This window comes from Treponema pallidum subsp. pallidum str. Nichols, from assembly GCF_000410535.2.
In the GTDB taxonomy this organism is placed as follows: domain Bacteria; phylum Spirochaetota; class Spirochaetia; order Treponematales; family Treponemataceae; genus Treponema; species Treponema pallidum.
In genome coordinates this window covers 282,501-340,171 of record NC_021490.2, presented here as the reverse complement: position 1 = coordinate 340,171, position 57,671 = coordinate 282,501, and the positions used below count along the sequence as shown (strand labels likewise).

The window sequence follows — 57,671 nt, the reverse complement described above, 5'->3', positions numbered from 1 at the left end:
GTATACGGCTCGCACAGGACCGTCACCGTAGCAGTGGAAAAAGCACCAAACATCATCAACCCTTCAAGGGCAATATTTATCACCCCGCTCCGCTCGGAAAACAACCCCCCCAACGCAGTAATCAAAATAGGGGTTGAAAACACAAGCGTCAGCGCCACCATCGAATAAAACGTGTTCATACGTGCGCACCCTGCCTCCCCCACCTGACGAGCATCGCCCGGATTCCATTGTGCATGGAAAGAAAGACAATAATCGCCGAAACGATAATTACCGACACCTCCTTCGGCACTCCGTTCAACTGCATGAGTGGGCCTGCCGCGCGCAACGAACCGAGCAGCGAACCGCCGAACACACACCCCCACGCCGTATTACGGCCCACCAAGGACACCACAATCCCCTCAAATCCATACCCTTCAAATCCGGGTAACACCCGCCCGTACGAAAAAGTACCGATCGCTAGCAACACACCGGCGAGCCCTGCATACATACCCGAAATGCTCGTTGCAAGCATCACACGCCGCCTGATGTGAATCCCCGCATAGCGGGCCGCTTCGGCACTAGCACCAACGACACGGAGCTCATAGCCGAACGTTGTTTTCTCAATGAGAAACTTAAAGCTAACCAGTGCAGCTATCACAAGCAAAAAGCCCCAATGCAGACGCGACCCATTGCTTACACGCGAGAGAAAATCACTGTGCAACGTCGCAGCTGGGGGTAAAGACACCGTACGCATCAAGTCGCTCCCAGGCAAAGCGGTGACTACAAAATTCGCCCCATACAGTCCTACGTAGTTGAGCATAATGGTAACCACCACCTCACTGATCCCGCACACTGCGCGCAACACCCCTGGTATCAAACCCCACAGTCCTCCCCCTACCATTCCTGCAAGAACCGCCGCAGGAATGGTAAAGAAAGAAAGGTGCTCATGCCAAAGGACACCGACACACACTGCGCACACGCTACCGACTACGAGCTGCCCTTCTGCCCCGATATTGAACAATCCCATATGGGACGTAAATGCCACCGCAAGTCCTGTGAGTATCAGCGGCAGACACGTCACCACTCCTTCGCCCATATACCTGAAGTTCCACACGGACCTGCCGGTGCCAAAAGCCTGTACATTCACGCCAAACATCGAACGTACCAAAGCTATGAGAATGTATTTAGGGTGCAAACCTGACACCGCCATTACCACCGCACCTACGGCAAACCCCAAGATCACCGCCAAGCAGGGAATAAGCAGCGCGTGGTATTTGGGGTGAACCAGGCACCCCCGGAGACGCGCAATCACCCCTGTACCCCGGTTTTTTTGCCCGCAGTCTCTTTTTTCCGCATCCCACTCATGAGACGCCCGAGCTCTTGCTCTGTTGCGTCGCACGCGTGCACGGTCCCCACTATCTCTCCCTCGTACATAACTGCAATAGAATCTGCCAGTGCAAGCACTTCATCCATATCAAGGGAAAAGAGGAGCACTGCACCCCCCCGATTACGTTCGGCGACAATAGCGCGATGAACATACTGAACCGCACCCAAATCAAGTCCGCGCGTCGGCTGCGCGGCAATCAAAAGACGCGGTGCACGGTGCAACTCGCGCGCAATGATAACCTTTTGCTGATTACCTCCTGAAAGGGTACGCGCACGAACCGCACACCCGAGCGCACCGGATTGCACCTCAAATTTTTTCGCCAACGCGTGCGCATGCTGCGCAATCACACGCCGATCGAGAATGCCACGCCGCGCAAACGGCGCGCGAAAATACGAGCGCAAGACCATATTCTCTTCCACAGAAAAATCGAGCACAAGGCCGTGCTTCCGCCGATCCTCAGGAATGTAACTGACACCACGCAGAACACGCTCGCGCACGGAAGTGCGTTGTATCTCGCACCCGTCAAGCAGAATCTGACCTTCCGACACCGGCACAAGACCTGCAATTGCTTCGAGCAGCTGTGACTGACCGTTGCCGTCTACACCGGTGATACACAGGATCTCCCCGCACCGCACCTGAAAGCTTACGGCTCGGACGCCGTACGCGCGGGGCGCTGCAGAAGGAGACGCGTCAGCCCACATCTGCCCAGACGTAACGCGGCGCGCCCCCACGCTCAAGGAACGCACCTCTAATACACACGCCCCATCCTTCCTTGAAGCGCGAGGCAGCGCGTAGTCCACCGCATGGCCCACCATCATTTCTACCAACCGTTCTTCTCCCACCTCAGCCACAGAAACCGTACCGATACACGCCCCCCTGCGCAGTACCGTACAGCGATCGGCGATTGCCTTAATTTCACTCAGTTTGTGTGTGATAAGCACCACCGCCTTACCCTCACGAGCAAGACGTCTGATCACCTGCATCAGCTGCTGCACTTCTTGTGGAGCGAGAACTGCGGTAGGTTCATCAAAAATGAGCACCCGAGCATCGCGGTAAAGCATTTTGAGAATCTCAACACGCTGCTGCATGCCAACAGTGATGTCCTGAATTTTCGCGTATGGGTCCACCGCAAGTCCGTAGCGCTCGCACAGCTCTCCCACTGCGCGATGCGCAGCACGAACATCCGTGCGAGCAAAGCGCGCACGAGGCTCGACGCCAAGAACGATATTCTCACTAACGGTTAGATTGTGAACCAGATTAAAGTGCTGGTGCACCATGCCAATGCCATGGCGCGCCGCATCGCGCGGACTACGGATGCACACACTCCTGCCATCTACAAACAGCTCTCCAGATTGCTTCGGACACGTACCAAAAAGGACTCCCATGAGCGTAGACTTGCCTGCACCATTCTCTCCCAGCAAGGCATGCACCTCCGCGGTCTGCACACCGAAAGAAACACAGTCATTGGCAACAACGCCTGGGAACCGGACAGTTACATCGCGCATTTCCACCGCGTATGGCATAGCCCCTCCCTCAAGTTCATTACTGGACGTCCCCATACCCACTGACCACGGGCGGGTCGAGACACACGCCCCACTCTACGCACCCGCAGAAGAAGAACGCATACGCCCCGGCAAAACAACCCGTGACCCGTAGGGAATGTCCTGCACACAGAAGCCATTCACGACGGCCATGCCGTACAAACAAAAATCAGATGAAGAAGAAGGCCTCCCGCGCGCAGGCACGGGAGGCACCTCTCCCCCTTAGTTCATCATGCGTGCAGATCGCACCGGAACCACTATCTCCTTCGAGACAATCTTCTCCTCAAAACTCCGAATTTTCTCCATAACCGCACTGCTCAAATTGGGATTTTCCTCAGGAATCCCCACTGCCTTGTCTTCAAGCCCGAACATAATGGACTGCCCCCCGGGAAAAGAGCCATCGTACGCCATCTTTGAGATCCGCTCCGCAGCGACATCCGCACGCTTGACCATGGAGGTAAGCACCACAGACTTCGACCCATCGTACACCCCATCCATGTACTGGTCACGATCTACGCCAATAACCCACACGTCCTGACCATTGAGACGACGATCGCGCGCCTCTTTGATAACGCCGTTTCCTGTGCCCCCCGCTACTTGAAAAATGACATTCACGCCCGAGTCGTACAGCTTTGCCGCGAGCGCCTGCCCCTTTTGGGGATCTGAAAAGGTATTGGCAACCTCAACCACTACCTGTATGTCGGGATCGACGGCCTTAACCCCCGCTTCAAAACCCGCTTCAAAGAGAGGCATCATACCCAGCTCCATGCCAACGATGAAACCGACGGCGCTTTTTCCCGCCTCTTTCGCCTTCAGCGCCGCTGCAACGCCGACAAGGAACGACCCCTCATTCTGACCAAACACTGCAGAAACAACGTTATCCCGGTCTTGGACAACCGCATCGATGACCAGGAACTTCTGCTTAGGAAAACGAGCAGAAGTCTCGATGACCGCCTCCACAAGGAAAGAGCCGCATGCTACCACGAGCCCCATATTCTCATCTGCAAACGCAGACAAACTAGGCACGTACTCAGCGTCAGTGCTAGCAGTCACATACTTGCACTTCGCGTTGTTCTCCTGTGCGAAGCGCGAAATACCTTCCCACACCTGCTGGTTAAAGGACTTGTCATCGATGTCCCCTGAATCGGTTACCATTCCAACGACGAAGTCACCACCTTCTGCGCCCCCTGCGTTTCCCATCTGCGGCCTGTCGCTCTTAGAGCAGCCGATGAGCAGCATGGCGCAAAAAACGCCCGCAAACGCGCGTACCCACTTCTCTCTCACAAGAATCCTCCCCCCTTTATCGACAAACATGCGCAAAATAAGGGGTCACAGTGTAACCCAAGGGGACAAGGAGGTGCAAGGAGTGGTGAGTTTTTGCGTGTGTGCAGGTGGCAGGGTGAGGGGGCTACTAGACAGGGCCGGGGGGGGGGTGAGGTAGCATGGGGTGCATGCGGTGGGGGAGTGTGCTGTGTGTGGTGGTGGGGGTAGGAGCGAGCGGGGGAGTGCTCGGACAGGAGTTTTCCCCGAAGCTAACTGGCTCTGCCACACTTGAGTGGGGCATCAGCTATGGCAAGGGGGTAGGCAGTCATGGCCAGGCCCCTGGTGCAGTTATGGGCACCGGTCCCTACAATCTGAAGCACGGGTTTCGTACTACCAACACGGTGGGAGTATCCTTTCCCCTGGTTATGCGCACCACCCACACGCGCCGTGGGCAGCACCCGGCACTGTATGCGGAGCTGAAGGTGGCGGACCTGCAGGCGGACCTGAGTCAGGGGAAGGCAGGTTTTGCCGTTAAGCGCAAGGGGAAGGTAGAGGCGACACTACACTGTTATGGGGCCTACCTGACGATTGGGAAGAACCCCACGTTTCTGACGAACTTTGCCCGGCTGTGGAAGCCGTGGGTGACAGCGCAGTACCAGGAGGATGCGGTACAGTATGCGCCGGGGTTTGGGGGTTTAGGCGGCAAGGTTGGGTATCGGGCACAGGACATTGGGGGCAGTGGGGTCAGCCTTGATGTGGGGTTTCTCTCCTTTGCCTCTAACGGTGCCTGGGATAGTACTGACCCCACGCACAGTAAGTATGGCTTTGGGGCAGACTTGAAGCTAATGTATGCGCGTGCAGGACACCCTCTGTGCACGGTAGAGCTTGCCAGCAATGTTACGCTAGAAGACGGATACCTCATCGGTGCACAGAAGGACGCAAACAATCAGAACAAGGATAAACTGCTGTGGAATGTAGGGGGCCGACTCACCCTCGAACCAGGCGCCGGCTTCCGCTTCTCCTTCGCCCTCGACGCCGGTAACCAACACCAGAGTGCACAGGACTTTCAAAATCGCACACAGAGGGCGCAGAGTGAACTCACCGCCCTCTCAAATAACCTCTTCCAGGGAGAAAGTCAAAAACAGGAAGCCTGGCTGGACGAATATGCAAAGAAGGTGCTTGATGCCGTAACGGCAGCCACCGAAACCGCCCTTCAGTCGAGGGGAAACGCGTACATAACGGCAGTGTCAAACGTAAAAGTCACCCCTCCGGTAGCTGCCACGCTTTTGACGAACCTGAAGGTGTTCATTACCGACCCTCCTACACCGTCACCGCTTCCCGCGCTTCCTGCATTTTCCCTGATGGGGCAGGTTTTGCTGCAGTACGATGCGGAGCAGGTGGTGAAGGGGTTTGAGCAGGTACAGACGCAAATCGTTGCTGAAATTAACCAGAAAGTGCAAGCGGCTGTGGCTCAGAGCAAGGCTGCAGCACAGGCATTCATCAACGGTCTTACCAAGGCAATAGAAGACGTGGCTGATGCGTTGCTTGCACCGCATAAGGGAAATCCGATGAGCCTCTTCAACCTTCCGGATCAACAAAAATTACTGAAGGACGATCTCGCCGATCTTATTCCAAAGCTTACGGCTGAGGCTACAAAGTTTTTCACTGAGGGTCAGACGTTTGTAACCGAAGAAGTGAAGAAGAAGACGGATGCGTTGGACGCGGGGCAGCAGATACGTCAGGCTATACAGAACCTGCGTGCGTCTGCATGGCGTGCCTTTCTAATGGGAGTCAGCGCCGTGTGTCTGTATCTTGACACCTACAATGTCGCCTTCGATGCGCTGTTTACGGCGCAGTGGAAGTGGCTGTCTTCTGGCATATACTTTGCCACAGCACCGGCAAACGTTTTTGGCACCAGGGTGTTAGATAACACCATCGCAAGCTGTGGCGACTTTGCCGGATTCCTTAAGCTCGAAACTAAGAGCGGTGACCCCTACACCCACCTGCTCACCGGCCTGGACGCCGGCGTTGAAACACGCGTGTACATCCCCCTCACCTATGCGCTATACAAAAATAACGGGGGGACGGCTGTGCGTGGCATTCAGGAAAAGGAGTATATCCGTCCACCGGTGGTGGGGAAGGCGTGGTGTAGCTATCGCATCCCGGTGCAGGATTACGGCTGGGTGAAGCCAAGCGTTACGGTCCATGCCTCTACCAACCGTGCACACCTGAATGCCCCTGCTGCAGGTGGAGCAGTAGGAGCTACCTATCTAACCAAGGAGTACTGTGCACAGCTGCGTGCTGGTATTTCAGCCAGTCTCATAGAGAAGACGGTATTCTCCCTTGATTGGGAACAGGGTATGCTCTCTGATGTCCCGTACCTGCTGGTGTCCGAGTGCCTCACCCAGGGAATCGGCCGCATCGTGTGCGGCGTCACCCTCTCCTGGTAGTCACACGCGGCTAGACGGGTGGGGGGGGGTGAGGTAGAAGTGAGAGGAGGGGGAGTGAGTGGGCAGGCAGGTGATGCAAGCGGGGGTACTTGCGGGCATGGTATGTGCTGCTTCTGGTTATGCAGGCGTACTCACTCCGCAGGTCAGTGGCACAGCCCAGCTCCAGTGGGGCATTGCGTTCCAGAAGAATCCACGCACTGGCCCGGGCAAGCACACCCATGGGTTTCGCACTACCAATAGTCTGACTATTTCCCTGCCGTTGGTGTCAAAGCACACCCACACCCGCCGAGGGGAGGCACGCTCAGGGGTGTGGGCACAGCTGCAGCTGAAGGACCTGGCAGTAGAGCTTGCGTCTTCTAAAAGCTCAACGGCCCTGTCCTTTACCAAACCTACCGCTTCCTTCCAGGCAACCCTGCACTGTTATGGGGCCTACCTGACAGTGGGTACCAGTCCTTCCTGTGTGGTTAACTTTGCCCAGCTGTGGAAACCCTTTGTCACCCGTGCCTATTCAGAAAAGGACACTCGCTATGCCCCTGGTTTCTCCGGCTCCGGGGCAAAACTCGGCTACCAGGCCCACAATGTGGGAAACAGCGGAGTAGATGTGGACATCGGTTTCCTCTCCTTCCTTTCCAATGGTGCCTGGGATAGTACTGACACCACGCACAGCAAGTATGGCTTCGGGGCCGATGCAACGCTTTCCTATGGCGTCGACCGTCAGCGGCTGCTTACGTTGGAGCTGGCAGGGAATGCCACACTGGAGCAGCACTACCGTAAGGGTACCGAAGACTCCACGAACGAAAACAAAACAGCACTCCTGTGGGGAGTAGGAGGCCGACTCACCCTCGAACCAGGCGCCGGCTTCCGCTTCTCCTTCGCCCTCGACGCCGGTAACCAACACCAGGACCCTGCCGATGCAGGTAATCGCCTTCTGGCAACGGGGAGCTCACGGGAGAAGTTTGACAGCGCGTTCGATGCCCTCAGGGTGGAGCAATACCGTGTAAAGGATAAGTATCTTGAATTTTTGCTGGGACAGATGGCGGAGTCCTCGATTCTCGAGCGGGTGGGGCTTGCCCTCACGCTGCAGGACGGTACGCTCGTCTCTACGCTGACGAAGGTTGCCACTGATAGTGGAGCTCAGCGCCCAGTGGGAACAGGGGGTGCTTGCTGACGCTCCTTACATGGGTATTGCCGAGAGTATGTGGTCTGAGCGTTACTTTGGCACGTTTATCTGTGGGGTGAAGGTGGTTTGGTGAGGGGTTGTCGTGTGGGCCAGAGAACGGGTACGGTGGGGGTGCGCGTTTTCCCCGTGGGGCTGTGCGCGCTCAGTTTACAGGCGAGGGATTGCAGGGGTATGTGCGGGAAGCGTCTGGGTAAAGTGATGGTGCTCGGGTGTATGTTGCCGGGTGTGGCGGCGCGTGTTTCTCTCTCCCCCAAGCTCGGGGTGTACGGGGACGCACGCGGCGGTTCTGACCTGTGGGGCATCTGCATACAAGCTCCCACAATGCCAGATACAGAGAACCAGGCGCCTCCGCGCTATGCGCCGGAGACACCGTTGGTGGGGCTGGACGTGGCGTTCCGTGCGGAAAATGGCTTCCTGCTCCAACTGACGGTGGACGCGGCACTCACGCGTTTAATGTTCTGCGGCCGGTGTTTGGCCGGTTATTCGTTCAGACCGGGGGAAGGTAGTACGCATCTGTCGGTAGCGGCGGGTTTTGAGTGCACCGCGCTCATCTACGATAGCCAGCACTTTCTTTCGGTTCTTGGGCAGGGCTTACTGCAGCCGAGCAGCTCGTCTTATTCAGCCGGTAACTGGCACCGCCCACGTTCATTGCTTGGCGTGCTAACGTGCACTGCCAAGGAGGTAGGCGCCATACACGAAGAGTCGGCGTATTAAAGGGGTCTGTCAGAACTATGCGGTGCCGGTGCAGCTGGGGGTACAGCACTATTTTAGCGCGCACTGGGGGATAGACGCGACGGCTACCGTTTCGTTTGGCATTGACACCAAGCTGGCTAAGTTCCGCATCCCGTATACGTTGCGCTTTGGCCCCGTCTTCCGCACCTAGGGGACGGCGCTGGGAGGAAAGAGTCCTGCCGGAAGGCGCCCTGCGGCGGGTAGTAGCTACCAGGAGAGGGTGACGCCGCACACGATGCGGCCGATTCCCTGGGTGAGGCACTCGGACACCAGCAGGTACGGGACATCAGAGAGCATACCCTGTTCCCAATCAAGGGAGAATACCGTCTTCTCTATGAGACTGGCTGAAATACCAGCACGCAGCTGTGCACAGTACTCCTTGGTTAGATAGGTAGCTCCTACTGCTCCACCTGCAGCAGGGGCATTCAGGTGTGCACGGTTGGTAGAGGCATGGACCGTAACGCTTGGCTTCACCCAGCCGTAATCCTGCACCGGGATGCGATAGCTACACCACGCCTTCCCCACCACCGGTGGACGGATATACTCCTTTTCCTGAATGCCACGCACAGCCGTCCCCCCGTTATTTTTGTATAGCGCATAGGTGAGGGGGATGTACACGCGTGTTTCAACGCCGGCGTCCAGGCCGGTGAGCAGGTGGGTGTAGGGGTCACCGCTCTTAGTTTCGAGCTTAAGGAATCCGGCAAAGTCGCCACAGCTTGCGATGGTGTTATCTAACACCCTGGTGCCAAAAACGTTTGCCGGTGCTGTGGCAAAGTATATGCCAGAAGACAGCCACTTCCACTGCGCCGTAAACAGCGCGTCCACCGCAATCTGATGCATATCCAAAAGAGCCAGCAGCGCGCCTGCACCCAACACCAGGTTTTCAAACGTGGGAACGAACAACGAATACACTGCCTTTTCCAGTTCCTGGGAAGAGGTGAGCGTTTGCGCTTTTTGCTGCACCACAGCGTTGATCCTCCGTATATTTTCCTGAACAGCTTGCTCAACACGCTGTCGTATAGTAGGCAGCGCCCTGTTGGTAGCGAGACTTACCAACGAGCCGATATGAGCCGCGTATGACTTGCCATTTATCGTATGCTTTTGCGTATTCGCTTTTTCTGCAGCGACGGTTTGCTGGTTGAACACAAGAACTTGCTGGATTGCAACCGCGGTCGACTGCGCAACCCGGGCCTGTACCTGCTGGGTGATAACGTTCTGCACCACGCCAGTAATCTGCCCGATAATGGGCCTCGCGGCGGCCGCCCCGGCACTAAGGAAGAAGAGCTTGGTTACATTTGGCAATTGCGCTGCGATTGCGGTAAGTGAAGGCAAGTCAGGTTGCCGAACAGGACTTTGCCGGACGTTCACCGGAACGGTCACGTCAATATTCACTACTTGTGTTCCATTGGTGCGTTTAATCTGATCGTGTGCCTGCTTCACCGCTCCTTCAGCGATCTGAGTAATAACTGATCTTGCCACCTGCACCGAGTTATCTATGGTGCTACCAACCGTATCAGCCGCCTGTTTAGCCTGTTCCTGCGCAGCGTGCGTAAAAATTGCCAGTGCAACCTCCTGTGCACGCTCGCGTGTCCTTTCGGTCCTCATCGCCGCGGTAGCCTCACTCTGGTGTTGGTTACCGGCGTCGAGGGCGAAGGAGAAGCGGAAGCCGGCGCCTGGTTCGAGGGTGAGTCGGCCCCCTACATTCCACAGCAGTTTATCCTTGTTCTGATTGTTTGCGTCCTTCTGTGCACCGATGAGGTATCCGTCTTCTAGCGTAACATTGCTGGCAAGCTCTACCGTGCACAGAGGGTGTCCTGCACGCGCATACATTAGCTTCAAGTCTGCCCCAAAGCCATACTTACTGTGCGTGGGGTCAGTACTATCCCAGGCACCGTTAGAGGCAAAGGAGAGAAACCCCACATCAAGGCTGACCCCACTGCCCCCAATGTCCTGTGCCCGATACCCAACCTTGCCGCCTAAACCCCCAAACCCCGGCGCATACTGTACCGCATCCTCCTGGTACTGCGCTGTCACCCACGGCTTCCACAGCCGGGCAAAGTTCGTCAGAAACGTGGGGTTCTTCCCAATCGTCAGGTAGGCCCCATAACAGTGTAGTGTCGCCTCTACCTTCCCCTTGCGCTTAACGGCAAAACCTGCCTTCCCCTGACTCAGGTCCGCCTGCAGGTCCGCCACCTTCAGCTCCGCATACAGTGCCGGGTGCTGCCCACGGCGCGTGTGGGTGGTGCGCATAACCAGGGGAAAGGATACTCCCACCGTGTTGGTAGTACGAAACCCGTGCTTCAGATTGTAGGGACCGGTGCCCATAACTGCACCAGGGGCCTGGCCATGACTGCCTACCCCCTTGCCATAGCTGATGCCCCACTCAAGTGTGGCAGAGCCAGTTAGCTTCGGGGAAAACTCCTGTCCGAGCACTCCCCCGCTCGCTCCTACCCCCACCACCACACACAGCACACTCCCCCACCGCATGCACCCCATGCTACCTCACCCCCCCCCCCGGCCCTGTCTAGTAGCCCCCTCACCCTGCCACCTGCACACACGCAAAAACTCACCACTCCTTGCACCTGCCTACCCGCCCGCATCGCGCGCACCCCAGGCGCAGACCTTTGCGAGCGCAAACGCACCGACACACCCAGCCACACATCCCATAAAAAGCGTAAACTGATCCTGCATCCCGGCTGCAGTTCCCCGTGGGAACAACGTCACGCTCGATCCCAGCACGAGCCCACACACACACGCATGCGCGGACACCGGGTACAACCGAAACCATGCGCGGAGCACCCGCGCCGCCCCCAGCAACCCTATCCCCATTCCCACACAGAGTGGAAACAGGAGCCCCCACACGTGCGCAGAACACAACCTGCTTATTACCGACGCGCCAGTCACTCCTCCCCCCTGCTCCACCGCGCGCAAAGACAACACGCTCAAAAGCGGTTGGTACACCCCCGCCAGCAGCAATACCAATGAACCGGAAAATCCTGGCGTGAGCATTGCCGCCGCCGCTAGCGCCCCTGCGCACACGGTCGCCACAAATCCGCGCGTGTGTGCAGTAGTAAGGACCGCCGTAGTCTGAACAGACGCAGGGGCGGTCGCAGAGGATGCGTCACGCGCGTGCTGCATGCGAGAAAACGCACACACTGCCACAAACCCAAGCAGCACAAAGAAAATAATTCTAACTGCACACCACACGCGGCGTGCCGCGTCCCCCACATGCCCGCGCGCTGTGCCTTCCGCCTGCACTGAGTGCTCCGCGGCAACACTGGCGGCACGCACCCGATTGCGCAAAGACGGCACACTTGCTAACAGCACCCCGGCCAAAAAGGCATTCGTAAGATGAGGAAATGCTTCGTACAACGCACGCATAAAGCGTGCGCACACCCCTATCCCCACCACTATTCCCCCCGCAAGGGCAAGCAAGCGTCGCCACTGACGGCACAGATGCGCTCTATCCAATGCTATTGCTGCAATCAGTAATTCCCACGTGCCACAGAGCAGCGCAACCGTACCCCCCGAAAGACCCGGTACCACGTTTGCCGCTCCTATTAACATTCCTATCCACACGTGCATGACCGGTGAACTCATGCTCCGCCTCCCCTGCTGGTCTTCTTTCTGCGAAAAAACGCACCCTCCCCTTCATCCGGGCACTTCTCTCAGTTCAACCGCGTCCATCGCATGCGCAACACACCCTCACCATACAAAAGGAGTCTGAAACTCTACATGCTCAGCGACAATCTTTACCCGCTGCACTCGCACCCCGTCCTCCTGCTGCCAACGATCCTGCTTGAGACGGCCGACCACCCGCAACCCCACTCCTGGCCGCACCTGTTGCGCACACACGCGCGCAAGTGCATCCCATGCCTCAACTTCAAAATACGAAACCTCTGTGTGCACCCTCCCCTCCCCTTGCACGCGCCGTTGCGTTTGAATGCAAAACGCACACACGGCCGCCTCCGGCACGCGCGCGGAAGCAGATGGAACGACATTTCCCTCCACAATAACGGCATTCAACGGATCCACCGATATTCCCCCTCCACCCGCCTTAGCGGTCGATGATGGACATATCGCTGCCAAACCACCGCTTTGAGAGCGCTGACACAAAACCCTCTCGCTGCAGCTGCGACAGAGTGCGCACAACCATGTCGCGCAAAGCACGCGCATCCGCACGAAACGCAAACACGTATTCACACGTGTCTATCGGTTCATCCAAAATTCGATACAAGCGCCGCAGGTGCGGCGTCACTGCGCAGAGCGTCACCAAATTCAGCGCCACCACATCTACTTCCGCTCGCGACAAAGCAGTGAGTGCCTGAACATAGTGGGCATACGTTTTCACCTGCCCAAACAACGCGTGGTATGCATCATTTTCTTCCACATCGGTCACTGCGTGGACCCCGAGCCGCTTTCCATGCAGGTCTGCAACCGTTGCGTACGGGGCTTGGCGCAACACCGCAAAGACGCGCACATCGCGTACGTACGGCTGCGTCAGTGCAAATCTGCGCGCGTGATCTGCAGTATAGGTGAATCCGTCTGCGATACAGTCAATTACCCCCGCATGGAGGGCGCGCTCCTTTTCATCCCAATGAACGACTTTCACCTGCACGTCCATATGGAGACGACGTGCCACTTGAGCTAACAGCTCAACATCGTAGCCGCGCGCCTCCTGCAAAAGCAACGAACACCGCGCAGGAGGAGGAACAACCGAAGAAGGAAGAGAGAAGGCAGAGAAAGTGGCAGCATCCACCAAGGGTGCCAAGCCCCGACCGACGCCCACCACAAGTGTACCCCGCACGCGCGCCTCATCGAACGACGCATCCTGCGCGTGAAACACCCTTGCACGAGGAGTACACGACCAGAGCATCCCCCCCACCCCTGCACACACGCAAAAAAAGCGCAGTGCAAAAAACGCACCGCTGCCTTGCACCTTTATTCTATCCCAATAACCGACTGACCAACACCAAACCATTTTTCTGCAATACGGTATGCCTCACCGGAGGCAGCAATACGATACAAGATTCGCTGAATTTCGTCACGCAACGCACGATCCTCACGCCGAAATGCAACCGCATACTGGCTCAACCCAAGCGGTACCCGCATCACCCTCAGAGGCGCACCCTGACGATGCACTGCGTCATGAGCCTCAACCAGATCCACAAGTGCCGCGTCCACCGCCCGGGTGCGCAGCGCCTCAAGCATGGCACTCCGGTGTCGGTACCACACAACCTTCCCGTGTGGTTCAAATCCAAACTGCCACTTCTCATTTCCCGGTACCGGACCACCGCGCAACACGGCGATGCGAGCCTGTCTATGCGACGAGCGCATAGGCAAAATATCACCGCGCGTATGCACAGCCGAAACACCTGTCATACGCTGCCCCAATTCCCGTTCCACGTGTGCCAAATCCGGATGCAACCTGCCCTCACGCACAAGGAGTACCTGCGCAGTACGCAGATATGGCTCGGAAAGTAAAAACTCAGTGCGGCGCCGAGCCGTTACGGCAAACGCCGTCCAAACGCAATCGACAAGACCACAGCGCAGCGCATTCCTTTTCAGCGTCCACTTTATGGGACGAATGATAAGGCGTACCCCCAATACACGACAGACCGCGCGCGCAAGATCAACATCAAAACCAACAATCTCCCCATTCGGATAGCGAAAACACATCGGCGGCGTACGATCGCTCACTCCCATAACCAGCGTTTTTGCCACGCGCACGCGCGAAAGAGACAGATCGCTATCTACGAGCAAATCAGGGGAATCGCAGCCGACGGCAAGACACAAAAGCGCCACCAGCAGTGCACAACACACGCTGCGCCAGACCACGCAGCCATCGCACCTTTGCACCCGCAGTGCTCCATCACGTCTGCTAGGAACCTGCATGAGGCAATGCACCCACCTCTCCAGAAAACAATTCCTTCCCCCCCACCGTTAGGAAGAGCGTCGCCCCTGCAGGCAATCCATAGGGGATGGTGAAACGTCCCCCCGGATGCTGAAACATTGCAAGCGCGGTACGCACCCCCCCTGGATACTGTACATCCAACACACAGGACATAGGATACGGATAACGCGGCAGATCGAGAGCTAAGATACCGTATATTTCGTGAGCCTCTCCACGCTCTGGAAAGAGCACCTGCACCTGCATGGCGCGAAAGGCTTCAACGCGCGAACCAGGGTCATGATCCTGTGCTGAAACCCGCGCGTAGTCCTGCGCATTGGCACGCGTTCTTCCACGTGCTTCTCCGTCTTTTCTCTCCCCAGAAGGAGACGGGGGAGATACGGTAAACTGCAAGGTGAGCGCCGTCTGCGCCATAACACGGTACAGCTCAGGCAAACTATATCCTACCAATAGGGGGACTGTAGTCTGCTCGCGCTCAGACCCCTTACTGACGACAAAACGCAACTCTACATCCGCAGACAGAACCGCGCCAGGAGCAGGGTCCTGCTCCAAAATGGTGCCAGCTGCGCCAGTGCTGAACCGATATAAGTGGGGTGTTTTCACTGAGATGCGGCGCTCAACTTCAGCAGCAGCGATGCGCGCCACCGCTTCTTCAACCTGCAATCCCCGATAGTCCTCAACGTGCGTAGTCACTGCTTGTTGGCTCACTACGAGGTCCACGTAGCGCCCAGCCTTGACGATGGCCCCCGCAGGTGGGTTCTGTTCAAGAACAACACCAGGCTTCTCACGGGTAGAAAACCGCAACTGAACGCGGGGATACAGCTCCTTTGCCTGCATCTCTATAGCAGCAGACACAAAGTCCTTGCCCACGATATGGGGAGTCATCACCTGATCAGGGCTTTTGAGGAACACAAAAAAAGTACACAGCGCAACGGCACAGACTACTACGAGTATGACAAATGAGGTAAGCACAACAACCCTCAAGGGACCATCATCCATACACCGCCGCCATCCTTCCACGCCCCAAAGTCCCTGGTAAGACTTGGGAGATAATTGAGCAACGCCAGCTAAAGTGGCAAAGGATCCTACCGCGAGTAGTACTCCACGATATGTTGGATATTCCCCACCGGATGGATATCCTGCGCACGCGGCAGCTCAGAGACAGTTGCCGAAAGCTGCTCCTCATCCACGTTTAGCCAGGAACCGCGCTGCCCCTGAGAAAGGGTCAGGTTGTGACGAATGATGCTATGAATACCTTTCCGGTTCTTAGTAGTGATGACATCATGCGCGCTAATGCGCATGGAAGGGATATTGGCCGTCTTCCCATTGATAAGGAAGTAACGATGTGACACCATCTGCCGCGCCTGCACACGACTGATCGCAAAGCCCATCCTGAACACCGTGTTATCCAGCCGCCGCTCCATTAGCGACAGCATATTGTTACCCGTCACGCCCTTCATCCGATGTGCCTGAGCAAAAAGATTACGGAATTGTCGCTCGGACATTCCATACGCAAAGCGAAACTTCTGCTTTTCCTTTAGCTGCTCCCCGTACACAGACACCTTTGCCCGCTGCTTCACCCCATGCTCCTTGCCTGGAGGCGCGGGCTTCTTGCCCAAAAGCCGCGTGTACTTTGGATTCCCAAAAATGTTAATCCCCAGCCGACGTACAATCTTTCCCCGTGCCCGCTTCACTGCCATCGCATAACTCCCTGCATGCCGCATCCCTCCCCACAAAACGGATATCCACTCCCTCAAACCTGCAACCGCATCGGAGCGCGCGCAAACAAAACCCGCACGCCCACACAAAGCTCTTTCAACCGGCTGAGAAGGACAGAGGAGTCTAGAAAAAATACCTGCGCGCGTCAAGAACGACTGTCTTTTCGCTCCAAGCCCGCCGCCACCAGCGCCCGGAACAAAGGGTGAGCCCGGTTCGGTCGAGAACAAAATTCCGGGTGGAACTGCACGCCGAAAAACCACGGATGCTCCCCGTGCTCCACCACCTCCACTGCGCCACAGTCTGAATCCACTCCCACCGGACGCAACGCGCTCGCCTCAAAGCGCGCTCGATACGCCGCGTTCAACCCATAGCGGTGCCGGTGCCGCTCCCAGACCTCCCCCCTACCGTACAGTGCACGCGCGCGCGAACCTTCCGCAAGCAGACAGCGATACTGTCCCAGACGCAGGCTTCCACCCGTTGGGGTATCTACACAACCGGGCAAAAGATCAACAACCGGGTGAGGGGTGTCTACCGCAAATTCTCGAGAGTGTGCACTTGCCAGCAACAGTACATTGCGCGCAAATTCAATGACTGCAATCTGCATCCCCAAGCAAATGCCAAGATAGGGCAGGTTCTGCACACGCGCGTGCGAAACTGCACAGATCATCCCTTCAATCCCCCGCACGCCAAAGCCACCTGGAATTACCAGCGCATCTGCGTCCGCAAGAGCGTGCCCAGCGTCCTGCACGCTGCAGATTTCCTCTGCGTCTATCCAGCGCATGTCCACTCGCGCACGATGGCAAATACCCGCCGCCGTCAACGCTTCGCTCACGCTCAAATACGCGTCCGCAAGCGACACATACTTACCCACCAGCGCCACCGTAAGCTCCCGCCGCGGATAGTACAGTGCACGGACCATTGCGCGCCACGCCGTAAGATCTGGCTCTGCCCCCTGCCCTGCTGCAGGATGCAGACCACCGTCTGTACGGACCGTCCCCCCCGCTCCCAACACAGCCGACTGCGCGCCTCCTGCACCGAGATTACGCGCCACCTGCCCCCCGCAGCAGGTATCAAAAAGACGCAAACGCTCACACAAGAGCGCTCCCAGCCCTTCTGCTTCCAAAAGGAGCGGCACCTCATAGATAGAACGAGCCGTCACGTTCTCGACAATAGCACGCCGCTCAACATTGCAAAAAAGGCTCAGCTTTTCGCGCACCGCATCCGTGATGTGACGCTCGCTGCGGCACAGGATGACATCCGGCTGCACACCAAGTCCTAGCAGCTCCTTTACGCTGTGCTGTAGCGGCTTGGTTTTCATTTCACCACAACTGGGTAAGTAGGGAACTAAACCCAAATGAATAAAAAGACAGCGCTCCTTCCCCAGAACACGCCTGATTTGACGAATCGCCTCGATGAACGGAAGCGACTCTATGTCACCGACGGTACCACCGATTTCGGTGATAACCACCCGAGCCCCCGTGGTAGCAGCAGCGGCGCGAATTCGCGCCTGGATTTCATCCGTAACGTGAGGAATAACCTGTACGGTAGCACCTCCGTATCCTCCCGCGCGTTCACGGTCCAAAATAGCCCGGTACACGCTCCCCGCAGTCGTGCTATTGAATCTACTTGAAGGCACGTCCGTGAAGCGCTCGTAATGGCCCAGATCCAGGTCCGTTTCGCCGCCATCTTGCGTGACAAACACCTCCCCGTGCTGATAGGGATTCATGGTACCGGGATCCCCATTCAGGTAGGGATCAAACTTTTGATTCACCACGGATATACCCCGGCTCTTAAGCAAAAGTCCGATGGCACCTGCGGCAATACCCTTGCCCAGCGAGGAAACTACACCGCCTGTAATAAAGATAAAAGCCGGATCCATACGGCACGAGTGTAGCGTGTCCATGCGTTTTTTAAAAGGGAGCACCCTGCCTCTCCCCTGCGCCTGTAGGGTGGACTGTCCCATCGGCTTGCATCGAACATTGCTTTCGAATACCATGGGCCCCATGAACGCGCGCGCTGCCCTCGCTCTTGCCATGGTCTTCACTTTCCAGAGGTTGTGCGCAGAAGAACGTTTCGTTATCTCCACTGAATACTTCGACATCATCTACACCGAGGCCTCGACTGAGTCTGCGCGTATACTGGCGAAGCACGCTGACCGGTACGAAGAACAAATCAGCCTCATGCTCAATCGGGTTCCTGACAAGAAAAAGCGCACCACCGTCGTCCTGTATGCCCACACACAGGATGCAGGCGGGTCTTTCTCTTCCAAACCGTCAAGGAAAATAATCATCAACGATACGCGCGTTCCCAATCTGGGTTTAGGCAGTTTTAAGGATTCGCTGCTGAGCATTTTTTACCACGAGCTTACGCATAAGATTTCTCTCGATTTCTTCATGCCGCTACTCCCTCCCCTCTTTACCGAAGGGGTTGCCGTCGCCTTTGAAAGCAACGACGGCACGCAAGGGCGACTGCACGACCCGCTGACAATGCATTACTTAATTCAGAACAAACTGGAAAACGTCTCCCCCTCCTGGAGGGAGGTTGCCGAGCTCAGATACAACTACCCCCACGGTATGCCCTACGTGTATGGGGGAAAATTCACCGAATACCTGCAGAAAATATACGGCAAGGAGCGGTGCGCCCGGCTGTGGCAGAACTCCTGGCGTCTCTTTATTCGACACCGTTTTTGGGACGTTTTTCAAAAGAATCTGGGAACTGCGTGGAATGAGTTCATCGACAGCATTCCAATCCCGGAGAAGGTGGCACAGCCGCAACTCCTTTCTGAACGGGAAGCGCAGGGTCACTACGGTGCACGCAGCGCTGCGCCGACGGGCTTCGCCTATTATGACCGTGACCGTCACGCGGTGCGTTTCCGTGACAAAGCAGGTGGGGTGCGCACGCTGTTCTCTCATGACAACACGCTGCATCATCTGAACTTCTCCGAGGACGGACGCTATTTGGCAGTATCAGACACCATTGACACGTGGAGCGAGCGCACGCACCGAGTACGCGTTTTTGACACACACTCAGGCTCGTTCTCGCCGGAGGTGTACACTGGCGCGTCCGAAGCTTGCTTTGTGGGGAACGGGCAGAAAATAGTATTCGTCCGGGTGCAGGGGCAATACTCGCGCCTCACGCTCAAGGACCGCACAGACCCTACCTTCGAGAAGGTGTTATACGAAGCAGGTCCTGGTTTGCCATTCGGTGCGCTGTACGCGCCGGCGTACGCCGGTGATGGCACCGTCGCCATTATTGGCGCACGCGGTATGGAGCGTAACTTGCTTTTCATCCCGGTGGACGACAGGCCAATGATGCAGGTTCCGCGCGAGCAGATGCCACACGCAATGCGGGAACTGCAGTCGCAAAAGATCAAAGGCTCGTGGACGCTCACCTTTAGCTGGGCAAATATGAACATGCTCTCTCGCCTAGGTTTTTACGACGTGTCCCGCCATACCTTCAGACTAATGGACCAGGACGTGTCAGGGGGGGTGTTTGCACCGGTGGTGTACGAGGCACTGCCTGCTGCGGTGCACGAAGAGTCTGCAGCAGAGGCGACCATACGCGGTGAAGAGCCGGTTGTGCGTGTGGCCTACACCGGCAGACACCGCATGCACATGAGCCAATACCAGCGGGATGACCGCGCCCTGCGCGAGCGGCGGGTGTCGCTGGTTCCCTTGCACCCGGCAGAGGCGGAGGAGCAGTCGCGCCCCGCCACGCTCATGGTTAACGGAGAGTTCATAGCAGACGTGCACGAAGCCGACCGCGGCAGACGGTACCGCGCAGCTCAGTGGATGTGGCCTCCCACGTTCTCACCCCGCTTTGTGCCGCCAAACAGCTTCAGCAGCCTCAAAGACCTTGGACACACCGGACTGGGGGTGAACATGAAGTTTGCCGATCCGTTTGGGCTCGTGGAGGTGAATCTCCAGTCGGTTTCTCATTTCTATCCGTTTTTTACCTCGCTGGGGCTGAAAAGCTCTTTTTATGTGGGCAAAACCACGTACGCCCTACGTGCGTATCACGAGATAGACACCGGAGGGTTCCGGTACACTAAGCTCGGCGGGGCCTTTGAAACGCTGACAAACTTTCCTATGCAGGATGACCGAAACGCGTTTTTTGTGCGAACTGCCGTGGGGGTAGACTCCTACTCCTGCCTGTGCGCCAACGGCGGGGGTAACGGGAATTGCTGCGGCAACAACGGGGGGCAGCAGTGCTGCGCCTGCAATGGACAGGGCGCAAACGGACCACATTATTACAAGAGCCTTGAAAGCCCCTTCATTCAGGCACAGGTGGAAATGGGGTATAGCTTTTCTCAGCGTGCAGAGCGCACGGGAACAAACTGGTTCGTGGCGGACGTCACGGGGGTGAGCCTGAAGTTACACGTTGCAAATAGTTTTGACACCGGTAAAACAAAAGACGCGGTGCTCGTGCAAACGAAAGGGTCATTCCGCCTGCCGGTGGTGCCCCTACGGGTGGGCGTCAGCGCGTACGTTGGGTATAACGCCGGGTGGCGCGGGGGCAAAGGAAACATTCTGGCGGAGCACCCAGTGTACGGCTTTCCCGGTCCTACGTATTTACCCAAGCTCGCAGGGGTTGGTGGTATGGAGGGCTCGTGTAAAAAAAGCAAGAGTGCAGGGTTCGGCGCTGAAGCAGTGCTCACCATCTTGGACTACGACATCAGCATATATGATCCCTATCTGCCCGTCTTCTACCGAAATATTGTTTGGAACGTAAGCTGCGAGTACGTGCTCAATGCGCCAGACTTTTCCTCACCCAAACACCTGTGCGTTGCAAGCACATCACTGGTTTTGGAGTTTGACCTGGCGGATGTAAAAGTACGGGCCGGGGTTCAGTACGGCTTCCAACTTGCAGAGACGCAGAGCGCCACAACCCCCGGTTTCAGCCCGATTTTTTCCATGGCCGTGTAGGAAGGTTCCCCCGTGGCGTGTGCAAAGCGCGCTACGGGGGCAGCGCTTCGGCAAAACGCGGGAGCTGGCTGTCTACGCTCTGGCAAGGGTTTTTCTATGCATGAAACGTCCTACAAACCTATCCACCGGCTGTCCCCTGACACCGCTAAAAAAATCGCCGCAGGAGAAGTCATCGAGCGGCCCGCCTCCGTCGTGCGCGAATTGCTCGAGAACGCACTCGATGCAGGCGCCACCAAAATCCATCTGGAAATTAACGCAGGCGGCTGCGCGCTCATCCGCGTGAGCGATAACGGCCACGGCATGTCCCCCCAGGATTTGTTGCTATGCGCTGAAGCACACACCACGAGCAAAATATCGTCTGCAGACGACTTATTGCAGCTGCGCACGTTAGGCTTCCGGGGAGAAGCACTCGCCTCCATCGCCGCAGTCAGCCGCCTGCACCTTACGAGCACCCGATCAGGGCCCCTCGCGTGGCACTACCAGCCAAAGGCTGCAGGCACTGCAGCGCACGTACCGCCGGTGCCGCAGGGCACCGAAGCAGGCGTGCTAGAGCCTGCAAGTCTTGAGCGAGGCACCGTCGTACGCGTCGAGCAGCTTTTTGAAAACTTTCCTGCGCGCAAACGCTTTCTCGGACGCCAAAGCGCAGAGACCACCCTGTGCCGCAGCGCACTCATCGACGTCTCCCTCGCACATCACCCCGTGGAGTTTCGCTTCACCGTCGACGGAACGCACAAGCTCACCCTGCTCAGTCAGCAAACCCGGAAGGATCGGTGTCTTGAAACGCAAATGCTCAAAGGAGATCCTGCGCTCTTCCACACCATAGAAGGAGGTGACTGCTCGTTTCACTTTCACCTTGTACTTTCAGAACCCGCCATCTGCCGCAGAGAACGCCGCGGTATTTTTACCTTCGTCAACGGACGACGCATTTTTGATTACGGTCTTGTCCAGGCACTTGTGTTAGGAAGCGAGGGATACTTCCCCAATGGCACCTTTCCGGTCGCCTGCCTTTTCCTCACCGTTAACAGCGAACGTATTGATTTTAATATCCACCCTGCCAAAAAGGAGGTTCACTTACAGGACTATGCTCACATCCGCCACACACTCAGCCGCAGCGTTGCGCACTTCTACCGTCAGTGCACTATTGCTCACTACGTACGTGCAGAACCTGCCCACGCACCTGCCACTCAGGGCAACGCGCCAACACATTCCTCACCCCCCTGCACCGGCGTACGAGAAGAACCCGCCGCTCCCTGCGCGCACACACCCCGGTACGAATCCCTGTTCCCTCTACCCGTGCAGCATGCGCACCTGCTTCCTCCGTCACCTCCTCACATCTCGTGCGAACACGCGCGCGATTGCACTCACCCAGCCCCCGCTGCCGAAGGAGATGCGCCTGTGCACAACCATACCCATACAGGTGCATTCAAAGTACTCGGACAGGTAGCAGGAACATTCATCGCCGTAGAACGCAACAACGCTCTCTACCTTATCGATCAGCACGCAGCACATGAACGCATTATTTTTGATACGCTACAGCGGAACCTTGGCACTGCACAAATACTTCTTATTCCCTACCACATTCACCCACGCTCGGATGAAGAGGCGCGCATCATGCACCGCGCCTGCACAGAACTTTCTCCTGCAGGATTTCGATTTCACGAAGAACCAGACGGTTCGTGGCACGTAACTGCGGTGCCGCTCCACTGGCGGGGGAGCGAAGAGCAACTTGCACACGATATCCTCTACTCAGGAAAAAACGCGCACGACATCCTGCGCCACGTCCTCGCTACCTGTGCCTGCCGGTCTGCGTGTAAAGACGGCACCATCCTGGATGACGCAACGCTCCACTCGTTAGTGGAGCAGGCTTTTGCATTACCACAATCGAGGTGTCCCCACGGACGGCCCATTTGGATTGTCATTGGCCGAGACGAATTGTTCAAACGGATCAAGCGCACGTAACGCGCTGCAGATACGCAAAAAGAAGCCTGCTACGTCTGCGCTCTCCGCGTCGGCACGGGGAGGTGCGCCGTGTGCACACAAACACCACCAGTGAGAGGATGTACGGCAGCGCAAACAGTACACCGGTGGGCACCACGTGAGTGCCCTGCAATACGTCACACATGTGTTCAATACCGGAGAAAAAAATCGCCGCCGGCACACACCACATCATCCGCTTGCGTGCAAGAAAAACAATTGCAAGTGCCGTCCATCCTCTGCCTGCAGCCATCTGCGGGGTGTACGTACCGACACGCAATACTAACAGTCCCCCCGCACACACCGCACACACGCCTGCTACCGCCCACGACACCATCCGATACCGCGCCGCGTCAGTTCCCCGCACCTGCAAGGCTAACGCACCTTCCCCAGAGTGCATAAAATTGATACCCACGTTTGTAGAGTACAGATACAGGTGAAAAACCCACACCAGTGCAAAGGCCACCGCAGTCCCCCACAGGGGGTGAGGTAAAACGCGGGTATGTGCAAGAGAAACATGAGTGAAAGAGACACCATGCGCTGCCGTGTCCATCTGCATCGCAGAAGCTGCAGCGCGTGCAAACATGCTGGACGCACCAAATGCGCTCATCCCCATTGCAGAAAAGTGCACTGCTATGCCCGTTAAAAACGGATTTGCCCGCATACGCTCCGTACCCACGGCCACAAAAAATAAACACAGCGGCACCACACACACGGTAATACCCAGTCCACCCCAATAACTTCCCCATACCAGTGCGAAAAACGCTATGCAAAAGGACGAGAAGGTAATCACCCCTTCCATAAAAATTCCCAACACTCCCGCGTATTCTGTTGCGAGCGCTCCTGCTGCAGCGCATGCAAGCGGTGCTGCGCGATGTAATATTGCTATCACTGTGGTGCCTATCACTCCCATCGAGACCGCCTATGATGTGTATCATGTACAGAAAGCGCATGACGTCTGCGAGTTCTGTGCTTTTCCCCACGAAAACAAAAAACGGTGACAAGGAATCGATATACCCGGCGTGCGCCTCGCCGCACTGCATTCCACGGTGCGGACCATTGTGCAGAAATAAGCAAAAAGATCGCCGCCTGTAAAAATAGCACCACATTTACCGTCAGGTGCGCACCAAGTACTGCAGCTTCAGAGGCTGTCTCCATCCACGCGAAAAAGAACGCAAGCGGTACGAGTACCGTAATGTGTGCATGGGCAATTAACGCGTGCGCTAAGGCTGCGTAACCCATCCCCACAGAAAAACCCACATAGCAGGTGCCAAACAGCCCAACTACAGAAAAAAATCCGGTAAGCCCAAACAGCGCCCCTGAAAGCACCATTCCCCACACATAGGTGGCCCATACGGGAAACCCTACAAAACGCCCAAATTCGGGGGCCTTTCCGCATATGCGAAACTGATATCCTACGCGGGTGTACGAAAAAAAACACCCAACTGCGAGTGCTACTAAGGACGCATAGGTCAATACGGCCGGCACACCGAACAAAGACGTCTGTTGCTGCAATATAAAATGCGAATGAACCGGCGCAGTTGCCAGCAAGTTCCCCGCAGGATCACGCGTAACCGTTATAATCAACGCATCGATGAGAGGCACGCATGCGGTGGATAACAAAAAGGAAGTAATCATTTCGCTAGTTGCCAGCCATGCTTTTAGTATCCCAGAAACACAGGCTAATATCCCCGCGACCGACAGCGCACAGAGGAGCGCAACACTCCATTGCAACAAAAAGCCCACACCCCAGTACTCACGGAGCAACAATGCGGTGACAAAACCTGCAGCATAGATCTGGCCATCACCACCTAAATTGATCATTCCTGTTTTTAGCGCGCAGCTCGCCCCCAGTGCCATACAGACAAACAGTCCTGCTTTGTGAAACAGGGCACGTATGTAGCCACGGGTAGAAAAAGGTTTGAGAAAAAACGCTGCCAAAGATACGGATGGATTTTCCGAGCACAGAACAATCACAGCACTCATAACTGCAACACCGAGCAACACTGCGATACACGAATTGATCACCCGTTTCACGTATGAGAATCCTGAGACGGAGACGGAGTGCCTGACACTTCAGCACACAACGTACCTGCACGTAGCAAGAAACGTTCTGTGCACAACGCACGCCACTGTGCCTGATGCTGTTCTCGCGCAAGGAGCACAAGAGCAGTTCCTGCCTGTGCTACCTGGCGCAGACGTGCAAGCAAGCGCTGTTCACTGGCGCTATCCAATCCTTCTGCAGGTTCTGCCAAAATGAGAAGACGTGGACGCGTTGCAAGCTCACGCGCTAAAATAACGCGCTGCAACTGTCCGCCTGAAAGCGTACAGGCAGGCTGCAACGGATCGCAGTAAATTTCTTCTTCTGCAAGAAGACGAGCAACAAAGCGCATCTGGGCGCGCACACGCGTGCGCCACGTACGCAACGTGTAGGGAACGAGCAAATCAAAAAGAGTTAACTGCATTGAGGCACCGCGCTGTATGCAATTAGACGGCACACACGCAACCCCGTGTGCCCGCAGCAGCGAGGGCGTATTGCGCTGGAGGGGGAGACACCACACCTGATCGTGCTCCTGCAAAAGAATATTCCCGGTGCAGTGCGTACGCGACGCCCCAGCGTGCATATCACACAGTATATCTTCCAATACGTGCACACCATCTTCTGGCGTACCGACTATCCCTATGATAGCAGATGCGGCCACAGAAAACGAAATATCTGTGAGCGGAACGTCTGCGTGTTTACTCACCTGCAGCGACTCAACGCGCAACACCCAAGGACGAGCAGAAGATGTGCGCGGCACAGTTGCGCACGACTGGGTATCTGACAGAGAGGAAAAAGAACTTACGGCAGAAGAAGTCACCGTTGATGCGGACATGAGCGCACAGGACACTTTCTGAATACATTCATTCACCTGATGCGCAGAACAGTATTCGTCTAAAAGATCCGTACGCAGAAAACTGCACGCTTTTCCCCCTTCTATCAAAGAAATACGCTGTGCCCATCGCAATGCATCAGCAAATCGGTGCGTCACTACTATCACTCCGCCACCACACCGGGGCGCGTGCGAAGAACGCACAAAAAACTCTTCAAGATGAGAAAAGAAAACCGCACGCGATTGCGCCGGAGCACACCGCGGCTCATCCAGGATGATGAAACGCGGATTGCGAAACAATACACAGAGCAACGATACAAAAAACCGCTTGTCTGCACTCAAACATGCAACGTATTCTTCCTTCTTCAAGGGCATACGCCACTGGGCGATAATGCGATCTATGCGTTCTCTCACCTGTGCACGGCGCACCCACCGCACGCCGGTGAGTGCAGCACTACCCATCACTACATTTTCAAATACTGTTGCGCGTTCTGCAAATACCGGTTGCTGGTGCACTATGCCAATTCCTGCACGGAGCGCATCGAAGGGTACGGAGAAGCGCTGCTCCTTTCCATCCAGACGGAGCTGCCCATGCGTCGGCACGCAAAAGCCCGAAAGAATATGCGCAAGCGTGGATTTTCCTGCACCATTTTTTCCCAACAACGCGTGAATTTCACCGGTAAAAAAGGAAAGATTCACATCGCTGAGCACGCTGTGCTCAGCGGCGTCCGTCTCACGCGCGCCCGAACACGGGCCATGCGCTGTGTGCGCATCGTCGACTGCGCGCCTGCCAGGGTGACCGAACATACCCCAGACCCCGCGCTTTGAACGCGGCATCACGCGCGGGTAGGTTTTCCCAATATGGTGAAGCGAGAGCACACCGCGCGCAGATGCCCTAACGCCGCGCTCAGCTATCATCAACGCACCGGCAACGTAAGCTCACCGCTTTGAATACGCCTGAGCAACGCAGACTGCCGCACACGAATCGGTTCGGGTACCGTTTGCAGGTACAAGGGATCCTCTTCAATGAAACGTACGTACCCGTCTTTCACCCCCAATGTCCAGGCTCCTGCAGATGGCAGTTCACCGCGAATGCAGCGCAGCGTCTGCTCATACGCAAGACGCTCCTGTTCCATAACGGAACTGCCAACTACGTAGCCCGGTGCCCTCGCATAGCCGTTATCGTCAAACCACGAAACATAAAAACCGAGCTCCCGCGCGGCCGCAAGTACTCCCTGATTCGCACCGCCGCAAATTGGCATCATAACATCCACCCCTTCGTGAAAGAGAATCCGTGCGAGGTCTGCACTTTTTGCAGCGTCATACCAGTTCCCCACCACGCGCACATCGACTTCAAAGGCAGGATCTACTGCACGGGCACCTGCGAGAAAGGCAGGAATAATAGTCTGGGTCATCACCGGATACGACTGCCCCGCAATAAGACCGATTTTTTTATCTGCATTTGCAAAGCGCATAGCACTCGCACTCACTAACGCGGAAAGGTGTCCTGCAAGGTAGGCTTGCTCCCACTGGTTATAGCGAAAGGTAATCAGCGAGTGCTCCTGCGGCGCGTAGGCATCTAGAACCAAAAACCGCTGCAGGGGAAATTGACGCAAAATAGGCTCAAGGACGTGCGGGAGTGCAGGGTTGGAAGACACAATCAAACGATAGCGCTGTTCTGCAGCAAGATGCGCCAACTTTTCGCGCCAGAGCGCCTGGTTCGGCCCCGCTTCGATGATATCAAGCCCAATGCTGCGCCCTGTCGCGCGTTCCTGCGTAACTGCACGCTCAACACCGTCACACAACATTGCATACACAGGACTGTCGTGACGAAAACCTGGGACAAAAACGGCAATACGCACCGCGCGCTCATCTTGCACCGCAGGCCTACACGAAAAGCAAGTAAACACTGCAATGAGCGCACTGAGAACACACACCGCACCGTTCATAACACCTCCCCCCAAAAATCCCTCTCTCGCGTAGGGTGCACCCTACCGGCACCCACAGCCTGAAAAGACCAGAGCACTACTCCTCACCCCTGCCCCCAAACGCATTGCACCACCCAGAGAGAAGGAGAAAGACTAGTTTTTCACGCGTTCTTGAAAAACGTAGCATCCGCTAAACTCTGCGATCTCACGGATGCTCTTCATCCAATATACCGCTTCTGTACGATTAGTAAAAGGACCGACACGCACACGGTGACGCAAGCCTGCACCCGTGCGTTTCGTGAAGATTTCTGCCTTCATGTGTCTAGCTGCAAGCACACCCCGAGCACGCTCGGCGTTGAGCTTACTTGAGAGCGAAGCGGCTTGCACCCAGAAAAGGACAGAAGGAGCAGCAGGCTGCGTGGACGCACCGCGCACGCGCGCATCCCGCTGTGCAACAAGCGGAGCACGGGTACGAGTAGCGGGAGGCGACTTGGCAGACGCTCGGTCACTCCGTGCATGCTTTGACGCACCCTTTGACTCTGCAGATTCCCGAGTGTCAGAGGCAGGAGAAGTTTTCCTGTCCTGCGCCGCGTCTGTGCGCTCAGCACGCGCCGGAGGAGAAACATCAAGACTTTTCGCACGAGCGGTAGGGACATCCTTTACCACCGTGAGATCAGGAATTGCCCTCTGTGTTGGCGCAGGAGTCTTCCCCAGCTCAGGAATTTTTTCAGGATTTTTTAGCCATAAGCTCGGATCCACTGACGGGTGCTCAGGTACGTCACCACGCTCAACATAAGAGGACACGTCGGTCACTCCTGCAGAATTAGAAGAATAGGTAGGAGAGTACAACAAAAGCGCGACGCCAAAAATAATGAGCATAAACACACTCAGGGAGATGACAATCCACAAAATTCTCTTCTGTTCCATATTTACTCGCCTAAAACACCCCTGCGCGTCAGAATGCAATCGACTTTTCGCGCCAATGACGCAACACGCCCACAGTTGGCCACCGTGTAGGTATCGGCGTTTTGCGCGATGCTTTGAGCATAGAAACCCTTCTGCGCAGAAAACCTGCGTAAAAGGTGAGTAAAAGATACTCGTTCCCGTTTCTTACATCGCCACATGCGCAGTATGCTTGGCGCCCATATGTACAAAACAAAACTACAGGCTTGTAACAGTTCTGTTTTATGCAATGTCGGCGCATTCAGTACTATCGCTTTTGGACGCGCAGCCTGCGCGCGCGCTATGTCTTCACACAAAAGACGGGTAACTTTCGGTAACAAAAACTCTTCGTGCTGCTGCAGTAGTTTAGGCTCAGAGAACAGTAACACACCCAAATGCGCAGAGTGCAGGCCGCCATCTTTACGCCGTAACGAAAGGCCGCGCGCAGCCGCAGCCACTTGAAACCGCTCTACTATAGAGTCGCCATAAGATTCCAAAAGTTCACGCGTGCGCGCATCCGCGTCAATACAGTAACATCCCCGTTCTGCAAGCAGGCGCGAGACCACATTCTTCCCCGCACCACTTCGACCGATGACACCAATTAGTGGACAAAACTCGCGCACAGCGAGAGCGTAACGTCAAACACGCACCGTCCTCAAGTGTTCAGAATGTGCTGAACACCCGATATTCCTGCGTATCTTGCGCTGACTACCCCTGTGCCTCACGCGCAGCACGCAAAAGACGCTTCTGTGCATACTGTTCGTGTCTGGCACGGTTGGGAATAAACTCACGCTTGAGACGACACAGCCGTTGCGCTGCTGTTTGCATATCCGCATCAAAATCCAAGGCAACACACGCGAGCGCCGCGTTTCCTGTCAGTTCTGCGTCATGAATTTCTGGTAACACAAAACAACGCCCACTGACATCAGCCTTAAGCTGCAACCAACGACTATCCTTTGCCTGTCCACCTGAAACGGTGTATACCGGTTGCAACTGGGTCACAGACTCCAGATACTCCAGACCTGCACACACCTCAAAGGCAAGATCCTCTACCAGCTGTCTCCCTTCTCCCACCACGGTGGGGGGATACGCATCATGCAGCTGAAAAGGTAACGCCATAATTTGACCCATCCGTTCCCCAAACCCTTGAGCATGGGTGCGCCGCATATAAGAGGCAAAACGACTCCCTGAATCCGCAATTAAAAACGAGACATTCCAAAAATCTGCTCTCAAAGACGGTAACACGCGGACCCTTGCATCCGCAGACCTGATCGCAGGAGGCAGACGAACACATACATTTAACCCCTCGCTGGATCCTGCCCGATCGCATCCGCTCCCTGCATGTAACGTATTTGTTCCAATGAGTGCTGCCGCAAAGTCCGGCGCGCCGCAGACTACCGGTATTCCCCGATAGGAGGCAACAATTGAGCCAGGAGCCACGAACGGCGCAAAGAGCGTTTCAGGTAACGCACACGCGCGTAAACTCTCAGACGTCCAGTACGTCGGCATGTAACGTCGCTCTGGTAATACCGTAACCGCACACCCCGTGAGTCGATATATCAAGTATTCGTGAGAAGAAAGAAAAAACTGTACATCACGCGCACAAAAATGCAATCGCTGCAAAAGGAGCAAAACCTTTGGCAAAAAAAGAGAAACACCGCACCGGGGATCAGACGCCCCCGCTTGATTCCACAAAATCAGTTGATCCTCGGCATGACTCTTCTTGTGCACGGCAACGACGCTCGGTCCATTGCCCGAAATAGTAATGGCAATAACGTGATGCACGGCACGCAACCGCTCAAACACCGTAAAAAATGAACGCACCCAATCCTGGGCCTTCACCGGCTGAGGAAAGAACACGCGCTGGTACTGTAACACCTTTCCATCTTGGGAAATAATCGCCGCTTTTAGGGAAGACGTACCGATGTCCGCGACAAAGATCCCCGAACCCATGTCCGTTGCGACGCTACCCTATGCGCGCGGTGTCCCCGCAACGGACAAGCGAGCGTGTAGGAGTCGCTCGATGATACTGCGATCATCCAAGAGACTGCTCAACGATTGATTATGATGAATGCGCGCGATGACGCGCGCGAACAACCCTGACACATCGGTTTCAGTATACCACTGCTTGTGCGAAAGCTGTGTGTGGAACACCGCATTTGTGCCAATAATCCGAGAGAAATACCGTTTCTCGTACGCTTCATCAAATAACTCAAGTGCATTTCCCGTAAAGAAAGGTAAACTCACTGCCGCGATCACCTGCTTTGCTCCGCGACTTTTCAAAAATTCCATCGCCTTTAGCATCGTACCTCCGCTGCCAAGCATATCGTCAGCAATAAACGCCGTCTTCCCCTCCACATCGCCGAGCAAGTTAATTTCTACAATATTGCTCTGCTTTGCATTTTGCGCGACCACCGAATAATCACGCACCTTATAAATCATCGCGAGTGGCTTTTTTAAACCAGAAGAATAAAATTTATTCCGTTCAACCGCCCCGCTGTCCGGCGCCACTACTACAAAAGGGATATCGGGGTCAGAAAGATTTTCAATCTTTGCCAACTCCCGGATAATCTGATAACTGGCGTGTAAGTTTTCAAGCCGCGTGCGATGAAAGGCATTTTCAATCTCACGTGAATGCAAATCAAGAGTGACAATGTGACTCACGCCAAGATACTCATATACACTCCCGAGCAAACCCGCCGTCAGTCCCTCACGTCCACACTTTTTGTGCTGACGGCTATACGGATAAGTGGGTAAAACCAAGGTAACGCGCCCAGCTCCCGCGTGCCGAACTGCATCTATGGTCACAATGAGCATCATCACGTGATCATTCACGGAGAATATTTTTTTACTTTTTCCGTTATTCACCAGGACTGGTTGATGATTTTCTACATCTTGGAAAATAAAAACGTCCTTGCCACGAATACATTCATTAATTTGCGTTTTTAACTCACCATTTAGAAAACAGATAAACTGTGCATCCACCTTAAAATGCGGTGGATTAAAACGACGTACGTCATCGTGCGCACACAACTCTGTGGAAAAAAGGTCCCGGTAAAAGTTCGCATCTCGTATCACCGACCCCGAGTCAAGACCGTAGCGGTCCGTCAAACGGTCCATTCTCTGGTGAAACTTGCGTTCACACACACGCGTCAAATGTTTGATAGTTTCGTCCGCGAAGTGCTCGCCACCAGGACAGGCGACGATCGCCAAATCAGTAAACCCTGAACATCTCATGCAATCTCTCCACACTTGTCAACGCGGACTGGACAAGCACCGTCTCAACCGCACGATAGGGAGCCCATCCGCGCAGGCTAATACAACGAAACACACCCAAGCGAACACACCTTGCATACGCAAGGCACAGCGAACGCACACGCGTCATGCGCACAGGGCAACACTTTACTTACTTATGATAGTGATTTCTACCCGTCGGTTTTTTCTACGACCATCCTCTGAATCATTTGGCGCAATAGACTGCTGCGCACCACAACCGCGCGTATATACATGCGCTGCATCCACAACACCTAATTCCTGCAGGTAACGTGCAACCACATCAGCACGCTCTTCAGAAATCCTCTGTTGATCCTGCACAGACCCCCGTCGTGCCGCATGTCCAGACACCAACAACTCTCGATCGGGAAACGCGCGCAAAAGTTCTGCTATTTTGCGCAGCTTCTCGTACTCAGAAGGTGCAAGGGATGCAGAGTCTGCGTCAAATTGAACATTTTCTATACTGATGGTTACTCCCTCTTCTGTTTCACGCACCTTCGCATCAGGCATATGCAAGTCCTTGAGCGTTTCTTGCAGTTCCACCACCGTGCGTGCAGGATCAAAGCGCTCAGGTGCAAAATTCTTTGCCGTCGCAGTACCCTGATATCTCAAAACCGTTCCTCCACTCAGGTATAAGAGAATGCGAAACTCATCGTCGTACTCAGCTATGTTCCCAAGTTCGTTATCCCAATACAAATTTTGCTTAGAAACGCCCGTAGTACGCACCGGATACATTCCTTCTTTTGCATTGCGCTGCACGCCATGTGTCCGTTTGGGCGACTCATAACTCATAGAATACGCCGCAGTAATGTGATGATAGCGCCGACTACCACGCTGAACTTCACCACGGTAGGTATACGACACGGTAAACGGCACAATGAAGGGCGTTTGGATACCAAAGCCGTCACGCAGATCATGCGCTTCTTCTGCTTCATGCTCCCAGGTATCTCCAACTTCGATATCATAATCAGGAAACACCGGCACATTCCGTACTACCGGCATGAAGAATGAACGATCAATATCATACACACCAAATGCGTCGCGCCAGAAAATACTTTCGTAGTGCCTCCCCCAACGAAACGTATTATTGGGACTTTTCTCGGATGTCATGAAGTGACACACATACCGCGCCGCATCAGGCGCCGACCCGTGTGCAACACGTACTTCGGAAACATGCACCGTGATTCGATTCGTAATCTCCGCCGTGTGAGCAAGCGTATCGTTCACAAACACATCCTCGCGTATCAGCGAGTTGATACGGTGCGTATCCCCCTTACGAAACTTGTAGCGCAAGCGCAGAGGGTACGCCGCACTTGCCGCGCACCAGACTGCAAGAACACACAGCATTCCCTTCCTAGAAAACACACTTCCCATCATACACACCGAACGGACCTATCCGTCATATTCCGCACGAGAAGTTGCACCCCACCCTTTCCTCCTTTGAGAAGAGCTGTGATAAAAGGACGCCCTATCAGCACCTGCTGCGCACCCAACTCCCGTGCTGCGCACAAATGCGCATAACTGCGAATACCACCGTCTACCCACACTTCACCGGCACAGCGCGCTAACTCTCCACCGTATTCAAAAAGAAAGTCCGCTGTGCTTCCGCGCGCAGTTTCAACCCTGCCTCCATGATTTGATACGATAGCGACATCCGGTTTCAACTCTCTGACTAATTCGACATCGCGCGGCGCAAAAATTCCTTTCACCACGATAGGAAGTTTTGCAAAACGTCTGACTGCACGAAGGTGCGTAGGAGTCTTTTTCTCTAACTGCACTTTATCTCTCATGGTCACAATATGGTACGCATCGATATCCACACCCACAAACTCCGCAACGTCCCGACCCCACTCGATACGTTCAAAAATTTTTTTGTTCACATACGGTTTGATAAACACTGCAGCCTTCTTTTTGAAGGAACGCAACGCAGCAATACCCGACTGCAGTTTGATGTCCGGACAACCATCTCCCACACTCAACAGGACACCCGTTCCGGACACCGCTTCGATGAGCCGATAATAAAACGAGACCTCGTCAGGATATCCGACGTTTTCAACTGCACCCGTCATAGGCGCAAGACGCACGACCGGTAGTTCATGCCTTTGCGGAACATATTTTTTCCATGCAAGGCAGTTCGCGATAAAATTCGCACTGTTAAAAACACCCCCCATCCCTGGTAACTGACCACGACACCCGTATCCATCACAACGGGCACACAGGCGACACTTGTACTCTGAACGCGCAGAACGCACCATGCGATCTTCCTTTTCCCTAAAAAAGCACTGCCCTCTTTACTCTACCACCCCATAGCGCTTCAAAGCCTGTGCAAAACCTGCATCATCATTAGATTCGGCAATATACGTTGCGTGTTTTTTTGCTTCCTCATGACCATTACGCATACAAAAGGAAACGCCCGCTGCTTTGAACATGACGATATCATTCCTCTGATCACCAAACACGCATACTTGTTCCAAAGAAATGCCGTAGTACTGGCACAATATATGCAGGGCATTCCCTTTATCCACTCCCTCGGGCATTACATCAATCAGGTGCGGCATGGAGTGTTCACAGTGCACTCCATGCAAACTGCCAATAAACTCAGCTGCTGTTTCAAGATCTGAGGGAGAAAAATTTTGCACAAGGATTTTCATAACCTGTCGCTGCCGATCGCCTGATAGTGCTTCTATGGGAAAGATAGGGATAAGCGCGCTCCCCCCACGACGGGCCAAACGATTGTATTCATGGAACGCCCGTATACGGACACTGTAGTCCGGTGCATATACACTGTCAGACGTATAAACTAGGTAATCTAGGCGATGCGCCATGCCGTATTCCAAAACACGAGCAAATGCTTCAGCAGCAAAACATTTTTGAAAAATAGTTTTGCCCGTCTTAATTTCACGGATCATTCCCCCGTTATACCCAACAACCGGTCCAACCAACTGCAACTGCCGCACATACTCCTGCACCATAGGCAGCATCCTACCAGTTGCAATAACAAAAGGGATATTCTTCTCGTGCAGACACTTTACCGCCTGCTTATTCTCAGGTGGAATGTTATTTTCGCTATCCAAAAAAGTACCGTCCATATCGGTAACCACCAACCTAACCTGTGCGCCTGACATCAACATCACCTCTGAACTTGAACAAGTGCACACCCAAAAAACAACACGGCAACTTCACTTACTCGCAGATCCATGCGCGTCTCCTTGCTTTATCGCGTACACCTCCATAGTGTCTCCTAATTGGAACCATTTGCTCAATGCCATCAGCATCTTCCATTTCAACCCACCAGATTTTAAATGCTTGTGAGGATAAAATCGCTCGGGATGATGACCAGTCACCACTATTTTCTTTACCGTAAAACCGTAGCGCAAGAGCTGCTTTTTTACCGTGCGCGCATCCCATATTGTAAAATGATCGCAAGGACTCTGCGCAAAAAAAAGATGCGGAAAACGCATACCAGTGACACCTGCAAAATTAGGGGTAGAAAAGGCAAGAATACCTCCAGGCACTAAAAGATCTGCCACCTTCCTGAGTACCGCCTCCAGGTCCTGAAAATGCTCTATCACAAACCACAGGGTAACGGCGGAGAACGTACACTCTCGAATGTAAACAGATACTTGTTGGGGACGATTCGTGGCAAAGCTGTGCCGAATCACAAAGTCAAAACACTCAGGAAGTAATGGAAACGTTGCAACACAAGCAGGAATGCAGAGTGTGTCTCGCACATGACGCACCGCAAATTCACAGACATCAACCCCAACAGCATTCCACCCCGCAGCCTTTGCCGCAGACAAGAAAGCGCCATATGCACAGCCAACATCTAAAACCTTTTTATCAACTGCAAACGAATTACCTTCATCTGCACAAAAAACTTCTGCATATAAGCGTTCGATCTCCTCCATCCTGCGCGCACCATGCATTCGAATTTGGTCAAAGTCCTCAAGGTAAGTCTTGCCATACTGTGCCTTGTATTCTTCAAAAAAATATGACTCGGAGTATCGAACTGGATCTGAAATTACAAAGGAGAGAAAAATCATATCGCATTCATTACAGCGCTGAAAGGTTTTATGTAATGCACGACCGACAACATCCACCGCTACCATTTCTCCACAAAAAGGACAGCAGTGTTTTTTCCCCCGCGCAACGCGCATGATTTCATCTGCCAGATCACGACACTGCGAATGTCGCGTCACAACATCGGGTATAATAATTCCCTGCTGCATCTGAGACCACAACTCATGCGCAGCAGGATCAGCAGATCGAATAACAGAAAAACCCACTGCACTCGAGAGTAAAAAATGATAGGGCGTTGGTGAAACAAGCAACACCGCCGCCCCTGCAGCTGCAGCCTCAAATGCGGTAAAACCAAAATGGGTAACTACCACGTCCCAGCGGTGGAGATGCTCTTTCAAATGAGGCAAAGAAGGGTATATGTGCACCTTACCGTCCGTCCGTTCAGACGCTTCACCAGGAACTACCACTGAGGTGTCAAAACCTAATGCAGCTATCCGCTCAGCACACGAACGCGCGCGGCCGTGTGTATCTTCTGCCCCATACACCACCAATACGGTGGTGACGCCAGGTATAGGAAAAAATCTGCCGTTTGCCACAGGCAGATCCTGCTCCTTTCTCGTCTCTGGAAGTGGGATAAACGCACTATCACGTACATTCGTAAGAGCGGCCAGCGACCTTCGACCCGGACTTTGCAAGACGGGAAATACATCTATCAAGTAATCCGCATTCAGACGTCCAGATCCCCCCTCATCCAGAGCAAGCACTGGTGCAGTACGCTGAAGTAATTCAATCTCGCACGTAGAAGTACGGAAGTTGTCGACCACTATCAGTGATGCATCCGCAGGAACCGTGTCCACTATCAGTTCCTCAGGAAAGGGAGTAGACAGTTTGCACAGCAAACTACGATCGGGCACATACAAGCAACAGCGCACACGTCCTTGCAGTCGCAAGACTAAATACGCCGCCCGATATAAATGCCCCGCTCCCTGTCCTATTTTCACTGAGGGTACAAATACCACCACCTGCCGCGCGTACGCATACGCATCTAAAATAACATCGGAAGAGAGCGGAAACGGACACTGCAACGTGCACACGTACTCCATCATATGCTGCGCTCGCTGAAAGTCTTCCTGCGTGTCCACCGTTACTCGCACATCAGGGTGATACCATGCGGCAGCGGCAGGTTCACGCACACACACGAAAATACCCGGGCGGCGATGTAAGGCAGGTCCTACATGCTCACGGTCGTACGCCTCCAAAGGAAGACGATCTGCTAAAAGCAACGAGCGCGCCTTTAATATTTCCACTCCGCTGCCGTAGGGAAGACCAGTGAAGGTAAAATAATCTGGCTCGTCCAGTTCCGCATAACGCAGGAGCGCTGCAGCAGCTGCTTCGTGAAACAAAAAAGGGTTATCTCCGGTAACCCGCACGACGGTTCGAATTGGGAACGAATGCTCAAAAGCCTTAACTGCGATACAAAAGCGGTGGAGCACATCTTCTGCCGATCCTGAAATACAGTAGAACCCATGCGCGCGCGCAACGGGTTCAAAATCTTTTTTAGAATGTTCATCACACGCAAGAATATACGTTTCTGCAGGGATGACCCGCGTTGCCTGCAACACGTAATGTATCAGCGGCTCCCCCATAAGGGGCAACAGCGCCTTTCCTGGTAACCGCGTAGAATCAACGCGTGCTTGCACAATAACTGCAACACCGGAACGATCCTGCTCCATTAACGTGGTTCCCACTCACTTACTAAACGCGCGGCAGTTTTTTTAAAACGGTATCTATTCACCGCCACCCATTTCTGAGCGTCCCGAAAGAGACGGTACGCCTCTATTAGATGCAGACCAGAATTTCTAAAAAATGAAAAAAACTGCGTGCCCGAAATAAAGGCCCTATCCTTCTCTAGGAGTGGCGCAAGGTTTTTCAGATAAAAGATGCGGTACGAACCATCTGCACTTGCATCCTCTTGCGGGGGAAGAGCCTCATAAAACAGTCTTATTTGCGTATTAACCTCTATGCACTCCCCCCACAAATAAGAACGCAATCCAAAATCAAGATTTTGCCAATATGCATTCGCGATGGTAAAATCAAAACCTCCGCATTGGATAAACCGGTCCCGATGGTATATTCCAACAAAATCATACGGGTATATCGTAGGCGTATGGTTAGTCGTACATTCCGTAGGCTGTGTAAAGAAGTCACTTTTTCGCAAGGCAGGGACAATTTGCGTTGGGAGTACAGTACTGTGGGAAGAACACAATTGCGGCGCAATACACATGTGCGTATTCGTGCGCAAGATATCCTGTATGTGCTGGCTCATACCCTGCGGATCTATGCGCATGTCGCTCCACAGAACTAAAACATACATGACATCAAGTTCTGCAACACCTAAATTGATCATTTCTCCAACCGAAATACACTCAAGCGGTGTGATAAACTTAACGAAGGGGAAACGCTCAGCAAGACCGGTAACATCTGGAGCTGCTGCACTCCGCTCCACCGATACAATGGGCGCGATGCCAAGGGTAGTCAGTTGCGCAAAAAACTCTGCCCGATTCCACCGCACTCCCCGATTGAGTACTACTGCACCTAAAAAAGCAGACGCCACCGGACAGAGTTGACCACCCACCACCGTGTGTGCAACATTTTTCTCGTTAAAAATTATAGGTATAGTACTCATCACACTGCCCACATAATCCTTCATGTACTGCACGAACGTGCTGAAGATACACATCCTGTCCCCGCCGCCAAATCTGTGCAAGATCCTGCTGGAAAGCATTGCCCAGCGCGTGGCGACAGTGCACATCTTCTTTGCACAGCGGAACTCGACCATCAGTGAAAATAATCATATCTCGTTTTAGATGCCAACACGGATACCTCTCCAAAGGAGATAGATCTGCAACCCGCCGATCGGGAAGCAATCCGCACACATGATCATACTTTTGAACAATCACCTGCCCCACACGCTCCTTCCACGTGCGGTAAAAGGGCTCGAGCTCTTTTTCGTTTTCATTCATACGGAAAATCTGTGGCCACAGCACGCCCGGACATTGCGCATGTACCTGCATTGCAAATTCCGTCGCTTCTTTTAGAAAAAATTCCGCTTCTGACAGCGACACACGGTGTACCTGACTGTACATGCCTGAACTCACCGCATCTAAAAACACAATCCAGCCAATGGCAAAAGGAGTGCGCGCACTGTTGCGCGCACATTCGCACAAATCACGCACTACAGACTCCTGCCACCCCAACCCACTTGTCTCAATGAGCACCGACAAACCCGGATACTTGAGAATCTCACGTACGACGTCACACAGTGCAGGATACAACACCGGATCCCCAAATACCGAAAGCGAAATGACCGCACGTTCTGAAAAGTCTGCAATGCGCCGGATCAACGCACACGCTTCCTCTTTTGGCATCAGTGAAGCATTCTCCACCTGCGCAGGAAAAGATACTGGCCGATACAACGAAGAAAGCGGATACGCACGCGTCAACTCAAGCGCATAGTACGCAGGAACTGTGCGCAACGCATGCTCACGTGCGCTGATAAGCTGTGCGTAATTTTCTGCAGTGATATCGGTAAATGCAGCACACTGCAAGAACTGCGCCTTAGAACTCGTATAAAATTCCAGACGCAGATGCCGCACATCAACCGGCGCAATCATAGTTTCTAGATCAAAAGAATTAATGTCTGTTTTAATGCTCTCAAAAATGAACGAAGTGTCAAAACAAATATGTGCATCCTGAGTCAAAGTAGCAAGGATGGGGAAAAGTCCTGGCGCAACAACTGCAGCAAATAACCCCTCCGGGTAGCCATCTGCAAAACTATACTCTGCAAGATATTCGCGATGCTGCGCGTATAACTGGGCGCTCGCCACACTATCAATAAAGGGCGCGTCTGCGCGCAGAACAAAGACAGCCTCAGGTTCTTCACCCAATTGCGCGTATTCCGCACATACGCGTGCAACATGCGCGAAGAAGGCGCTCACTCGCATGTCATCCAGAACGTTCACGCGCAGCGACGGAAAAATAGGCGTAGCGCACTGCATAAAACGCGCAACCTTCGCGGCGCTCGCCGCATCCGCGTACACACACACCTGATGGCAACCAGGCAACGCGTAAGCAGCTGTAACAGCACGCTCGAAAGCGCAACGCCGCCCCACCCCGGCTGTACTCTCACAGCCCCTCACCTCCACGCACGGCACGAACCCCGGCACTGCTTTCATACACGACTGCTCACGCGTGCCACACAAGGGCACAAAGGCATAATCGCTCAGATCAAAGGCACAGACCACAGCAACCGTTCCCACCGCCCCTTTATCGGCACGCATGCAGGAGAACCTTGCTCAAAACTTTTCTGAACTTTAAAAGCACAGCCCCGAAGATCACTCAACCGAGTGAGAAAAAGAATCATCACATACTCAGCTCATGCAATTCACGCCTGCGTAAACTTCTCTTGCAAAAGGCGGGCAACTACACGGGGGACAAAAGTAGACACATCACCACCGAAAGAAGCAACCTCGCGTACCATGCTGGAACGAAGCGCAGCATAGCAGGGCTTTGCCGCCAAAAAAACTGTTTCTAAACCAGCGTCGAGCGCACGATGAACCCATGCAAGATCAAACTCCTGACAGAAATCAGTAGCATTTCTCACACCGCGAACCAGCACACGCGCACCAACATCTCGAGCGTACGTAACCACAAGCGAACGCCAAGGAAAGACGTACACACCCGGACGATCCCCAAGGACTTGCCGCATCAAATCAACGCGCTCACATTCTGAAAGCAAATACCTTTTCTGAACATTGACCGCAACCAACACGTGGACCTCTGCAAAAAGACTACGCGCGCGCAGAACAAGATCTAAATGCCCAAAGGTAGGCGGATCAAAAGAACCGGCGAAAATCGCCTTCACGCACGGCAACCCCTCACGTTGTTCAGGAACATGCGGCGAACTACACAAAAAACAGGCAGCACTATTTATATTCGCACCCACTCCGTCAACTCCTCGCGGAAAATCGGTGTTCACGCGAGCTCTCTACGCTTCCTAGCTACACAACGTGCGCACCGCACGGCGCGAACGCTTCTCCTCCTACTGTGCTCTTCCCCCACCCACTGAGATCGCAATAGCACGCGACTTCCCGAGCGCCGCCCATCCATTGAGCGGAAAGCGCTCATACAGCTGCATGTAGGCAGCTGTAGCAGCAGCCGCGCGCCCTAACGCCTCTTCCATGCGACCAACGTTAAAGAGAGCACGGGGAACGAGTGGAAAATCCTGCACGCGTGCACTCCTCTGATACAGCTCACGCGCCTCCTCGAAGCGACCACGCTCATCCGCGCAAGACGCTGCATTAAAATAATACACGCCGGCCACGTAGCTCCTACGAGCACCATACGCTGCACGGACATAGGCCTGCTGTGCCTTCTCCCACTCCTTACGCGCAAAGAAAATGTCCGCGACACAGGCCTGTGCGTACGCATATGCAAAGCCGTCCCGCCACGGCGAACTGGCGCACGACTCAAGGCGCGCCAAAAGCGCATCCTCCTTCGCACGTATGGAAGACCCTCCCCGCCCCTCCACTTCATGACCAGAAGCGCTCACTGTATTATCCGGTTTACGCAATACGTCCCACTCACGCGCTATGCGCGTTACCTCTGCTGAAGCACGCGCGCGTAAACGCGTCATAACCAGCAAACACCCTGCACTTAGCCCTAGCCCCCCGAGGATAGCGACGAGCACACCCACAAGCAACCGCCGGTGCAGTTCCAAGAACCGATCAACCCGCACTATCCCACGCCGCTGCTCATGCATGGATCCCTCCTCCCCTCACAGAATCACTCAACTCGAGAACCCTCACCGACAGGCGCGAGCAGCGAAGCCCCACACCTGCCCAAGGGAAAGAACAGCACACCGGAACTACCGCAAGATACACACGGAGGCTCGGGCACCTACCTCACACGCAAAAGACCTTGCGGAGAAGCACCCACAACAACCGAGGAGGAGCCACCAAAACCGCAGTCAACCCACTGCGCCCGAAAGAACCGCGTATCACACGCGCAACACACCGACCCACTCACTTTCCAGACGTTTGCCTCATCAAATCACCGAGCGTAAACGAGCCTTCGTCCTCCCCCCGCGGGGCGGACATATACCGAGAAAGCTCGTCACGCTGTACCTTTCTTTGATAGTCTCTAACAGAAAAAGCAACCTTCCTGTCCTTCACGTTCATATCTACGATCACTGCCTTGACCCGGTCCCCCACTGCGTATTTCCTTAGCGCTTCACCCGGATCCCCATCCCGATTCTCAACCAGATGCTGCTTGCGAACAAGCCCCTCAACGCCACCGGGAACACGCACGAAAATCCCAAAATCCGTCACGGAAGATACTTCCCCCTCCACGGTAGACCCTACCCCATAGGCGTTCGCAAACACCTGCCACGGATTGTCGCTCAACTGCTTAACACCAAGCCGAATACGGCGCGCTTGCGGATCACACTCGATAACCATACACTCGATTTCTTTACCTACCTCAAGCTCATGGTCTGCAGGACGCGTCCGCTTAACCCAGGACAGATCATCGACGTGCAAAAAGCCGTCTATTCCCTCTTCCATTTCAATGAAAGCACCTGCGTTCGTAACCTTTACGATACGGCGCGTAAAGCGCGCACCCACAGGATAACGAGCCTCTATTTCCTCCCAAGGATTCGCCGTTACCTGCTTAAGCCCCAGAGACACCCGTCCCGCCTGGATATCATACCCGAGGATCATACACTCCACTTCATCCCCAATTTTAACCATGTCACTGGGTTTACTCGTTTTCTTTACCCAGCTGAACTCACTAATATGCGCAAGCCCCTCGATACCCTCAGCAAGTTCAATGAACGCACCGAAATCAGCGATTTTCGTTACACGCCCCTTGACCACATCATTCACGCCGAACTTGTTTTCAAACTCAAGCCACGGATCCGGCTGAAAATGCTTCAGGGACAAATTGATACGCTTCTCCGCCTGATCCAGGCGGATAACCTTCAACTCAATGGTTTGTCCTTTCTTCACAAACTCGCGCGGCCGCGCCACGTGCCCCCAGCTCATGTCATTCACATGCAGGAGGCCATCGAAACCGCCCAAGTCAATGAAAGCACCAAAACTCGTAAAGCTCTTAACCACTCCGGATACGGAATCTTCAATATGAACCGAATTGAAGAACTCCTCGCGCGCCTGCCGCGCACGCTCCTCCAAATACCGGCGTCGATTAATGACAATGTTGTCGTTGCCGCGATGCTGTTTGCTTTGGGATATACGCTCGATATAGAACTTAGACGTAAGCCCAATGAGACTCTCAGGCGCGTCGACTTTCTGACAGTCCGACTGGCTGATAGGTAAAAAGGCCATCATCCCCGCACCCAAGTCCACTTCAAAACCACTCTTCTTTTCCGTTAGACGGACGATCCTCCCCTCAACCGGAGTCCCGTCTCGCTCCGCATCACGTAACTTAACTTTCAAACCCAAGCGATCGGCCTTCGTCTTGGAAAGCTCAGGGCCATAAGGCGTCACGCGCTCCACATACACCCGAACGCCATCCCCTGCCTTCGGCGGCGCCTCAAACTCTTCCACTGGAACGCGCCCTTCAGATTTTCCCCCGATGTCTACAAACACCGTCCCCGCATTAACCTGAACCACCGTCCCCATCCTAACAGAACCAGGTTCCGGAGCCTCAAACGAATACCGCTCCTGCAGCTGCCGCGGCACCAATGGTGTACCCTTCCCCTCCTGATTTTCCACTGAACGCTCTCCTCCCCACAAAGCTCTGCGGTGCGCCTCGCGCGCGATTCTTTCACAAACCTCCTCAATGGTCAAGCAAGAAGTATCCACGTACAGCGCATCAGGCGCACACCTGAGCCCCCCCACGGTGCGCGCCCTGTCGTGTGCGTCACGCGCGCGCATGCGCTGCTCGAGTTCCTGCTTCGATAACCGGCTCGTTCCCTGCGCCCAACGACGCGCCACACGCGCCTCAATAGAAGCGTCAAGGTAGCACTTCAAGTCCGCATCCACAAACACAACCGTCGTTAGATCACGCCCTTCACAAACTACCCGCGCACCACAAACGGCCGACCGGATCTTCCCCGTCATAATTGCCCGAATAGCCGGCATTGCCGCGAAGTACGAGACTGCCGACTCCACCTCATCCGAACGCAGCAGTGACTCCACGTTCTCTTCGCCCACGTACATCACACCCGCACGATAAGAAAGCGCAACTGTGCGCGCAAACGAAACCCAATACGCTTCATCAAAAAGTGCAACCTTCTTCTGGGCCGTCAGAGGAGCATATGATGTGTCCAGATTTGTTGCGTGTGGAACAGCCGCGCACCCGACCGCCGCATCAGGGTCCGGAGAAGGAGAGCACGCTTGCACGGCCAACTCCGATACCCTACGCAATGCGGCGAGGGTAAATGCACGGTAGAAAGAACCCGTGTTCAAACATTGCGCGCCAAGGCGAGACGCGAGCAGACGACAGACGCTGCTCTTCCCAGAGCCTGCAGGTCCATCAAGAGCGATGATCACGGTCCCCATCGGCCGGCACTGTAGCACAGTCCTTGCACGCACCGCAACGCAACGGGTGCGAGGATGAACGAAACTTCTCTCTCTCTCCCCCCCCCCATGCACAGGGGTGAAAAACGAAGAAGGGAAGTACAGGGCAGAAAACGGAAGTCACGCTATATCCTGCTCCTCCCAGAGCGGGTCTGGGGCGCGCCTGCACCTCCCCCAGTGCCCTCCTCCGTCTAGTCGCATGGAAAGGAAACTGTCCAACGCAGATTCTTGACACAGACGGGCACGCATTCCATCATCCGCCCATGAGTGTTCTGAGACTGTTTGCGCTCCTCGTCTGTTGTCTGATCACCAGCGCAGCTCCCTTCCCCACATGGACTGCCGCTTATTTGCCACAGTCTTCCGAGGAAGACGAGCGCATGCAGACGGTGCAGGATGTCTACGAATTCCTCCGCAAATACTACGTCGACGAGGTAGACCCCCACATCCTCTACAAGGGGGCACTAGAAGGCATGATTAACTCTCTTCAGGACCCTTACACAACCTTCGTCGAAAGCGACAGCATCAGCGGCGTTAATCTCCAAGACACTACCAAGGGTTTCTTTGGCGGCATCGGCGTTGTCATTTCTAAGTCCAGAACATCCACTCCGGGCAAACCCGCCTACGTGGAAGTGACCGCCGCCATTGAAGACACTCCTTCCTGGAAAGGAGGAATCAGACCGAGGGACCTCATCGTCAAAATCGGCACCATGAGCACTGACACCATGACTATGGACGAGGTTTTAAAGAAACTACGGGGGCCGATAGGCACCAAGGTGACTCTTGTTGTCAAACGGGGTACAAAGATTTTCCGACCATTCACCCTCACCCGTGCGAAAATTGAAATTCCCACTGTTAAGTACGCAAAAATCGATCCAAACATCGCGTACGTGCGCCTCATAGAGTTCAACCCAGTCACCGCTACCCGCATGGTAGAAACCGTTACCGAACTGCGTAGGCAAGGTTGCGACCGTCTCATTCTCGACCTGCGCAACAATCCAGGCGGCCTTATCACCGCCGCAGTGGACGTTACCAGCTCATTCATTCCCTCCGGAACCGTTGTAACCACTAAGTCACGCGTGCAGGGACACTCCATAACGTTCAGCGTTAACGCACGTGCGCAGAAGCTACCTCCGTCTATGCCTGTGATTGTTCTCATCAACAGGGATTCTGCGTCCGCTTCAGAAATCGTTTCAGGTGCGCTAAAAGACCACAAGCGCGCATATCTGGTCGGCCAAACCACATACGGAAAGGGAGTCGTGCAGCAAGTCTTTGACCTCAATGAACGGGAGAGTTTGAAAATGACTATCTCACGCTACTACACCCCAAGCGACGCAAATATCGATAAGAGCGGCATTCCGCCGGACCTCGAGGTACGAGAAACAGAGTTTACTCCCGAGGAAGAAGAGGCACTTGTCAGTCTATTTAAGTCTGAAAAAGTGAAACTCTTTGCAGAGCAGAACCGTACCATGAACTCCGAACGCATAAAACAGTATGCACGTGGCCTGGCACGCGAATTTAAACTCCGATCAATACTGGTGGAAAAGCTCATCGCACAGGAGTATCACCGGCACAATGCGTCTTTTGTATATGACTTAGAATATGATGAACAGCTGCGAAAGGCGGTGGAGTTGATACGCACACAGGATATTCACGCGCTGGTGGCGCGTACTAAAACGGTCAAAGAATTGCAAGAGGGAATACAGGAAAAAAAGAAGGTATCTTGAACGTCCAGTTCGCTACGCGTGCGCCCTTGTTATACCCCTTGCAAAGACTTGGTGAGTGTGGCCCTTATCAGGTCGGTCCCGCTGCCCAGGCTATGGGAGCCAGACTGTGCGTGCTCGGCGCCGCACTACTTTCAGATATGTATAGGGTTTACGGTGAGAGAAGTTCCTTACGGTGGTGTTGTCGCACAGCGTCCGGCGCGCTCAGCGCGTGGATATTATGAAACAATTGCTGATAACCGCAGAACCGGATTCCGGCGGGTATGTGCAGCTTTCAGGCAAGGATTTTCATTACATGGTGCGTGTTCGACGCGCACGCGTGGGGGATACATTCACCCTGCGTACGCAGGCCGGTGCGCAGTACAGCGCAGTAGTATCCGCTCTCGACATACATACGCGTTCACTAATCCTCCACTGCACGCCCATGCCCCCAGTGGATGAGAAAACGCAGGTAACGCTTGTGTTGCTTCAGTGGATGCCCCGTGCGCGCGTCTTTGACGCGATCGTTCGGCATGCGACAGAACTTGGAACTGCGCGCATCATACCGATTCGAGGAGAACGTTCGCTCATCCGCGATGAAAAAGACACCCAGCATGCACGCTTGCAGCGCATCGTGCGGGAAGCGCGTCAACAGTCTGGTTCTGCCGTGAACACCCGTGTGGACACGCTCCACAGCCTCCTTGGCGCACTGCATATGCTCGAGCAGGAATTTCCTTATCCTTCTGCAGTGCGTATCTATTGCAGTGAAAAACACGTGGGAGGTTCCTTTCACGAACTGCTTTGGACAGGACGTTCTACACACTGCACCGCGCACCGTACGCCCACAGAGCCAAATGCGCCGCACAACACGCCGGATGTGCGCGCGCAGGCGGTTATACTTGCAGTAGGCGCTGAAGGCGGTTTTTCTGATACAGAAGAGCGCACGCTTCATGACGCGCACTTTGCACCCCTGCACTTTCGCACGAATGTGCTGCGCGTAGAAACGGCCGCGCTCTATGCTCTTGCAGGCGCACATCTCCTTCTTAGTGAGGCAGCACTATGGAACAAACGCAGCTGGTAACGCGCATTGAGTTCCTTTCCGTACCCCTTGATGTGGTGCGTGAAGAGTATCTGTGCACCGTCATTCTCTCCCTGTTAGAAAAAAAAGAGCCGCAGCACATTATATTTCTTTCTCTCTGGGACGTGCTAAAGGCACGGCATAATCACGAGTTCCGCACCATGGTAGGCCGCGCAGCGTTGTGTCTGCCCACATCCTACAGTATTGTGCGCGGTGCACGCTTTTTGGGATTGCCGACACCTATCTTTCGGCACCCGTTTCAATTCATCATCACCTTGCTCAACGTTATGGACACGCACTACAAATCACTCTACTTGTTCGGCGGTCGGGGACAGAGTCTGCTCGAGGCGGAGCGTAACGTGCATTCTACCTTTCCCGGACTGAGCGTGGTAGGTCGATTTCACGGCTTTTATCGTAAGACGTTAGAAAACAACATTATCACGGCAATTGTAAAATCCAACGCATCGCTGGTAATTGTCGGCAATGGGGTACCAGGAGGCGTACGATGGATTGCGCGCAATCGCGCACACTTCGCCGGTGGCATTTTTGTGCAAGACAGCGAGGTTATCGACATTTTCTCAAAACGGCGCAAACGACCACGCGCAAAAGAACTGTTACACGGACGCAGTCCCTGGGGACAAACACTGCATCCATTGCGCTGGCACAGGAGCGTGCGATACGTATGGTATATCTTTCTCTTGCTTTTCTACCGTATATTCCGCACGAAGTGAGCGATGTTTAAACTCACCCGCCAGAGTGTGCTGCGCACCGCAGCACAAGGGCATGTGCATCTTTAAGGGAAAAAGGGAGCATACGATAATGGGACAACGTGAGGAGTTGGTTACGCGACCGAGTTGGGATGAGTATTTTATGGAAGTGTGTCATGCAATTGCCAAGCGTGCCACCTGCGATCGCGGACGCGCAGGCTGCGTCATAGCGCGCGATCACCATCTGCTTGTAACTGGGTATGCAGGCGCACCGCGAGGTCTCCTGCATTGTGACGAACATGGACACCAGCTACGCACGGTGCAGCATGAAGACGGGACGTGCACGCAGCATTGCGTTCGCACCGTGCACGCAGAGCAAAACGCCCTCTGCCAGGCAGCGCGTTTGGGCATCGGTCTAGAGGGCGCAACACTCTACTGTACCATGACACCGTGCCGCACCTGTGCAATGCTCATCATTAACTGCGGCATTGTGCGTGTCGTTGCTGAGAAGCGTTATCAGACTGCGACAGAAAGTATCATGCTGTTTGCACAAGCACAGATCGCGCTTGAGCACATATACCAAAATCCTGCTGAGTACGGCACCCCCTCATAGACTGCGGGGTTGTTATTTCTCTCGAACACAATGAACATTACGATTTCCACGGAGAGAAGAGCTCGCCGACGGTGTGCGCGCGGGATTGTGCACGCATCTGGCACATGAGCTGCTCCCAGGGAATAGGCGGTGCGCACGCCGCCTTGCGCCCCTCGTGTGCAGCAAGCCATGCACGACGAAAACAGAGCGTGCGCAGCACATCCTGCCACAGAAGCACAATGCCGCACGGTCCTGGAAATAAAAAAGCCATTGGTACACTCAGCGCGAGCACACCCATGCTGTACAAAACCATAAGGAAGGTAATACACGGGTGCTCAAAAAATACTCGTGCCGAGAGATATACGCATTGGCGAAAATGCGTTCTGTAGCGTGCACGCACCGGCACAAACCACAGGAGTGCACCGCACGCGAGCGCGTATGTCCAGGCACTGAGTATACCGCACGCGGTAAATACAGAATGCGTGCGTGCAAAGTAATATGTACACACGTATTTTCCAGTTCGAAACAACACACACTGTAGCAGTGCACACCACAGGCTCTGGAGCCACACCTCGCGCAGTGCGTGTGTGAAGACGCGTAGATTCGTATCTGCCAGAGTATCACATCCCCGTTCTCCGCGAACGACACAGAACGCGCACAGACATGCGTACAGCGTAGCCAGTACTAAGACAAACAACACGCTCCGACCAGGCCCTTGGTGCCATAACAGACTGTACCCTACCCCTGCAAGACACAACGCATTGAGCACTACAATACCGAAAAACGCTTCACCACAATCAATGCAATGTTTTTTTATAAGAAAAAGGATCACCTCCGCGTAAGGTAGCACAGTTCATCGTATCACTCTAGCTTTTGCACACCGTATCTCCTTACCAGGATTTACCCCATCGCATAGCTTCCCATTCAGACGCGCTTTCGAAGTCCTTTTATTTATTTAGAAAGTGGAGTACACTCCGGCACCATGGGTAAAACCTTGGTGTTCGTAAATCAAAAGGGAGGGGTGGGTAAGACAACCTCTGCCATTAACTTGGGTGCGTATTTAGCGCTTGCAGGAAAGAAAACCTTGCTCGTTGATTTTGATCCTCAAGGGAACATGTCCTCGGGTCTCGGCTTAGCTAGAGGGTTGACCGTGTATGATCTTCTTGCAGGTAAGGCACACATCAACAGCGTGCTGCGCACTACACCAGTGCATAACCTTTTTGCTATCCCCGCTTCCATCGATCTTTCTGGCGCGACGGTGGAACTAGTAGATGAACAAGACCGCGAGCTCTACCTTAAAAAGATATTGGCAGAAGTAAAAGACACGTACGACTTTATCCTGATTGATTGTCCGCCCTCGCTGGGTATCCTCACATTGAATGGACTTGCAGCGGCAAACGAGGTGTTCATCCCATTGCAGTGTGAGTATTTTGCACTTGAAGGCCTCACACTCTTACTGCAGACGGTAAAGCGTGTACAAAGTGGTCTGAATACCGCGCTTTCGATCGGAGGCATCTTCTTTACCATGTATGATACTAGAACTAAGCTGGCGCAAGAAGTGGTTAAGCAAGTGACAACCTATTTTGGGGACAAGGTGTTCAATACTATCATTCCTCGCAACGTAAAGTTATCCGAAGCCCCTTCGCACGGGTTACCCATTAGTTCTTACGATGCACAGTGCGCAGGGGCACGGAGTTATGAGAAGCTTGCACGGGAAATAGTGGCACGCGATGGGCAAAGATAAATTAGGCAAAGGCATTGACGCGCTGCTGCAAGAAAGCTCAGATCGATACGATGTTCGTGATTCAGGCGGTGTGCAGACTGTACACTATCTTGATCCCACGCTGCTGCAGGCGAATCCACATCAGGCGCGTCGCACCTTTGCGCAGGAATCTCTCGAGGAGCTTGCCGCGTCTATTCGTGAGCACGGGGTAATCCAGCCAGTCCTTGCGGAAAAAAACCAGGACGGAAGCTGGGTCATTATCGCGGGGGAGCGTAGAACACGCGCTGCCATCCTTGCGGGGTTGAATCGGATACCTGTTATCGTGCGCACCTGCGATCATGAAAAAAAGCTTGCCATCGCGCTCATTGAAAATGTTCAGCGAGAAAACCTGAATCCCCTGGAAGAGGCGCGCGCCTATCAACATATCATGGATCTGGGTAATTTAAGTCATGAAGAGCTCGCACAGCGGGTTGGAAAAAACCGCAGTACCATTACCAATGCGCTGCGTCTTTTAAAACTGCCTCCTGAAGTTCAGCAGTCGCTTTCGTCTCGAACGCTGAGCGCAGGGCATGCGCGCGCACTTCTGTCACTCACCGACATGCAGTTGTGTGTAAGCGTTGCTCAGTATGTAGTTACCCATGCGTTGTCTGTACGTGCCGCAGAGGAGTGCGTTGCATGTCTTAATCGTGGCGGAAGTTTGCACGATTACGCTGGAGCTCGCGCGCACACGGCGGCGTCTTCCCCTTCACCCGGCGGTTCTGCTACAGACATCACCCGCCTTCCTCCTTCTTCCCCATCGACGGATGCGCAATTAGATGCGCGCATACGTAACGCAGACATCGCAGACATTGAACAGCAATTGTTGGAACAACTGGGAACCAAGGTGCGCATCAGTGGGAATTTACAACGGGGGAGAATTGAGATCACGTATTTCTCCCAAGCAGAATTAGAAAGACTCTACGGGTTGCTCAAGGCGCACTAATTCTGCGCCATGGTGCGCACAATCTCCTGCGCATGTTCCAAAAGCTGCGGACGCGTGTTGCGCGACGGTTGCATGAGGACCATATCAAACAGTGCGTTCAGGATGTGCCCTATGGTGGGACCTGGGGGAATGCCCTGCGCTATCAAGTCGCGTCCGTTCACCGCAAGGTCGCGTATGCCGTGCACAGGCAATTGTGCGGCGACCCTGCGCACGCGTGTTACGAATATTTCAAACTGTTCCTGCATTTTTTTTCCTTCCCGCGCATTCTCGCAGGACACTCCAGGCTGAGCAGATATGCGGTAATCGTCATCAGCAAGATAGGCACGCCGCAGGACACACAGCGATTCTAGCTGAGTAGTACCTACCGTCACAACGAAACGACGGAGCGTTCCTTCAGACCAACATTCGTGTGGAGTAAAACGCGCGTGTGCAACCAAGTGACACACCTGAGCCGTCAGGTAATTCGGGTACTTCAGGCCACGCAAAAGCTCGCGCGCTTCAGCAAGTGCAGGAGGGCATATAAACAACGCTGCCCCCGTTCCTGAAGCAGGAAGCGTACGATAGTGAGCCAGCGGAAAGAGAAGTGCTGCAAGGCGGACCGCAAGCTCTGCAGGCACCCGATCGCACGCAGCAAACGCGCACGCAGCAAAGGTGCGAGCGTCACGTCGTTGCTGCGGTGAAACCTGCAGACTGTCCTGCGTCTCCTTCTCCTCCCCTTCGTTTCTCCCACACACCTGCGCCAGCGCAGGAAAAAGTGTGTGCAGCAATCCAGTCTCTTCCATTAGGCGGAGCGCAATACTCGGACGGGGAGTACAAAGCATCTTAGAAAGTTCATCACGCACCCGCTCACGAGAAATACGTGCAGTATGAGCGCGTAGCGCGATAATTGCTTCACGCGTGCGCGCTTCGATGGAAAAAGATAACTGCGCTGCAAAACGCACAGCACGCAAAGGACGCAACGCATCTTCAGAAAATCTAGCATGTGCATCCCCAACGCTACAGATAAGACCGTTACGCAAATCGGCGTAACCGCCACATACGTCGATGATTTCCCCCGAGGGGAGCGCGGCAGCGAAAGCATTGACAGTGAAGTCGCGCCTTGCCAAATCGTCCTCAATGCGCGCGGCAAAGCAAACAGAATCCGGATGTCTCCTATCGGAATAATCCGACTCAACACGGAACGTAGTGCACTCAATAGAATGCCCTCTGAAAAGAATTGTAACAGTGCCGTGTTCAATACCAGTAGGAACCGTGCGTCTAAAAAGCATACGCACACGCTCAGGGGGAGCGTCAGTTGCAAGATCCCAATCATGAGCACTGCGGTTCAGGAGAAAGTCACGCACAGCACCCCCGACAACATAAATGCAAAATCCTGCACGGATGAAACGCTCACTCACTTCACGCAGCAGCGGACAGACAGGAAACACGCGCACAGACCCTTCCTCACGCTCTACTGCATGCTCGTTTTTTTCTAACAACAATGAATCTCCACTGCGAATCAGAAACTCACAAGAGGATAGCACCCTCGTTATGAACTCTAATCCTTACGTGTGATCCTGCTGAGGCAGCGACGCCACCCCGTTCAATGATTGGGAGGCTCAAATAATTTTCTGTCAAAACACGTGCGACGGACTGTTCTACCACCGCACATAGTTCCCTCCCATTCCAATATTCCAAATACGCACGGTAGTTTTTCTCTGCCAGTTGCTGCATTGCAGCAACGCGTTCTCCTGCAATACGCTGAGGCACTTTTGCATCCATAGCAAACGCCTCTGTACCGGGGCGTGCAGAAAACGGAAATACATGAATACCTGCAAAACGCAAAGTTTTGCACATACGCTGGGTGTCTGCAAAATCTTCCTCTGTTTCCCCTGGAAAGCCGACGATTATGTCACAACCCAAAAAGGGTTCTTCACGCACACTCCGTAAATCGGAAACTGCCTGATAAATGTCCGCACGTGTGTAAGCGCGTCGCATGCGTCGTAACACGCGATCACTGCCCGACTGAACCGATAAATGAAAATGAGGCGACACGCGCGTGTGCGCAATAGCACGCAAAAAAGCAGATGTTACGCTTTCTGGGTACAAACTCGAAATTCTAATATGAATCGTATGCGTTTCCTGCACAATCAACTCTAATAAACCCGCAAAATCTATACTGCCACTTCTATACTGAGACAAGTTCACCCCTGTAAGTACAACCTCGCTCATACCACGAGCTTCAAGGGCCTGCACCCGCCCAATTACCTCGTGTGTTTCAAGTGATACAGCGCGACCGCGTGCAAAACGAATGCGACAAAAAGCGCATCCACTGTTACAACCGTCCTGCACCTTAATGCTTGCGCGTGAGTGGAACAAAAAACGAGGGGCATACAAAGCAAAACGGGGAACGGCTGTAGGTTCTGAAAACGAAGATACAGAAACGCGCGGCGCATGAGGCACACCGGTTAACTGAGGAAGGGCATTCCTTGTGGGCATATGCGTCTGCGATGGAAACTCAGACGTTAGTTCCAAAGAAATAATTTTTTTCTTCAAAGAAGCGAGCAGCGCACGCATACCGCATACATACTGATCTATCGGCGCAGGACCACGCTGCACAAGTAACGCACGGAGACACGAGGGCAGAAGGCTGAGGGCATCTTTTTGTTTTCCTGGAAAAGCAAGGACACGATCATCCATGGCTTCAAGAGAAGCAGGCTCAAGCTGCGCATAACATCCAGTGACAAGCGCTATTGCAGTAGGATATGTGCGCAACAGGAGACGAACGAGGCGCCGCGCCTTTTGCTCTGCCTTACTTGTGACCGTGCAGGTGTTGATCACACACAGAACCACTGGGGCAGTGGAGGTATTGCCACGGCATACCGCAAAGCCCTCCTGCAAGAAGAGCGCTGCCAGCGACTCAGACTCGACATGATTCAGACGACAGCCAAGCGTCTCGATGCGAACGGAAAACACGAAGAAAACCTACCTACGGAACACGTACCTCAGCACCCGCTCCCTGCCCCGGCGAGCATCAGCCAGATCTCTATTCAGCTGGAGCGCTCGGTCGTAGGCCTGTAACGCATAGCGATAGTCCCCCGCGCGCTCGCGTGCATAGCCCAAGCGGGCCCACCAGAAATCGTTAAGCGAATCTAACTGGAGCGCGACGGAAAAAGCGATATCTGCGTGCAAGAAGCGCGAAGTGCGCAGGTAAATCTCCCCCATAAGATAATACGCGGCGGTCTGCCGCGCTCCATTCGGGGCACACGCAATGTAGTCTTGAAACAACCTAAGCGCTTCTTCATTTCTCCCCAAGTGGCAGAAAGCCTCCGCCTGCGCCTCTATGAGGCGAGGATCATGGGCGGCAACGGCGCGCCCCTCGAGGGCCCACTGGGCAGCCTCATGGTACTTCCCAACCGCAACAAGCGCCCAGGCAAGCACGAGATAATGCTCAAGGTCCTTAGACCCCTGTGCGATAGCTTCCTCGCAGCATCTAATCGCCTCACGGTAACTACCCGCCCGGTAGAAAGCAAGACCAGACTGCTGCGAACAGAGCCCCCTACACACGAAACAGAACACAACGGGCAAAAGAAACCTAGCGACCAAGAGAGCTACCCGTCTGCAAGGGAAACCGATCAACCCGATTCGGGCATACTACACACGCCACTGAAAAAGCACCCACTCTCAAGCACAACTTCTGGCGCGGTAACATCCCCTATCAACCTCCCACATGGGAAGACGCGAACAACAGACATAGCCGTGACGTTCCCGATTACTTCTCCCTTAATGACAACACGATCTGCAACTATCTCAGCGCGAACACGCGCCTGCTCCTCAACCATAAGATCACCCGAGGACTCGATGCTCCCTTCAAAAACACCACGTACCATGAAGGGCTCTTCAAAGCGAACCGTCCCTGAAAACTCAACATCCTCAGCAAGGATAGTACCGTAATCCTCATCATCCAAATCTACCAGGTCAAACGAATGCGCCGAAGCCACCTGCGGACTTTAAGGTTTCGGATAATATTTTGTCAAGCGAGTGATGGGCAAAGGGGAGCCTGGCTACTACCTACTTTCCCGCGAAGGAGCAGTATCATCGGCGTAGGAGAGCTTGACTTCCGTGTTCGGGATGGGAACGGGTATGACCTCTCCACCATGGCAACCAGGCGAAATATTTTACGCAAAGGGGTAGGGTGAAGGAGAAGGATGAATAATATGGTCAAGCCTCACGACTTATTAGTACTGGTCGGCTTAATACCTTACGGTACGTAGACCTCCAGCCTATCGACCTTGTAGTGTGCAAGGAGTCTTCAGGAAGGTCAACCTTCAGGGATATGTAATCTTGAGGCGGGCTTCCCACTTAGATGCCTTCAGCGGTTATCCCTTCCGAACATAGCTACCCAGCACGTACCCTTGGCAGGATAACTGGTACACCAGAGGTTCGTCCACTTCGGTCCTCTCGTACTAAAAGCAGCTCCTCTCACATATCCAACGCCCATAGCAGATAGGGACCGAACTGTCTCGCGACGTTCTGAACCCAGCTCACGTACCGCTTTAATTGGCGAACAGCCAAACCCTTGGGACCTGCTTCAGCCCCAGGATGCGATGAGCCGACATCGAGGTGCCAAACTTTCCCGTCGATGTGAACTCTTGGGGAAAATCAGCCTGTTATCCCCGGAGTACCTTTTATCCGTTAAGTGACGGCGCTTCCACACGCTACCGCCAGATCACTAAGACCTACTTTCGTATCTGCTCGACCTGTCGGTCTCGCAGTTAAGCCTCCTTGTGCCTTTACACTCGCGCACCGATTTCCAACCGGTGTGAGGAGACCTTCGCGCACCTCCGTTACCTTTTAGGAGGCGACCGCCCCAGTCAAACCGCCCACCTACCACGGTCCCTTTGCCGGATCCACGGCCAAAGGTTAGAAACCTGACGTACCAAGGGTGGTATTTCACTGTTGACTCCGCCTAACCTGACGGCCAAGCTTCTCTGTCTCCCACCTATACTACACATGGTAAACCAAGTTCCAATAGTAAGCTACGGTGAAGGTTCACGGGGTCTTTCCGTCTAACTATGGGTAACCGGCTTCTTTACCGGTACATAAATTTCACCGAGTCTCGCGTCGAGACAGTGTCCAGAGTCGTTACACCATTCGTGCGGGTCGGAACTTACCCGACAAGGAATTTCGCTACCTTAGGACCGTTATAGTTACGGCCGCCGTTTACTGGGGCTTCAATTCAAAGCGTTGTGTTACCACGAACCTCTCCTCTTAACCTTCCAGCACCGGGCAGGTGTCACCACCTATACGTCTCATTACTGATTTGCAGATGGCTATGTTTTTGATAAACAGTCGCCTGGACCTGCTTTCTGCCACCCTCACCAAAGGCAAGGGTCACACTTCTCCCGAGGTTACGTGTGTATTTTGCCGAGTTCCTTGACGCGAGTTCTCTCGAGCGCCTTAGATTACTCATCCTACCTACCTGTGTCGGTTTGCGGTACGGTCTCTTGCAACCTAACCTTAGACAGTATTTCCCGTCGCCATGACTACACCTGCTTCCCTTCGCTCATCGCTCCAGTCGCACTCGCACCTTACCTCGAACGACGGATTTGCCTATCGCTCTTAAAACGGCTCGGATACTTAGACCAAAACTACCAATCTTTGGCCGGGCTTCACCTCACGCGTCCTGCCATCGAAATTGCAAGAGGTTCCGGAATATAAACCGGATTCCCATCGACTACGACCCTCGTCCTCGCCTTAGGGGCCGACTTACCCTGAGCAGATGACCTTCACCCAGGAAACCTTAGGTTTTCGGCGGGAAGGAATCTCACCCTCCTTTTCGTGTACTTATACCTGCATTCTCTCTTCCATCCCCTCCAGAACTCCTCCCGGATATTCCTTCATCAGTACATGGAATGCTCCCCTACCGCCTTGCACCAAAAATGCAAGACCCGTAGCTTCGGTATACCGCTTAGCCCCGATACATTATCTGCGCATGCGTACTCGACCAGTGAGCTATTACGCACTCTTTCAAGGAATGGCTGCTTCTAAGCCAACCTCCTGGCTGTCCAGGTACCCACACTTCATTTCACACTCAAGCGGTATTTCGGGACCTTAGCTGACGGTCTGGGCTGTTTCCCTCTCGACTACGAACCTTGTCGCACGCAGTCTCACTCCCACACGTTGACTGCCGGCATTCAGAGTTTGATTGGG

At 54.2% G+C, this 57,671-nt stretch carries 47 protein-coding genes, 2 rRNA genes and 1 pseudogene (2 of these 50 cut by a window edge); 13 read left to right on the top strand and 37 right to left on the bottom strand.

The features are described 5' to 3' along the window. The 5 genes from TPANIC_RS01580 to tmpC all read right to left on the bottom strand — a co-directional run. Positions 1-179 carry the 5' portion of an ABC transporter permease gene (locus TPANIC_RS01580; protein ID WP_010881771.1) on the bottom strand. Its footprint begins 772 nt before the window's first position, so the window shows 179 of its 951 coding nt (coding positions 1-179); it begins with the start codon at positions 177-179; its stop codon lies off the left edge, out of view. Then, entirely contained in the window at positions 176-1,378 is a 1,203-nt protein-coding gene (locus TPANIC_RS01575) for an ABC transporter permease (RefSeq protein WP_010881770.1), read from the bottom strand. Before TPANIC_RS01575 ends, TPANIC_RS01580 begins: the two co-directional genes overlap by 4 nt. Continuing rightward, on the bottom strand, positions 1,288-2,889 hold the full coding sequence (locus TPANIC_RS01570; RefSeq protein ID WP_010881769.1) for an ABC transporter ATP-binding protein: 1,602 nt from the start codon (positions 2,887-2,889) through the stop codon (positions 1,288-1,290). The genes TPANIC_RS01575 and TPANIC_RS01570 overlap by 91 nt, the downstream gene beginning before the upstream one ends. 75 nt (positions 2,890-2,964) lie before the next feature. Then, on the bottom strand, positions 2,965-3,111 hold the full coding sequence (locus TPANIC_RS05480) for a hypothetical protein (RefSeq protein WP_014505460.1): 147 nt from the start codon (positions 3,109-3,111) through the stop codon (positions 2,965-2,967). 18 nt (positions 3,112-3,129) lie between these two features. Then, on the bottom strand, positions 3,130-4,191 hold the full coding sequence (gene tmpC, locus TPANIC_RS01565) for a membrane lipoprotein TmpC (RefSeq protein WP_010881767.1): 1,062 nt from the start codon (positions 4,189-4,191) through the stop codon (positions 3,130-3,132). Between the two features lie 158 nt (positions 4,192-4,349). Here tmpC and TPANIC_RS01560 point away from each other — a divergent pair, with 158 nt between their 5' ends. From TPANIC_RS01560 to TPANIC_RS05470, 5 genes and pseudogenes are all read left to right on the top strand, one after another. After that, entirely contained in the window at positions 4,350-6,620 is a 2,271-nt protein-coding gene (locus TPANIC_RS01560; RefSeq protein WP_010881765.1) for a major outer sheath N-terminal domain-containing protein, read from the top strand. Positions 6,621-6,678: 58 nt separating this feature from the next. Next, positions 6,679-7,752 (top strand): annotated as a pseudogene (locus TPANIC_RS01555) (major outer sheath N-terminal domain-containing protein); the annotation flags it as partial. A gap of 46 nt (positions 7,753-7,798) precedes the next feature. Further along, positions 7,799-7,873 (top strand): hypothetical protein, encoded by a 75-nt coding sequence (locus TPANIC_RS05665; RefSeq protein WP_235214118.1) that lies wholly within the window; start codon positions 7,799-7,801, stop codon positions 7,871-7,873. Next, positions 7,867-8,514 carry a DUF2715 domain-containing protein gene (locus tag TPANIC_RS05570; RefSeq protein ID WP_010881764.1) on the top strand — a complete coding sequence of 216 codons (648 nt, stop codon included), beginning with the start codon at positions 7,867-7,869 and terminating at the stop codon, positions 8,512-8,514. The genes TPANIC_RS05665 and TPANIC_RS05570 overlap by 7 nt, the downstream gene beginning before the upstream one ends. Before the next feature lie 28 nt (positions 8,515-8,542). Further along, the gene (locus TPANIC_RS05470) at positions 8,543-8,683 is read left to right on the top strand and encodes a DUF2715 domain-containing protein (RefSeq protein WP_175393427.1); all 141 of its coding nucleotides are present in this window, start codon (positions 8,543-8,545) and stop codon (positions 8,681-8,683) included. A gap of 56 nt (positions 8,684-8,739) precedes the next feature. Here TPANIC_RS05470 and TPANIC_RS01545 read toward each other — a convergent pair whose 3' ends face one another. The 8 genes from TPANIC_RS01545 to TPANIC_RS01510 all read right to left on the bottom strand — a co-directional run bounded on the left by TPANIC_RS01545 (position 8,740) and on the right by TPANIC_RS01510 (position 18,041). Then, complete coding sequence (locus tag TPANIC_RS01545; protein WP_010881762.1) at positions 8,740-11,028, bottom strand: major outer sheath N-terminal domain-containing protein; 2,289 nt, start codon at positions 11,026-11,028, stop codon at positions 8,740-8,742. A gap of 90 nt (positions 11,029-11,118) precedes the next feature. Then, positions 11,119-12,132 (bottom strand): DUF368 domain-containing protein, encoded by a 1,014-nt coding sequence (locus TPANIC_RS01540; RefSeq protein WP_010881761.1) that lies wholly within the window; start codon positions 12,130-12,132, stop codon positions 11,119-11,121. 105 nt (positions 12,133-12,237) lie between these two features. Continuing rightward, positions 12,238-12,567: a single-stranded DNA-binding protein gene (locus tag TPANIC_RS01535; protein WP_042491858.1), complete on the bottom strand. Its 330-nt coding sequence runs from the start codon at positions 12,565-12,567 to the stop codon at positions 12,238-12,240. Positions 12,568-12,589: 22 nt separating this feature from the next. After that, complete coding sequence (locus tag TPANIC_RS01530; RefSeq protein ID WP_235214085.1) at positions 12,590-13,513, bottom strand: transporter substrate-binding domain-containing protein; 924 nt, start codon at positions 13,511-13,513, stop codon at positions 12,590-12,592. After that, positions 13,474-14,370, bottom strand: a complete 897-nt coding sequence (locus TPANIC_RS01525) for an ABC transporter substrate-binding protein (RefSeq protein WP_014505457.1) — start codon at positions 14,368-14,370, stop codon at positions 13,474-13,476. Before TPANIC_RS01525 ends, TPANIC_RS01530 begins: the two co-directional genes overlap by 40 nt. 43 nt (positions 14,371-14,413) lie before the next feature. Continuing rightward, positions 14,414-15,442 (bottom strand): PASTA domain-containing protein, encoded by a 1,029-nt coding sequence (locus TPANIC_RS01520; protein ID WP_010881756.1) that lies wholly within the window; start codon positions 15,440-15,442, stop codon positions 14,414-14,416. Positions 15,443-15,528: 86 nt separating this feature from the next. After that, complete coding sequence (rpsD, locus tag TPANIC_RS01515; RefSeq protein ID WP_010881755.1) at positions 15,529-16,143, bottom strand: 30S ribosomal protein S4; 615 nt, start codon at positions 16,141-16,143, stop codon at positions 15,529-15,531. Positions 16,144-16,307: 164 nt separating this feature from the next. Then, complete coding sequence (locus TPANIC_RS01510; protein ID WP_010881754.1) at positions 16,308-18,041, bottom strand: CTP synthase; 1,734 nt, start codon at positions 18,039-18,041, stop codon at positions 16,308-16,310. Here TPANIC_RS01510 and TPANIC_RS01505 point away from each other — a divergent pair. Then, positions 17,968-21,087, top strand: a complete 3,120-nt coding sequence (locus TPANIC_RS01505) for a WD40 repeat domain-containing protein (protein ID WP_010881753.1) — start codon at positions 17,968-17,970, stop codon at positions 21,085-21,087. The genes TPANIC_RS01510 and TPANIC_RS01505 overlap by 74 nt on opposite strands. 12 nt (positions 21,088-21,099) lie before the next feature. Beyond that, positions 21,100-23,046, top strand: a complete 1,947-nt coding sequence (gene mutL, locus TPANIC_RS01500) for a DNA mismatch repair endonuclease MutL (RefSeq protein ID WP_010881752.1) — start codon at positions 21,100-21,102, stop codon at positions 23,044-23,046. Here mutL and TPANIC_RS01495 read toward each other — a convergent pair. From TPANIC_RS01495 to rpsA, 17 genes are all read right to left on the bottom strand, one after another. Beyond that, positions 23,033-23,974, bottom strand: coding sequence for an ABC transporter permease (locus TPANIC_RS01495; protein ID WP_010881751.1), 942 nt, complete (start codon positions 23,972-23,974; stop codon positions 23,033-23,035). The two genes, mutL and TPANIC_RS01495, sit on opposite strands and share 14 nt — an antisense overlap. Next, positions 23,965-25,098 (bottom strand): ABC transporter permease, encoded by a 1,134-nt coding sequence (locus TPANIC_RS01490; RefSeq protein ID WP_010881750.1) that lies wholly within the window; start codon positions 25,096-25,098, stop codon positions 23,965-23,967. Before TPANIC_RS01490 ends, TPANIC_RS01495 begins: the two co-directional genes overlap by 10 nt. Beyond that, positions 25,095-26,855 (bottom strand): ATP-binding cassette domain-containing protein, encoded by a 1,761-nt coding sequence (locus TPANIC_RS01485; protein ID WP_014342787.1) that lies wholly within the window; start codon positions 26,853-26,855, stop codon positions 25,095-25,097. Before TPANIC_RS01485 ends, TPANIC_RS01490 begins: the two co-directional genes overlap by 4 nt. Continuing rightward, on the bottom strand, positions 26,852-27,883 hold the full coding sequence (locus tag TPANIC_RS01480; protein ID WP_010881747.1) for a BMP family ABC transporter substrate-binding protein: 1,032 nt from the start codon (positions 27,881-27,883) through the stop codon (positions 26,852-26,854). Before TPANIC_RS01480 ends, TPANIC_RS01485 begins: the two co-directional genes overlap by 4 nt. A gap of 132 nt (positions 27,884-28,015) precedes the next feature. Then, on the bottom strand, positions 28,016-28,828 hold the full coding sequence (locus TPANIC_RS01475; protein WP_010881746.1) for an SPOR domain-containing protein: 813 nt from the start codon (positions 28,826-28,828) through the stop codon (positions 28,016-28,018). After that, positions 28,792-29,427, bottom strand: coding sequence for a dephospho-CoA kinase (locus TPANIC_RS01470; protein ID WP_010881745.1), 636 nt, complete (start codon positions 29,425-29,427; stop codon positions 28,792-28,794). Before TPANIC_RS01470 ends, TPANIC_RS01475 begins: the two co-directional genes overlap by 37 nt. Before the next feature lie 85 nt (positions 29,428-29,512). Next, positions 29,513-30,757 carry an FGGY-family carbohydrate kinase gene (locus tag TPANIC_RS01465; protein WP_010881744.1) on the bottom strand — a complete coding sequence of 415 codons (1,245 nt, stop codon included), beginning with the start codon at positions 30,755-30,757 and terminating at the stop codon, positions 29,513-29,515. Between the two features lie 18 nt (positions 30,758-30,775). After that, complete coding sequence (locus TPANIC_RS01460) at positions 30,776-32,041, bottom strand: ribose-phosphate pyrophosphokinase (protein WP_010881743.1); 1,266 nt, start codon at positions 32,039-32,041, stop codon at positions 30,776-30,778. Between the two features lie 165 nt (positions 32,042-32,206). Continuing rightward, complete coding sequence (locus TPANIC_RS01455; protein ID WP_010881741.1) at positions 32,207-33,460, bottom strand: OmpA family protein; 1,254 nt, start codon at positions 33,458-33,460, stop codon at positions 32,207-32,209. Further along, positions 33,451-34,332 (bottom strand): alpha-hydroxy-acid oxidizing protein, encoded by an 882-nt coding sequence (locus tag TPANIC_RS01450; protein ID WP_010881740.1) that lies wholly within the window; start codon positions 34,330-34,332, stop codon positions 33,451-33,453. The genes TPANIC_RS01455 and TPANIC_RS01450 overlap by 10 nt, the downstream gene beginning before the upstream one ends. Before the next feature lie 36 nt (positions 34,333-34,368). Beyond that, on the bottom strand, positions 34,369-35,202 hold the full coding sequence (locus tag TPANIC_RS01445; RefSeq protein WP_010881739.1) for an HAD family hydrolase: 834 nt from the start codon (positions 35,200-35,202) through the stop codon (positions 34,369-34,371). A gap of 54 nt (positions 35,203-35,256) precedes the next feature. After that, positions 35,257-37,830, bottom strand: coding sequence for a cytidylyltransferase domain-containing protein (locus tag TPANIC_RS01440; RefSeq protein ID WP_014342786.1), 2,574 nt, complete (start codon positions 37,828-37,830; stop codon positions 35,257-35,259). Continuing rightward, positions 37,830-38,786, bottom strand: coding sequence for a hypothetical protein (locus TPANIC_RS01435; protein ID WP_014342785.1), 957 nt, complete (start codon positions 38,784-38,786; stop codon positions 37,830-37,832). The genes TPANIC_RS01440 and TPANIC_RS01435 overlap by 1 nt, the downstream gene beginning before the upstream one ends. Then, positions 38,758-40,332: a spiro-SPASM protein gene (locus TPANIC_RS01430; protein ID WP_310794698.1), complete on the bottom strand. Its 1,575-nt coding sequence runs from the start codon at positions 40,330-40,332 to the stop codon at positions 38,758-38,760. Before TPANIC_RS01430 ends, TPANIC_RS01435 begins: the two co-directional genes overlap by 29 nt. A 209-nt stretch (positions 40,333-40,541) precedes the next feature. Continuing rightward, positions 40,542-41,021 (bottom strand): pantetheine-phosphate adenylyltransferase, encoded by a 480-nt coding sequence (gene coaD / locus TPANIC_RS01425; protein ID WP_010881732.1) that lies wholly within the window; start codon positions 41,019-41,021, stop codon positions 40,542-40,544. A gap of 177 nt (positions 41,022-41,198) precedes the next feature. Beyond that, entirely contained in the window at positions 41,199-41,918 is a 720-nt protein-coding gene (locus TPANIC_RS01420; RefSeq protein WP_010881731.1) for a tetratricopeptide repeat protein, read from the bottom strand. Between the two features lie 262 nt (positions 41,919-42,180). Then, positions 42,181-44,772, bottom strand: coding sequence for a 30S ribosomal protein S1 (gene rpsA / locus TPANIC_RS01415; RefSeq protein ID WP_010881728.1), 2,592 nt, complete (start codon positions 44,770-44,772; stop codon positions 42,181-42,183). 188 nt (positions 44,773-44,960) lie between these two features. Between rpsA and TPANIC_RS01410 the strand changes: the two genes are divergently transcribed. The 4 genes from TPANIC_RS01410 to TPANIC_RS01395 all read left to right on the top strand — a co-directional run bounded on the left by TPANIC_RS01410 (position 44,961) and on the right by TPANIC_RS01395 (position 48,795). Further along, the gene (locus tag TPANIC_RS01410; protein ID WP_014505444.1) at positions 44,961-46,421 is read left to right on the top strand and encodes a S41 family peptidase; all 1,461 of its coding nucleotides are present in this window, start codon (positions 44,961-44,963) and stop codon (positions 46,419-46,421) included. A gap of 217 nt (positions 46,422-46,638) precedes the next feature. Next, positions 46,639-47,478 (top strand): 16S rRNA (uracil(1498)-N(3))-methyltransferase, encoded by an 840-nt coding sequence (locus TPANIC_RS01405; protein ID WP_014342352.1) that lies wholly within the window; start codon positions 46,639-46,641, stop codon positions 47,476-47,478. Then, positions 47,457-48,206, top strand: a complete 750-nt coding sequence (locus TPANIC_RS01400) for a WecB/TagA/CpsF family glycosyltransferase (protein WP_010881724.1) — start codon at positions 47,457-47,459, stop codon at positions 48,204-48,206. Before TPANIC_RS01405 ends, TPANIC_RS01400 begins: the two co-directional genes overlap by 22 nt. Positions 48,207-48,294: 88 nt before the next feature. Further along, positions 48,295-48,795 carry a deoxycytidylate deaminase gene (locus TPANIC_RS01395; protein ID WP_010881723.1) on the top strand — a complete coding sequence of 167 codons (501 nt, stop codon included), beginning with the start codon at positions 48,295-48,297 and terminating at the stop codon, positions 48,793-48,795. A gap of 37 nt (positions 48,796-48,832) precedes the next feature. Here the strand turns inward: TPANIC_RS01395 and TPANIC_RS01390 are convergent, their stop codons facing one another. Then, positions 48,833-49,624 (bottom strand): hypothetical protein, encoded by a 792-nt coding sequence (locus TPANIC_RS01390; protein ID WP_010881722.1) that lies wholly within the window; start codon positions 49,622-49,624, stop codon positions 48,833-48,835. 132 nt (positions 49,625-49,756) lie between these two features. On the opposite strand from TPANIC_RS01390, the gene TPANIC_RS01385 reads away from it, so the two are divergent. Further along, the gene (locus TPANIC_RS01385; RefSeq protein WP_010881721.1) at positions 49,757-50,518 is read left to right on the top strand and encodes a ParA family protein; all 762 of its coding nucleotides are present in this window, start codon (positions 49,757-49,759) and stop codon (positions 50,516-50,518) included. Continuing rightward, positions 50,505-51,479, top strand: coding sequence for a ParB/RepB/Spo0J family partition protein (locus tag TPANIC_RS01380; protein ID WP_010881720.1), 975 nt, complete (start codon positions 50,505-50,507; stop codon positions 51,477-51,479). The genes TPANIC_RS01385 and TPANIC_RS01380 overlap by 14 nt, the downstream gene beginning before the upstream one ends. Here TPANIC_RS01380 and TPANIC_RS01375 read toward each other — a convergent pair. From TPANIC_RS01375 to TPANIC_RS01350, 6 genes are all read right to left on the bottom strand, one after another. Further along, the gene (locus TPANIC_RS01375; RefSeq protein WP_014342350.1) at positions 51,476-53,002 is read right to left on the bottom strand and encodes a CCA tRNA nucleotidyltransferase; all 1,527 of its coding nucleotides are present in this window, start codon (positions 53,000-53,002) and stop codon (positions 51,476-51,478) included. The genes TPANIC_RS01380 and TPANIC_RS01375 overlap by 4 nt on opposite strands. Further along, positions 52,986-54,434: a tRNA (N(6)-L-threonylcarbamoyladenosine(37)-C(2))-methylthiotransferase MtaB gene (gene mtaB, locus TPANIC_RS01370; protein ID WP_010881718.1), complete on the bottom strand. Its 1,449-nt coding sequence runs from the start codon at positions 54,432-54,434 to the stop codon at positions 52,986-52,988. The genes TPANIC_RS01375 and mtaB overlap by 17 nt, the downstream gene beginning before the upstream one ends. Before the next feature lie 9 nt (positions 54,435-54,443). Further along, complete coding sequence (locus tag TPANIC_RS01365) at positions 54,444-55,097, bottom strand: tetratricopeptide repeat protein (RefSeq protein WP_010881717.1); 654 nt, start codon at positions 55,095-55,097, stop codon at positions 54,444-54,446. Next, a complete protein-coding gene (locus tag TPANIC_RS01360) occupies positions 55,094-55,459 on the bottom strand; it encodes a bactofilin family protein (protein ID WP_010881716.1) in 366 nt (121 codons plus the stop codon). Before TPANIC_RS01360 ends, TPANIC_RS01365 begins: the two co-directional genes overlap by 4 nt. A 57-nt stretch (positions 55,460-55,516) precedes the next feature. Further along, a 5S ribosomal RNA gene (rrf, locus tag TPANIC_RS01355) occupies positions 55,517-55,627 on the bottom strand. A gap of 48 nt (positions 55,628-55,675) precedes the next feature. After that, a 23S ribosomal RNA gene (locus TPANIC_RS01350) occupies positions 55,676-57,671 on the bottom strand (it continues 957 nt past the right edge of the window).

Excerpts from the sequence above, each read along its gene's own strand:
- TPANIC_RS01395 (WP_010881723.1), top strand. The coding sequence starts at position 48,295 with ATGGGACAACGTGAGGAGTTGGTTACGCGACCGAGTTGGGATGAGTAT.
- rpsD (WP_010881755.1), bottom strand. The coding sequence starts at position 16,143 with ATGGCAGTGAAGCGGGCACGGGGAAAGATTGTACGTCGGCTGGGGATT.
- TPANIC_RS01385 (WP_010881721.1), top strand. The coding sequence starts at position 49,757 with ATGGGTAAAACCTTGGTGTTCGTAAATCAAAAGGGAGGGGTGGGTAAG.
- TPANIC_RS01480 (WP_010881747.1), bottom strand. The coding sequence starts at position 27,883 with ATGAACGGTGCGGTGTGTGTTCTCAGTGCGCTCATTGCAGTGTTTACT.
- TPANIC_RS01540 (WP_010881761.1), bottom strand. The coding sequence starts at position 12,132 with ATGAGTTCACCGGTCATGCACGTGTGGATAGGAATGTTAATAGGAGCG.
- TPANIC_RS01505 (WP_010881753.1), top strand. The coding sequence starts at position 17,968 with ATGGCACCTGCGGCAATACCCTTGCCCAGCGAGGAAACTACACCGCCT.
- TPANIC_RS01420 (WP_010881731.1), bottom strand. The coding sequence starts at position 41,918 with ATGCATGAGCAGCGGCGTGGGATAGTGCGGGTTGATCGGTTCTTGGAA.
- TPANIC_RS01465 (WP_010881744.1), bottom strand. The coding sequence starts at position 30,757 with ATGGGTTCGGGGATCTTTGTCGCGGACATCGGTACGTCTTCCCTAAAA.
- TPANIC_RS01460 (WP_010881743.1), bottom strand. The coding sequence starts at position 32,041 with ATGAGATGTTCAGGGTTTACTGATTTGGCGATCGTCGCCTGTCCTGGT.
- TPANIC_RS01570 (WP_010881769.1), bottom strand. The coding sequence starts at position 2,889 with ATGCCATACGCGGTGGAAATGCGCGATGTAACTGTCCGGTTCCCAGGC.
- TPANIC_RS01380 (WP_010881720.1), top strand. The coding sequence starts at position 50,505 with ATGGGCAAAGATAAATTAGGCAAAGGCATTGACGCGCTGCTGCAAGAA.
- TPANIC_RS01405 (WP_014342352.1), top strand. The coding sequence starts at position 46,639 with ATGAAACAATTGCTGATAACCGCAGAACCGGATTCCGGCGGGTATGTG.
- TPANIC_RS01445 (WP_010881739.1), bottom strand. The coding sequence starts at position 35,202 with ATGTCAGGCGCACAGGTTAGGTTGGTGGTTACCGATATGGACGGTACT.
- TPANIC_RS01560 (WP_010881765.1), top strand. The coding sequence starts at position 4,350 with ATGGGGTGCATGCGGTGGGGGAGTGTGCTGTGTGTGGTGGTGGGGGTA.
- TPANIC_RS01530 (WP_235214085.1), bottom strand. The coding sequence starts at position 13,513 with ATGGTTTGGTGTTGGTCAGTCGGTTATTGGGATAGAATAAAGGTGCAA.
- TPANIC_RS01430 (WP_310794698.1), bottom strand. The coding sequence starts at position 40,332 with ATGAAAGCAGTGCCGGGGTTCGTGCCGTGCGTGGAGGTGAGGGGCTGT.
- TPANIC_RS01440 (WP_014342786.1), bottom strand. The coding sequence starts at position 37,830 with ATGGAGCAGGATCGTTCCGGTGTTGCAGTTATTGTGCAAGCACGCGTT.
- TPANIC_RS01410 (WP_014505444.1), top strand. The coding sequence starts at position 44,961 with ATGAGTGTTCTGAGACTGTTTGCGCTCCTCGTCTGTTGTCTGATCACC.
- TPANIC_RS01520 (WP_010881756.1), bottom strand. The coding sequence starts at position 15,442 with ATGGATGATGGTCCCTTGAGGGTTGTTGTGCTTACCTCATTTGTCATA.
- TPANIC_RS01510 (WP_010881754.1), bottom strand. The coding sequence starts at position 18,041 with ATGGATCCGGCTTTTATCTTTATTACAGGCGGTGTAGTTTCCTCGCTG.
- TPANIC_RS01400 (WP_010881724.1), top strand. The coding sequence starts at position 47,457 with ATGGAACAAACGCAGCTGGTAACGCGCATTGAGTTCCTTTCCGTACCC.
- TPANIC_RS01545 (WP_010881762.1), bottom strand. The coding sequence starts at position 11,028 with ATGGGGTGCATGCGGTGGGGGAGTGTGCTGTGTGTGGTGGTGGGGGTA.
- TPANIC_RS01495 (WP_010881751.1), bottom strand. The coding sequence starts at position 23,974 with ATGGGAGTGATAGGCACCACAGTGATAGCAATATTACATCGCGCAGCA.
- TPANIC_RS01450 (WP_010881740.1), bottom strand. The coding sequence starts at position 34,332 with ATGGTGCGTTCTGCGCGTTCAGAGTACAAGTGTCGCCTGTGTGCCCGT.